At 39.5% G+C, this 57,671-nt stretch carries 55 protein-coding genes and 2 pseudogenes (2 of these 57 only partly in view); 27 read left to right on the forward strand and 30 right to left on the reverse strand.

The genetic code is table 11. The features are described 5' to 3' along the window. Nucleotides 1–546: the start of an alpha/beta fold hydrolase gene (locus RMB13_RS03360; protein ID WP_311084406.1), read on the reverse strand. It extends 651 nt beyond the left edge of the window; only the first 546 of its 1,197 coding nucleotides appear in the window; its start codon is at nucleotides 544–546; its stop codon lies beyond the left edge, outside the window. 242 nt (nucleotides 547–788) lie between these two features. On the opposite strand from RMB13_RS03360, the gene RMB13_RS03365 reads away from it, so the two are divergent. Next, nucleotides 789–1,550, forward strand: a complete 762-nt coding sequence (locus RMB13_RS03365) for an AcfC family putative adhesin (protein WP_311084407.1) — start codon at nucleotides 789–791, stop codon at nucleotides 1,548–1,550. A 63-nt stretch (nucleotides 1,551–1,613) separates the two neighbouring features. Here RMB13_RS03365 and RMB13_RS03370 read toward each other — a convergent pair whose 3' ends face one another. The 5 genes from RMB13_RS03370 to pncB form a co-directional block, all read right to left on the reverse strand. Beyond that, nucleotides 1,614–2,033 (reverse strand): hypothetical protein, encoded by a 420-nt coding sequence (locus RMB13_RS03370; RefSeq protein WP_311084408.1) that lies wholly within the window; start codon nucleotides 2,031–2,033, stop codon nucleotides 1,614–1,616. 129 nt (nucleotides 2,034–2,162) lie between these two features. Beyond that, a complete protein-coding gene (locus RMB13_RS03375) occupies nucleotides 2,163–3,383 on the reverse strand; it encodes an acetamidase/formamidase family protein (RefSeq protein WP_311084409.1) in 1,221 nt (406 codons plus the stop codon). A gap of 428 nt (nucleotides 3,384–3,811) precedes the next feature. After that, nucleotides 3,812–4,663, reverse strand: coding sequence for an archaetidylserine decarboxylase (gene asd, locus RMB13_RS03380; RefSeq protein ID WP_252611207.1), 852 nt, complete (start codon nucleotides 4,661–4,663; stop codon nucleotides 3,812–3,814). Then, nucleotides 4,660–5,508 carry a sulfurtransferase gene (locus tag RMB13_RS03385; RefSeq protein ID WP_107880422.1) on the reverse strand — a complete coding sequence of 283 codons (849 nt, stop codon included), beginning with the start codon at nucleotides 5,506–5,508 and terminating at the stop codon, nucleotides 4,660–4,662. The genes asd and RMB13_RS03385 overlap by 4 nt, the downstream gene beginning before the upstream one ends. A 147-nt stretch (nucleotides 5,509–5,655) precedes the next feature. Next, entirely contained in the window at nucleotides 5,656–6,870 is a 1,215-nt protein-coding gene (pncB, locus tag RMB13_RS03390; RefSeq protein WP_005300500.1) for a nicotinate phosphoribosyltransferase, read from the reverse strand. A 168-nt stretch (nucleotides 6,871–7,038) separates the two neighbouring features. On the opposite strand from pncB, the gene dtd reads away from it, so the two are divergent. Further along, the gene (gene dtd, locus RMB13_RS03395; RefSeq protein WP_311084410.1) at nucleotides 7,039–7,482 is read left to right on the forward strand and encodes a D-aminoacyl-tRNA deacylase; all 444 of its coding nucleotides are present in this window, start codon (nucleotides 7,039–7,041) and stop codon (nucleotides 7,480–7,482) included. A 43-nt stretch (nucleotides 7,483–7,525) separates the two neighbouring features. Here dtd and RMB13_RS03400 read toward each other — a convergent pair whose 3' ends face one another. The 3 genes from RMB13_RS03400 to serB all read right to left on the reverse strand — a co-directional run bounded on the left by RMB13_RS03400 (nucleotide 7,526) and on the right by serB (nucleotide 10,225). Further along, nucleotides 7,526–8,005, reverse strand: coding sequence for a hypothetical protein (locus RMB13_RS03400; protein ID WP_003654185.1), 480 nt, complete (start codon nucleotides 8,003–8,005; stop codon nucleotides 7,526–7,528). Nucleotides 8,006–8,256: 251 nt separating this feature from the next. After that, the gene (gene aciT, locus RMB13_RS03405; protein ID WP_002119105.1) at nucleotides 8,257–8,592 is read right to left on the reverse strand and encodes a ciprofloxacin tolerance protein AciT; all 336 of its coding nucleotides are present in this window, start codon (nucleotides 8,590–8,592) and stop codon (nucleotides 8,257–8,259) included. 409 nt (nucleotides 8,593–9,001) lie between these two features. Beyond that, entirely contained in the window at nucleotides 9,002–10,225 is a 1,224-nt protein-coding gene (gene serB / locus RMB13_RS03410; protein WP_005037920.1) for a phosphoserine phosphatase SerB, read from the reverse strand. Nucleotides 10,226–10,284: 59 nt separating this feature from the next. Between serB and RMB13_RS03415 the strand changes: the two genes are divergently transcribed. The 8 genes from RMB13_RS03415 to glmS all read left to right on the forward strand — a co-directional run bounded on the left by RMB13_RS03415 (nucleotide 10,285) and on the right by glmS (nucleotide 18,546). Next, on the forward strand, nucleotides 10,285–11,592 hold the full coding sequence (locus tag RMB13_RS03415; protein ID WP_311084411.1) for a hypothetical protein: 1,308 nt from the start codon (nucleotides 10,285–10,287) through the stop codon (nucleotides 11,590–11,592). A 239-nt stretch (nucleotides 11,593–11,831) separates the two neighbouring features. Beyond that, on the forward strand, nucleotides 11,832–12,953 hold the full coding sequence (ribBA, locus tag RMB13_RS03420; RefSeq protein ID WP_003654193.1) for a bifunctional 3,4-dihydroxy-2-butanone-4-phosphate synthase/GTP cyclohydrolase II: 1,122 nt from the start codon (nucleotides 11,832–11,834) through the stop codon (nucleotides 12,951–12,953). 11 nt (nucleotides 12,954–12,964) lie between these two features. Next, nucleotides 12,965–13,435 (forward strand): 6,7-dimethyl-8-ribityllumazine synthase, encoded by a 471-nt coding sequence (ribE, locus tag RMB13_RS03425; RefSeq protein ID WP_002119264.1) that lies wholly within the window; start codon nucleotides 12,965–12,967, stop codon nucleotides 13,433–13,435. Nucleotides 13,436–13,438: 3 nt separating this feature from the next. Further along, a complete protein-coding gene (gene nusB / locus RMB13_RS03430) occupies nucleotides 13,439–13,888 on the forward strand; it encodes a transcription antitermination factor NusB (protein ID WP_005037915.1) in 450 nt (149 codons plus the stop codon). A gap of 16 nt (nucleotides 13,889–13,904) precedes the next feature. Continuing rightward, nucleotides 13,905–14,822, forward strand: a complete 918-nt coding sequence (gene thiL / locus RMB13_RS03435; protein WP_311084412.1) for a thiamine-phosphate kinase — start codon at nucleotides 13,905–13,907, stop codon at nucleotides 14,820–14,822. Further along, entirely contained in the window at nucleotides 14,800–15,315 is a 516-nt protein-coding gene (locus RMB13_RS03440) for a phosphatidylglycerophosphatase A (RefSeq protein WP_005044357.1), read from the forward strand. The genes thiL and RMB13_RS03440 overlap by 23 nt, the downstream gene beginning before the upstream one ends. A gap of 15 nt (nucleotides 15,316–15,330) precedes the next feature. Next, complete coding sequence (gene glmU, locus RMB13_RS03445) at nucleotides 15,331–16,695, forward strand: bifunctional UDP-N-acetylglucosamine diphosphorylase/glucosamine-1-phosphate N-acetyltransferase GlmU (RefSeq protein WP_311084413.1); 1,365 nt, start codon at nucleotides 15,331–15,333, stop codon at nucleotides 16,693–16,695. 12 nt (nucleotides 16,696–16,707) lie between these two features. After that, nucleotides 16,708–18,546, forward strand: a complete 1,839-nt coding sequence (glmS, locus tag RMB13_RS03450; protein WP_311084414.1) for a glutamine--fructose-6-phosphate transaminase (isomerizing) — start codon at nucleotides 16,708–16,710, stop codon at nucleotides 18,544–18,546. 239 nt (nucleotides 18,547–18,785) lie between these two features. Here the strand turns inward: glmS and RMB13_RS03455 are convergent. Continuing rightward, a pseudogene (locus RMB13_RS03455) lies at nucleotides 18,786–19,080 on the reverse strand (hypothetical protein). 898 nt (nucleotides 19,081–19,978) lie between these two features. Between RMB13_RS03455 and RMB13_RS03460 the strand changes: the two are divergent. Beyond that, nucleotides 19,979–20,602, forward strand: a complete 624-nt coding sequence (locus tag RMB13_RS03460) for a LysE family translocator (protein WP_191000952.1) — start codon at nucleotides 19,979–19,981, stop codon at nucleotides 20,600–20,602. Here RMB13_RS03460 and murI read toward each other — a convergent pair. The 10 genes from murI to hutC all read right to left on the reverse strand — a co-directional run bounded on the left by murI (nucleotide 20,589) and on the right by hutC (nucleotide 32,777). Next, entirely contained in the window at nucleotides 20,589–21,389 is an 801-nt protein-coding gene (gene murI / locus RMB13_RS03465; RefSeq protein ID WP_311084415.1) for a glutamate racemase, read from the reverse strand. The two genes, RMB13_RS03460 and murI, sit on opposite strands and share 14 nt — an antisense overlap. A 23-nt stretch (nucleotides 21,390–21,412) precedes the next feature. Further along, a complete protein-coding gene (locus RMB13_RS03470) occupies nucleotides 21,413–22,051 on the reverse strand; it encodes an HAD family hydrolase (protein WP_311084416.1) in 639 nt (212 codons plus the stop codon). 99 nt (nucleotides 22,052–22,150) lie between these two features. Then, nucleotides 22,151–23,977 carry a DUF885 domain-containing protein gene (locus RMB13_RS03475; protein WP_311084417.1) on the reverse strand — a complete coding sequence of 609 codons (1,827 nt, stop codon included), beginning with the start codon at nucleotides 23,975–23,977 and terminating at the stop codon, nucleotides 22,151–22,153. A gap of 252 nt (nucleotides 23,978–24,229) precedes the next feature. Beyond that, the gene (gene hutG, locus RMB13_RS03480) at nucleotides 24,230–25,150 is read right to left on the reverse strand and encodes a formimidoylglutamase (protein ID WP_311084418.1); all 921 of its coding nucleotides are present in this window, start codon (nucleotides 25,148–25,150) and stop codon (nucleotides 24,230–24,232) included. Nucleotides 25,151–25,161: 11 nt separating this feature from the next. Then, entirely contained in the window at nucleotides 25,162–26,367 is a 1,206-nt protein-coding gene (gene hutI, locus RMB13_RS03485; protein ID WP_311084419.1) for an imidazolonepropionase, read from the reverse strand. 51 nt (nucleotides 26,368–26,418) lie between these two features. Next, nucleotides 26,419–27,831 carry an amino acid permease gene (locus RMB13_RS03490; RefSeq protein WP_311084420.1) on the reverse strand — a complete coding sequence of 471 codons (1,413 nt, stop codon included), beginning with the start codon at nucleotides 27,829–27,831 and terminating at the stop codon, nucleotides 26,419–26,421. Nucleotides 27,832–27,895: 64 nt separating this feature from the next. After that, nucleotides 27,896–29,434: a histidine ammonia-lyase gene (hutH, locus tag RMB13_RS03495; RefSeq protein WP_003654215.1), complete on the reverse strand. Its 1,539-nt coding sequence runs from the start codon at nucleotides 29,432–29,434 to the stop codon at nucleotides 27,896–27,898. An 88-nt stretch (nucleotides 29,435–29,522) separates the two neighbouring features. Then, nucleotides 29,523–31,202, reverse strand: coding sequence for a urocanate hydratase (gene hutU, locus RMB13_RS03500; RefSeq protein ID WP_005037887.1), 1,680 nt, complete (start codon nucleotides 31,200–31,202; stop codon nucleotides 29,523–29,525). A 250-nt stretch (nucleotides 31,203–31,452) separates the two neighbouring features. Next, entirely contained in the window at nucleotides 31,453–32,028 is a 576-nt protein-coding gene (locus RMB13_RS03505; protein WP_311084421.1) for a HutD family protein, read from the reverse strand. Next, nucleotides 32,025–32,777 carry a histidine utilization repressor gene (gene hutC / locus RMB13_RS03510; protein WP_311084422.1) on the reverse strand — a complete coding sequence of 251 codons (753 nt, stop codon included), beginning with the start codon at nucleotides 32,775–32,777 and terminating at the stop codon, nucleotides 32,025–32,027. The genes RMB13_RS03505 and hutC overlap by 4 nt, the downstream gene beginning before the upstream one ends. 352 nt (nucleotides 32,778–33,129) lie before the next feature. Between hutC and RMB13_RS03515 the strand changes: the two genes are divergently transcribed. Then, entirely contained in the window at nucleotides 33,130–34,242 is a 1,113-nt protein-coding gene (locus tag RMB13_RS03515) for an acyltransferase (protein WP_311084423.1), read from the forward strand. Between the two features lie 33 nt (nucleotides 34,243–34,275). Here the strand turns inward: RMB13_RS03515 and zigA are convergent, their stop codons facing one another. From zigA to RMB13_RS03530, 3 genes are all read right to left on the reverse strand, one after another. Next, nucleotides 34,276–35,505, reverse strand: coding sequence for a zinc metallochaperone GTPase ZigA (gene zigA, locus RMB13_RS03520; protein WP_311084424.1), 1,230 nt, complete (start codon nucleotides 35,503–35,505; stop codon nucleotides 34,276–34,278). A 176-nt stretch (nucleotides 35,506–35,681) separates the two neighbouring features. Then, the gene (locus RMB13_RS03525; RefSeq protein ID WP_311084425.1) at nucleotides 35,682–36,368 is read right to left on the reverse strand and encodes a D-Ala-D-Ala carboxypeptidase family metallohydrolase; all 687 of its coding nucleotides are present in this window, start codon (nucleotides 36,366–36,368) and stop codon (nucleotides 35,682–35,684) included. Nucleotides 36,369–36,525: 157 nt separating this feature from the next. Beyond that, entirely contained in the window at nucleotides 36,526–37,914 is a 1,389-nt protein-coding gene (locus RMB13_RS03530; RefSeq protein ID WP_017391098.1) for an amino acid permease, read from the reverse strand. A 357-nt stretch (nucleotides 37,915–38,271) separates the two neighbouring features. Here RMB13_RS03530 and fahA point away from each other — a divergent pair, with 357 nt between their 5' ends. The 4 genes from fahA to RMB13_RS03550 all read left to right on the forward strand — a co-directional run bounded on the left by fahA (nucleotide 38,272) and on the right by RMB13_RS03550 (nucleotide 41,839). Next, nucleotides 38,272–39,579 (forward strand): fumarylacetoacetase, encoded by a 1,308-nt coding sequence (gene fahA, locus RMB13_RS03535; protein ID WP_311084426.1) that lies wholly within the window; start codon nucleotides 38,272–38,274, stop codon nucleotides 39,577–39,579. Beyond that, entirely contained in the window at nucleotides 39,566–40,198 is a 633-nt protein-coding gene (gene maiA / locus RMB13_RS03540; protein ID WP_281835707.1) for a maleylacetoacetate isomerase, read from the forward strand. The genes fahA and maiA overlap by 14 nt, the downstream gene beginning before the upstream one ends. A 17-nt stretch (nucleotides 40,199–40,215) precedes the next feature. Then, nucleotides 40,216–40,764, forward strand: coding sequence for a VOC family protein (locus RMB13_RS03545; RefSeq protein ID WP_004640138.1), 549 nt, complete (start codon nucleotides 40,216–40,218; stop codon nucleotides 40,762–40,764). Nucleotides 40,765–41,059: 295 nt separating this feature from the next. Continuing rightward, nucleotides 41,060–41,839 carry an IclR family transcriptional regulator gene (locus RMB13_RS03550; RefSeq protein WP_004640140.1) on the forward strand — a complete coding sequence of 260 codons (780 nt, stop codon included), beginning with the start codon at nucleotides 41,060–41,062 and terminating at the stop codon, nucleotides 41,837–41,839. 66 nt (nucleotides 41,840–41,905) lie between these two features. On the opposite strand, the gene hppD is transcribed toward RMB13_RS03550, so the two are convergent. Beyond that, nucleotides 41,906–42,961, reverse strand: a complete 1,056-nt coding sequence (gene hppD / locus RMB13_RS03555; RefSeq protein ID WP_005037867.1) for a 4-hydroxyphenylpyruvate dioxygenase — start codon at nucleotides 42,959–42,961, stop codon at nucleotides 41,906–41,908. A gap of 526 nt (nucleotides 42,962–43,487) precedes the next feature. Between hppD and RMB13_RS03560 the strand changes: the two are divergent. Further along, a pseudogene (locus RMB13_RS03560) lies at nucleotides 43,488–43,957 on the forward strand (DUF523 domain-containing protein). A gap of 15 nt (nucleotides 43,958–43,972) precedes the next feature. On the opposite strand, the gene RMB13_RS03565 reads toward RMB13_RS03560, so the two are convergent. From RMB13_RS03565 to pncA, 3 genes are all read right to left on the reverse strand, one after another. After that, nucleotides 43,973–45,316, reverse strand: coding sequence for an MATE family efflux transporter (locus RMB13_RS03565; RefSeq protein WP_311084427.1), 1,344 nt, complete (start codon nucleotides 45,314–45,316; stop codon nucleotides 43,973–43,975). Nucleotides 45,317–45,492: 176 nt separating this feature from the next. Next, complete coding sequence (locus RMB13_RS03570; RefSeq protein ID WP_045433988.1) at nucleotides 45,493–46,431, reverse strand: bile acid:sodium symporter family protein; 939 nt, start codon at nucleotides 46,429–46,431, stop codon at nucleotides 45,493–45,495. A 40-nt stretch (nucleotides 46,432–46,471) separates the two neighbouring features. Next, nucleotides 46,472–47,116, reverse strand: a complete 645-nt coding sequence (pncA, locus tag RMB13_RS03575; RefSeq protein WP_311084428.1) for a bifunctional nicotinamidase/pyrazinamidase — start codon at nucleotides 47,114–47,116, stop codon at nucleotides 46,472–46,474. Between the two features lie 329 nt (nucleotides 47,117–47,445). Between pncA and dapA the strand changes: the two genes are divergently transcribed. The 5 genes from dapA to RMB13_RS03600 all read left to right on the forward strand — a co-directional run bounded on the left by dapA (nucleotide 47,446) and on the right by RMB13_RS03600 (nucleotide 51,273). Next, nucleotides 47,446–48,339: a 4-hydroxy-tetrahydrodipicolinate synthase gene (gene dapA / locus RMB13_RS03580; RefSeq protein ID WP_005037855.1), complete on the forward strand. Its 894-nt coding sequence runs from the start codon at nucleotides 47,446–47,448 to the stop codon at nucleotides 48,337–48,339. Nucleotides 48,340–48,354: 15 nt separating this feature from the next. Beyond that, the gene (locus RMB13_RS03585; RefSeq protein ID WP_080028370.1) at nucleotides 48,355–48,960 is read left to right on the forward strand and encodes a lipoprotein-34 precursor (NlpB); all 606 of its coding nucleotides are present in this window, start codon (nucleotides 48,355–48,357) and stop codon (nucleotides 48,958–48,960) included. A 36-nt stretch (nucleotides 48,961–48,996) separates the two neighbouring features. After that, the gene (purC, locus tag RMB13_RS03590; RefSeq protein ID WP_311084429.1) at nucleotides 48,997–49,716 is read left to right on the forward strand and encodes a phosphoribosylaminoimidazolesuccinocarboxamide synthase; all 720 of its coding nucleotides are present in this window, start codon (nucleotides 48,997–48,999) and stop codon (nucleotides 49,714–49,716) included. A gap of 190 nt (nucleotides 49,717–49,906) precedes the next feature. Then, on the forward strand, nucleotides 49,907–50,110 hold the full coding sequence (locus RMB13_RS03595; protein ID WP_056481964.1) for a hypothetical protein: 204 nt from the start codon (nucleotides 49,907–49,909) through the stop codon (nucleotides 50,108–50,110). A 311-nt stretch (nucleotides 50,111–50,421) separates the two neighbouring features. Beyond that, on the forward strand, nucleotides 50,422–51,273 hold the full coding sequence (locus RMB13_RS03600) for a formate/nitrite transporter family protein (protein ID WP_311084430.1): 852 nt from the start codon (nucleotides 50,422–50,424) through the stop codon (nucleotides 51,271–51,273). 27 nt (nucleotides 51,274–51,300) lie between these two features. Here the strand turns inward: RMB13_RS03600 and RMB13_RS03605 are convergent, their stop codons facing one another. The 3 genes from RMB13_RS03605 to RMB13_RS03615 all read right to left on the reverse strand — a co-directional run bounded on the left by RMB13_RS03605 (nucleotide 51,301) and on the right by RMB13_RS03615 (nucleotide 54,412). Then, on the reverse strand, nucleotides 51,301–52,566 hold the full coding sequence (locus RMB13_RS03605; protein ID WP_003654262.1) for a replication-associated recombination protein A: 1,266 nt from the start codon (nucleotides 52,564–52,566) through the stop codon (nucleotides 51,301–51,303). A gap of 105 nt (nucleotides 52,567–52,671) precedes the next feature. Then, a complete protein-coding gene (locus RMB13_RS03610; RefSeq protein WP_311084431.1) occupies nucleotides 52,672–53,844 on the reverse strand; it encodes a PQQ-dependent sugar dehydrogenase in 1,173 nt (390 codons plus the stop codon). 109 nt (nucleotides 53,845–53,953) lie between these two features. Continuing rightward, complete coding sequence (locus RMB13_RS03615; protein ID WP_311084432.1) at nucleotides 53,954–54,412, reverse strand: YcgN family cysteine cluster protein; 459 nt, start codon at nucleotides 54,410–54,412, stop codon at nucleotides 53,954–53,956. Between the two features lie 195 nt (nucleotides 54,413–54,607). Between RMB13_RS03615 and RMB13_RS03620 the strand changes: the two genes are divergently transcribed. The 5 genes from RMB13_RS03620 to RMB13_RS03640 all read left to right on the forward strand — a co-directional run. Then, nucleotides 54,608–54,766: a DUF1328 domain-containing protein gene (locus RMB13_RS03620; protein WP_000490267.1), complete on the forward strand. Its 159-nt coding sequence runs from the start codon at nucleotides 54,608–54,610 to the stop codon at nucleotides 54,764–54,766. A 174-nt stretch (nucleotides 54,767–54,940) separates the two neighbouring features. Then, entirely contained in the window at nucleotides 54,941–55,678 is a 738-nt protein-coding gene (locus RMB13_RS03625) for a dienelactone hydrolase family protein (RefSeq protein WP_080028042.1), read from the forward strand. A 184-nt stretch (nucleotides 55,679–55,862) separates the two neighbouring features. Further along, entirely contained in the window at nucleotides 55,863–56,225 is a 363-nt protein-coding gene (locus RMB13_RS03630) for an HIT family protein (RefSeq protein WP_311084433.1), read from the forward strand. 143 nt (nucleotides 56,226–56,368) lie between these two features. Continuing rightward, entirely contained in the window at nucleotides 56,369–57,403 is a 1,035-nt protein-coding gene (mutY, locus tag RMB13_RS03635) for an A/G-specific adenine glycosylase (protein WP_311084434.1), read from the forward strand. Between the two features lie 47 nt (nucleotides 57,404–57,450). Continuing rightward, nucleotides 57,451–57,671, forward strand: partial view of a M23 family metallopeptidase gene (locus RMB13_RS03640; RefSeq protein ID WP_311084435.1) — the 5' portion only. Its footprint extends 316 nt past the window's final position; 221 of the gene's 537 nt are visible here — the first part of the coding sequence; its start codon is at nucleotides 57,451–57,453; its stop codon lies beyond the right edge, outside the window.

Genomic DNA, 57,671 nt, shown 5'->3' on the forward strand with positions numbered 1-57,671 from the left:
GCTCTTGGGTTTAAGCACGTGTAATGCACGTACAGCATCGACCACCGTATGCAATTGGCTCTTTGCATTCATATAGGGATGCGCGCCTAATGTACCTAACCCCTGATAATCAGGTGCGACAACTGCATAGCCACGCGCAAGCCAACTATCTAAAGCTTTGGAAGCAACTTCTTGATATGAATGAACTGGTCCACCCTCATAATCACCCGAAGGTGCACAAGTATCAGCGACTCCTGTCGTACCATGTGCCCAAGCGAGTATAGGCCAGCCATTTTTTGGAGGTGTGCCTTTGGGTAATAAAATAAAAGCCGATGCAACAACAGGTTCGCCCTGAATACCTCGACTACGATAATTTACCAATAAGCGCTGCTCTGCATGAGGAAATAAACTCGTCACAGCTTGCTGTTCTAGCGACAATATTGAACCCGGTTTTTCGCTCACAATTTGCTTACTCAAATCTGTAATTGGGGCAGCCATCGCAGAGCCAGACACCAAACAAGCACTGCTAAATAAAATTTTAAAAAAAGAATTACTTTTTCTAATCAAGGGATTACTCCTCTATTATTTACATTATATCTATTTAAATAATCAATTTATAAAATCTAAATTACCATAAAATTATCTACATTTATATTCAATTTAAACTAACTTACATTTAAACATAATCACTTAAAAGTTAATAAAAATATATTTTAAAGAAACGTATTATAAATATCGTTGCAAAAATTAATCCCATTTAAATAATAAAAAATATATGCTGATATTTTCTTTTTACTATAGCTATGAAAATGACAAAACAATATAAATTTATACAGTACCTGATTTACCTTACTCTCTGTTCTCTACCGATTTATAGCTTTGCAGACGTACAAGTGTATGGTCCTGGTGGACCAGCACCAGCAGTGAAAGAAGCAGCCAAACAATTCACCAATAAAACTGGAATAGCAGTCCATGTAACGTCTGGGCCTACTTCTCAATGGTCTGACCAAGCGAAACTAAATGCTGATGTTATATATAGTGGTTCAGAAGCCATGATGTCTGATTTCGAAAATGCTTTTTCTGAGCTAATTATAAAAGACTCGGTAGAACCTTTGTATTTACGTCCTGCAGCCATTTTAGTGAGAAAAGGAAATCCTAAAAATATTAAAGGTTTTAAAGATCTAGCTAAACCCAACATGAAGGTTTTAGTTACGCATGGTGCAGGTCAAGTTGGTATGTGGGAGGATATTGCGGGTAGAACTGGAAATATTGAATTAACCAAATCTTTCCGAAAAAATATTACCACCTATGCAGCCAACACAGGTATTGCCAAGAAAAACTGGGAAGAAAATAGTAGCTATGATGCTTGGTTAGTTTTTAATATTTGGGGAATTAGTAACCCAGATGTTGGGCAAATTATACCTATAGAGAAAGAACTAGTTGTCTATCGCGATACAGGTGTTGCCTTAACCAAACATAGTTTAAAAGACGCTGAAGCTAAACGTTTTGTAGAGTTCTTATCGTCTCAGCAAGGTAATACTATTTTCAAAAAATATGGTTGGACTAAATAATTTAAAAGGGAGCTAAGCTCCCTTTTAAATTATTAATTCTACTTAACCTAAAATATATTCATTTCAAATTAAATATACTCCAACGGCATATAAACTTCCCAGCATTAGGCAAAAGACTGAACTGACATACCAAAATAAATCACTATTTCCCACAAATTTTGATTTTAGCCATGGAAAAGCAAAACCACGGATAAGAAATATAACTGCGACAAGCGACAAAATAAGTTTGGTAAATGGTAATAAATGTATTCCCTTTGCTGCAAAGAAGGCATATGTAGCACATACAGTTAGAATTAACCCCACAACTATAGCTATAAAATTAGGATACCAATGCCCTCTTTCGACCATCTGAACAATACTTTTCCCGGCCCCTAAAAACCGAAAACCATTTGCCCCCCAGAACACACAAACAAAATGAAGTAATGCAGCACAGAATGTTAATAATGCAGCAATATAAAGTAGAGCGTTCGGAAGTGAGTGCATTAGATTTTATACTAATAAATATATGTGATATTTATTATACTCAATTATAAAATATATAAAACTTATTAATAGTTAAAATGAATTTAACTTGGTATTTAATATTTTAAATACCAAGCTTAGTTCACTTAATTATTTACTCTCAAACTCTTTAAAATCAGCTTTTCTGATTTTTGCATGGATCCCTTTGGTTTTATCTACAACTTGTGAAACTTCAAAATCAGTTGCGGCACTTAAATACGCATAAGCTGTTGCTTCATCAATACCGTATTCTTGATTTAGGAAACGAATGGCTTCACGTGTAGACTTTTTCATCGCTTCATCTAGATCTTCATCAAGTCCCGGTGTAATCCAAAACTCAGCATTTTCAGCTAAAGGTTGTTTTAACTCTTTGCCCGGTATTTTATCTTTACCTGCTTTGAGTAAGGTAAATTTTAGTGTCGCACGTGCTGAAGCTTCGAGTGCAGTTAATGCTACTTCACCATCCCCTTGCGCGAAATGGCTATCACCTGTATAGAATAATGCGCCTTTGACCTGAACAGGATAATAGGCTGTTGAACCTGCACCTAGTTCATTAATATCAATATTTCCACCATACATTGCAGGGGGTACAGAGTGAACAGGCTCAGAAGTATTGGCTGCTACCCCCATAATTCCCATAAAAGGATAAAGCGGGAAACGTATTGATTTACCCGATTCCGTTTTTAAGACACCTTCGTACTCACCTTTAGCATTTTTTTCAATTGGTGTGAAAATTGAGACATTTCCATAACGTTCAGGATGCTCAGCCGATGCATTTTCTTGCTTTGCTTTTTTAGGAAATTCCCCAACTAAAGCACCTTTACCATGTCGATTTGAAATAACACCGTAAGGTACACGCGGCTCAACTTTAAGTACCTCAACTTTCAAAATATCACCGGGCTGTGCGCCTTCAATTGCAACAGGGCCTGTCACAATATGTGGCCCATCTTTATGAAAATCATGCTTTAAATTTGACTGTGTAATTATTTTTGCATCTTCCAAAATTTCATTAGATTTGACACCTTTCGATTGAAAGAACTTTTCAGCATTACGCCCTTGGTCTTCAAGCAAACCCTCATGAGAAACCGTATCAAATGTCACAACACTACCCGACGGAACGGTAAGGACGGGTTTGGCATCCCGATTCGGTAAATAACCCCATGTAATGGTTTTTAAAGTAGATGGAACGTAATAATTACCTTTATATTCGCCACTTTGAAGTTGAGTAGGCTGTTTTGAAATTTGATTTAAAACTTTAAAATCATTGGCATGGCTGAGTGAAATACAAAGTACAGATAAAACCGAAGCTGTCAGGCGTTTAACTTTTAACATGATTTCAGAACCTAAAAAATATGAAAATTACTGTAAGGTCCTGAATAATTAGCAAGCATTGTGCCAAGGCTAAAGGCTGTGCAATATCTAAAAAGCGCTTCATATTTATAAAATTAAATAATTTTTTTAGATTTAATAACTTATCTGCAAGTAAAATTAAAATTACGACTTAAGTCTAACTTAAATATTTCTTTCTTTTTTTATTTATTAATTTTCAATCATATTAATATTTTTGCTCTCTTTAGACACATATTTATAGGCTAGTTAATATAACGTCCTATTTCAGATCACTTAATAATAATTACATTTCCATATAATATAAATCCAGACATAGTTATATATTTTGCTTTTATATAATTTAAATCAAAAAATAAACCCTGAATAATTAAACTCAGGGTTTACTTGTTTTATAGGGATTATATCGCTTACTAAACTGTATGTCCCATGCGCTCGCCCATTACAACCACAGACTCAGCTTTAAAACGTTGTTCCCATTCGATCTTATCTTTTTCAAATAAAATAACTGCGGTAGAACCTAAATAAAAACGTCCAAGCTCGGCACCTTTTTCTAGCTTTAACTGATGATGCTGTAATTCGATACGACCTGAAGGTTTCACTTTACCTGTCGCCACAGTTTCAATACCAGCAACAATCATTGCCCCCACTAAAACAACAGCCATACGGCCAAGTTCAGTATCAAACAAACACACCATGCGTTCATTACGGGCAAATAGTCCCGGTACATTTTCAGCAGTCACCTGATTTACCGAAAATAGCTCACCCGGTACATACAACGTTTCAGTTAATGTACCTGCAAACGGCATATGTACACGGTGGTAATCGCGTGGAGATAGATAGACTGTCGCGAACTCGCCTTCTTGAAACGGCTGAGCAAGTTGTGGGTCGCCAATGAGTTTCTCTACAGAGAAGCTTTGGCCTTTTGCTTGAAATACTTCACCCGCAGTAATTTTACCAATCTGAGAAATAGCACCATCAGCAGGCGACACGATGCTATCTGTATTTTCGTCAACGAGACGCACGCCATCTTTTAAAGCACGAGTAAAAAAGTCATTAAAAGATTTATATTTTAGTGCATTGCCTTGTTCAGCAATCGATAAATCAATCCCATATTTGGTTTTAAATGCATGAATAACAGCAGTTTTCACAACTGGATTTTCACTCGCAGCAACTTTACCTACCACACGGCTCAATTGATGCTGTGGTACAAGATTTTGTGCCTTAATAAATAATTCTTTTTTTAATCGAGATGTGAAACTCACGACGGTGATTCTCCAGTAATAATAGGACTATCGAGGCGATTGCCCCATTCACTCCACGCACCATCATAGGCTTTTGCTTCCCAGCCCAAGAGTCTAGCCAAAATATAGGCTAAACCGGAACGGTGATGTGACTGGCAGTACACAACTACGGGTTGCTGTAAATCAAACCCTAATTGTTCAAGGCGCTGCCGCGTGCGTTCAAGCGGATGCAATTTTAGATGATTTTGACGATTAAGTGCAGTACTCCATTCAAAATGGAGGGCATTTGGAATGTGACCGCCGCGTCGCGCTGCTAAACGGATCCCACTATATTCATCACTTGTCCGGCAATCCCACAATTGAACATTTTCTTGTTCAACTTGTTTGCGTAGCTCTTCATAGTTCACACGGAACTGAGCGGCATGCGATAAATCAATCTGAATTAAGTCTGCAACAGGAGAAACTTCTTCGACTTCTGCTGTAGTTGGTAACCCTGCTCCTAACCATGCATGGATACCGCCATTAATTAAACTGGTACGTGTGAATCCTAAGCAATGCAAATTCCAGATTAAACGTCCAGCCCATGCTCCGCCTTCATCGTCATAGACCACAACATGATGATTAGGTGAAATATTCAATTTCTCAATCAGTGCTTGTAAACCTGCTTCATCTGGCAAAATACCAGTGGCTTCTTCGTGTTGAGACACTAACCATTTAGGTTGTAAGTGAATAGCATGCGGAATATGAAGTTGCTCATAAACAGAAGCACGGCTCAAATCTACAATACGAATATATTCATTGCCTAAATAAGGCACTAATTCTTCTGCTTCTATTAATAAATCGAGTTTAAAATCCGGGAGTGTCATCGTCATGGTTTCTTTTTATACCAGCTTAATTTCATATTAGCATAAGCTTATATCTAACAAACTCTGATTTTCTGCAACTCTTTAGCAGAAAATCAGATATCAGCATTCTTACTTTTAAAAATACAAAATAGTGAGACTACTTTTTACTTAAACCACTTCTTCAAGTTCTTCAATTTCAAAAACCTGACGTAAATAAGCCAAGAAAGTATCATTATCAGTCATGGTTTTACCGGGGCTATCTGAAATTTTCGCAACTGACTGACCATTACATTCGACTAGTTTCAACACAATATTGAGCGGCTTTTGTCCCATATCATTAGTCAAATTAGTTCCAATACCAAAACTGACCTGAAAACGGTCTTTAAAGTATTGATGCAATTCCCATGCTTTTGGCAAATTAAGGCCATCACTAAAAGTCAGCATTTTGGTTTTGGTATCAATTTTTAATTTACGGTAGTGCGCATAAGCCTTATCACCCCATTCATATGGGTCACCACTATCATGGCGTAAGCCATCAAATAGTTTCGCGAAGTACAGATCAAAATCTCTTAGGAAAGCGTCCATGCCCACCACATCGGTTAGGGCAATTCCTAAATCTCCACGGTACTCTTGTACCCACGTCTCTAAAGCAGCTTTTTGAAAGTCACGCAGTCGTACATCAAGTGCCTGAAAAGCTTGTAGGAATTCATGGGCCATGGTCCCAATTGGCGTAATGTTTAACTCTTTTGCAAGCAGGACATTACTTGTACCACGGAACACATTTGGTACTGTTTTATGAAAGGCTGCCACCACATGTTTTTGCCATACGAAGCTATAACGGCGACGTGTACCAAAATCAGAAACTAAGAATGGCGGGTCATTCGGTTTTTGTGTTTTTTCATATTCTTGAATCAATTCAAGCTTGGCCTTTAAACGGCGCTCGCCTTCAGCCCATACTTCATCAGTTTTGATACGGCTAAAATAAAGTTCATTTACAATTGCCAATACAAAAATTTCAAACATCATGGCTTGGACCATCGGACCTTCAATATGAATATCCAAACGACCTTCCGCATCGATGCTAGCTCGAATAAAGCGTCGCTTCAGTTGAAACAGTTCTAAATAATCGACAAAGTCACTTTTGATAAAGCGTAATTTACGTAAATATTGAAGTTCGTCTTCTTTATATTTAAGACTACACAAATAGTCGAGTTGCTCGTTTAAATCATCCAAAATATCTACTAGTGGATAGACAGTATCTTCTAAATTTCTACAGCGGAAATGGTAGACACTATGGGTTTGCGGGAATTTATGCAAAACCACTTGTAACATCGTAAATTTGTACAAGTCTGTATCTAGTAAAGAATGGATAATTGGAGACATAGTCAATGATTATTCGCTTGCTTCTTAGCATTAAAGCATATTTTTATAAATCAATTGCGAGCTTTTAGACCATTGTTGCAATTCCATGAAATTTCCTTTTAAAAATCATTTAATTTAAATTCTGCTAAACTAAACCAATTCAATTAATTGCAGAAATTTGCTTTAACTATGCGCGCTTTAATACAACGAGTTCTTGAAGCCAAAGTGGTGGTTGACGGTGAGACTACTGGTGAAATCCAACACGGACTACTGGTTTTTTTAGGCATTGGCCGTGATGACACTTTAGCGATTGGCCAAAAGCTTATTGATAAGATTTTGAAATATCGTATCTTTGATGACGAACAGGGCAAAATGGGCTGGAATGTCTCTCAAGCAAATGGTGGAATCCTGCTTGTTTCACAATTTACTCTGATGGCTCAAACCCCAAAAGGTTTACGTCCAGATTTTGGTCCAGCCATGCCGCCAGCAGATGCCAAAGCGTTATATGAACAGCTGGTTGAATATACACATTCACAATTTGAAAAAGTTCAAACCGGCATTTTTGCAGCCGATATGAAAGTTCATTTAATTAATGATGGTCCAGTTACATTTAACTTGGAAGTCGAAGCGTAGATATAAAAAAACTCCCGAACGGGAGTTTTTTTATATCTGGCGATTAACGACCAGTTTTCTCTTTAATAAAAGCACGTGCCTGACGTACTTTATCTTTAACTGGTTTTGGCAATTTAGGTGGAATGAGTCTAGCCACTTGGTTAAACCAAACCAATAGGCTGAAGTCACCTTCCATCTTAATACTGCCGTTTTGCATACCTGTCATAAATGCTGTTGGGTCACCTTTAATCAAAGTTTTTACACCCTGTTCGCTATCTGCAAACTGCAAGATAAAATCAGCTTTTTCAGGTGCGCCTGCAACAGTGTCAATCTGTCCATTATTAATAATGATCTGACGTGCAACACCTAAATCCGTACCGATCTGAATACGGAATGCGCGGTCATGAATCAATTCAATAAACTTAGGGCTAGTACGTGCCAATTGCTTCATACGCAGCACTAAACCTGCTACCAATAAATCTAACGGGTCTGTACTGACATCAACGAGAGGTAATTTGACTACAGGTATAGAAGAAAGTTTCATGAACATTCACGCCTATTGTATTTTTATGAAAACTTTAGAGCAAAACTCAGTAAGGACATACCATTGCCTGTGTTTTGTGCATTAACTGATAATTTTTAGCTGGCAACGCAATCTAGATGAAACGTCAACAGACCCACGTATCGTAGCATAACTGGCTATTTTTTAATAAATGCTTTGTATAATAAAAATCACGTTTCGTAAATAAAAAAGGCATGCTGTGCATACCTCTTTACCGTTAGATAACAATTTAATTATCGGCTAGAACATTGCTGCTGATCATCTTCATATACTGGCGTGTGTTCTATATATTGGCGATTTGCCAAAGCCTTTTGTGCCTGTTTATCCTCACGTAACAAAATAAATGTAACCATTACCATCGCTAGACTTAGTGCAGTTAAATAACTATATGTGACTGGCATTTCAAAAGTGACTTGAACTCCAAAACGGACCACTTCCAATAGCCCCCAAAAGAACATCCCTGCAAGCATAAAACCAAGCCAACGACGGTAAGGAGAAAAGAAAACAGCAACAAGCGCGACAGCGATCAAGCTGAATCCGGCGATAGCGGCAAAATTCGCTGTTACCATAGAAACCTCCGTCTTAATGAAAACGTCTAAAAAGATTCGGTCTTAAAAACCCGACCTCATTCCAAAAACAACTTTAATTCATAATTTGTGTTGAAGCTTAGGATGCATTATGGATGTTTTTTTTTAGAAAAAAAGACCCGTTATTTCTTAATGCGACACACTTTGTCGCAACATTCTTTTGTCATTACATTTTTGTAAAATTCAAAAAGTTCGATTCCCTATATGGCATCAATTCTGGCGTGTCATTACAAAAAAATATGCTGTTTTTAAGGACCAAAATAAGTTTTTTTCAGATTTTTTTATTGCCTTTTTTCTGTGCACGATTTGAGCATAACATGCTTGTTTTTATGACGATTCTGCATAAAAAAAGCGCTACTCTGAAGTAGCGCTTAAAGCTTAGCCTTATAGGTTAAGCACGGTTTAAATCTTTGTCATGCATGCCCAGCAAATACAGCACACCATCCAAGCCAACACTTGAAATAGCCTGATTTGCATTTTGACGAACTAAAGGTTTAGCACGGTAAGCAACACCTAGGCCCGCAATCGCAAGCATAGGTAGATCGTTTGCACCATCTCCTACCGCCATGGCTTGCTCTAAAGAAATGCCCATTTTATTCGCAAGTTCGCGTAATAGCTCAGCTTTACGTGCGCCATCAACAATTGCGCCTTTCACTTCACCTGTTACGAAACCGTCTTGCACATCCAAAATATTGGCATGAACTTCATCAATACCAAGTTTACCTTGTAGATATTCAGCAAAATATTGGAATCCGCCAGATAAAATTGCTGTTTTGTAGCCAAGCGCCTTCAATGTTGAAATGAGGCGTTCTGCACCTTCAGTAATAGTTAAACGCTCTGCAATTTTAGGTAAAACAGCAGCATCCAGTCCTTTTAATAATGCAACACGAGCACGGAAGCTTTGCTGGAAATCAAGTTCGCCTTGCATCGCTCTTTCAGTGATTTCAGCAACTTGTGCACCTACCCCTGCTTCAATCGCCAACTCATCAATAACTTCTTGTTCAATTAATGTTGAGTCCATATCAAAACAAACTAAACGACGGTTACGTCGATAAGCGTTGTCTTCTTGAACAGCAACATCAATGTTTAATTCGCTTGAAAGACGTAAACATGCTGCACGCATGGCTTGTGCATCTAAAGTTGGACCACTACTTAAACCAAACTGTACACATGCACGACGTGGAAATGCGCTATCCTTTTCAAAGTCGACACGGCCTGATAATCGGGTAACAGTTTCAATGTTAAAGCCTTGGCTAGACACAATTTGTGTAACTGCTTGTAAGTGGGCAGCAGTGAGTTCAGGTGCCAAAGCCGTGACGATATAACGAGTACGACCGCCTTCACCTACCCATTGATCGTATTCTGCGCCTGTGATTGGTTTAAAGCGCACTGTTAAGCCAATATCATGTGCTAAAATCAGAATTTCTTTCATTGCCAATGCGGTCGCAGTTTCATTATCTGACGCGACTACAATGCCCAATGTGAGTTGATTATGAATAACAGCCTGACCTACATCCAGTATTTGCAATGAATGTACGGATAGTACTTGCATTAATCGGGTAAACTGGTTTGGTTGGTCTGGTCCTAAAAAGGATATAAGAATGATTTCTCGCATGAATTGACTCTAGTCTGAGTGACAACTATTGTAAGAATCATAATCGAATTTCAATATAATTGCCTTGGAAGTTTAACTTGATTGCGCCTAGACAAGGGCTATTTGCTAGCCTACTGATCGTTAGTTTTGCATTGCATACCTTTTTATTGGTGATTGCAACGACACACCAGCTCAATGAAAACCGTGCGAGTCAAGGTCAGCTCATGACCAGTCAGCTCGTTGCAGACAGCTTATCTGAGCTTGAACCGGCAAATACGGTATCTTTAGCTCTGATTGCCAATCGCTATGCGACCAATCCAAGCGTTGCGTCTATTCGCATTCTTGACGCCAACAAACAAGTGTTGGCAACGAGCGGAATTTCGAAAACTCGCCAAGGTGAGATTTTTGCTCGCGATGCGCTGCAAAATGAAAAGAAAGTGGGTTCTATCGAGATTACGCTTATTCAGCCAAGTATTGGGGAAATTCTCCGCACTCAATGGCTGGCAATCTTAGCGTCTCTGTTTTTGCATGTTTTATTATGGCTTGCCTATCGCGCCATTGCTCGTCCAACCCGTAGCGAATATTTGGCACGTATTAATGAAGAGAACCGCTTAAAACATGAAATTCAGCAGTTAACTCAGGCATTGGCTTTAGAAAAACAAAATACAGTAACGTTAGTTGCTCAAGCCCAACAACAAGCGAAAGGTAAACCAGCGGCTCGTCCACAACCAGAGAAAACAGCAGATTCAGCTGACCAACATATGTTGGCACTCAATATTCAATTTTATGACCCTAAACAGTTATTAAGCAGTGTCAACCAATCGGTATCTGTTCCGTACTTTAAACTCTGTCAGCTCTTTTTAAACAAGAGTATTGAGTTATGCGTTAAGCATTACCAGTTAAAGTTAGCGGACATTGAAGTCGTAAATGAGTTTAATGCTGACGGCGCTACACTTGCGATTTCAACCTCGCATGCTCACGCTGTAGAGTGTCTGCTTATGGTTGGAACCGTATTCCAATTACTCTCTGACGTTTTATATAAACGTTACCGTGAAGATAAACGCTTTGCTTTGCAAACGCGTAGTGCAACGTGTAATGCCGTAGAAGCTATGCAAATTGATGCGAAAGAAGCTGCTCAACGTTTAGCACAGCATCTTCATGCCAAAGAATCTGCTTTATATCTTGAGAATGATCAACTCAAAGCAATTCAAGACAGCTATCAACTTGTTGCAATGCCAAACCCAAGCAATGTCATGACTCGCCATGCTTTTATGATCAATGGCATGAATGCAGAGTGTGCTGAACTTGCTCAAAATATCCGGACTGAAATTTTGATGGGGAAAAAATCAATCCCACAAAATGATAGTCCAAGCAGTGCAGCTTCATAAAAAGTAAGTGTGCACATCAGAACCTAGCCTTTTGGCTAGGTTTTTTTATTTAAATTCATCGTTTTTATTTTAAATTATTCCATTTTCTTATGATTTATTTGTATAAATAAAGCTGGATCTATTCTATCTCGTTGCAAATTTGGATAAATCAGAATCATAGGCAAAATTCTCTAAACAGCGTAAACTATGCAAAATTTATTAAATAGAAATTGTCTTACGACAAAAAAAGGTGAAAGCGAATGCCGCTGAGTCGTGTTGAAGATCTTGTCGCCGATATTCGTGCAGGCAAAATGGTTATCTTGATGGATGACGAAGATCGCGAAAATGAAGGTGATCTTGTCATTGCAGCAACGCATGTTCGTCCTGAAGATATTAACTTCATGATTACCCATGCACGTGGTCTAGTTTGCCTAACGTTAAGCCGTGAGCGCTGTAAGCAGTTAAACCTTCCCTTGATGGTTGACCAAAACGGTGCTCAGCATAGTACAAACTTTACCTTATCAATCGAAGCCGCTGAAGGTATTACAACTGGTATTTCAGCAGCAGAGCGTGCACATACAATTCAAGCTGCTGTCGCAGCGCATGCAAAGCCAAGTGATATTGTACAACCGGGCCATATTTTCCCGTTAATGGCACAACCAGGCGGTGTTCTACATCGTGCAGGTCATACCGAAGCGGGCTGTGATTTAACACGCTTAGCAGGTCTTGAACCAGCTTCTGTCATTTGTGAAATCATCAATGAAGATGGCACAATGGCACGCCGTGCAGATTTAGAAATTTTTGCCGAGAAGCATGGCTTAAAAATTGGTACAATTGCGGACTTGATTCACTACCGCATGACCAATGAGCAAACGGTTGAACGTCTGGATCAAAAAACCATTCAAACAGAATATGGTTCATTTGAACTCTATCGTTATCGTGAGATTGGTAACCCAGACATCCATTTGGCTTTAGTCAAAGGCGAGCCAAAAGAAGGTGTTACAACAGTACGTGTACATGGTTTCAGTCCAATTCGCGATTTGCTTAAGCTAAATAAAGCTGACGGTGAACCTGCGTGGAATCTAGACCGTGCACTACAGACAATTGCAGCGAGTGATCGCGGTGTTTTAGTCTGGATCGGGCAAGATCATTTGCAAGACTTGGGACCAGCGTTGGATGATTTAAATAAGCCAAAACCGGTGAAATCCAATGCAGCACTTTCACATCAATATCAAACCATTGGTGTAGGCGCTCAAATTTTGCGTGACTTAGGTGTTGAAAAAATGAAGCTTCTTAGCTCACCATTACGTTTCAATGCTTTATCTGGCTTTAATTTAGAAGTAGTGGAATATGTCACTGCTGATCAAATCACAACGAAATAATCGAGGTTGCTATGGCAATTCGCCGTATTGAAGGTTTATTACATCTCGCAAGCGAAGGTCGTTATGCGATTTTAGTGGGTCGTTTCAACAGTTTTGTTGTTGAACACTTATTGGATGGTGCAATCGACACATTAAAACGTCATGGTGTAAATGAAGATAACATTACTGTTATTCATGCTCCTGGCGCATGGGAACTCCCGATTGTTGCTAAAAAATTAGCTACATCAAACCAGTTTGATGCAATCATCGCACTTGGCGCAGTTATTCGTGGTAGCACACCACACTTTGACTTCGTTGCTGGTGAATGTGCAAAAGGTTTAGGTGTAGTGGCGTTAGAAAGCAGCTTGCCTGTCATCAATGGTGTATTAACTACTGATAGCATCGAGCAAGCCATCGAACGTTCAGGTACAAAAGCAGGTAATAAAGGTAGCGAAGCTGCTTTAACTGCAATTGAAATGGTTAATTTATTAAAGGCAATTTAAAGCATGTCTCAAACACTGCAAGCCGCTTATGCAGCAAAACGCAAAGCACGTCGTTTTGCTGTACAAGGTATTTATGAGTGGCAAATGAGTCACAATCCTGTACATGAAATTGAAGCACGTACTCGTGCTGAAAATGCCATGCACAAGGTAGACTTAAATTACTATCACGAACTGTTAACGCAAGTGATTGCACAGCGCGAAGATCTTGATGCATTGTTAATTCCGGTACTTGACCGTGAACTTAGTGCACTTGATGGTGTAGAGCTCGCAACCTTACGTTTAGGTGCTTACGAGTTACGTGATCATTTAGAAGTACCTTATCGTGTAGTTCTTGATGAAGCCATTGAACTCGCCAAACACTTTGGTGGAGCAGATAGCCATAAATACATTAATGGCGTTTTAGATCGTTTAAGTTCAACACTACGTAGTGCTGAAAAACAACAAGCAAACTAATAGGTTTGAAGTTGATATGGCTGAGTTTTCTATTATTGACCAATACTTTAACAGACAATCTTACACAGATGTCACCTTAGGTATTGGAGACGACTCAGCCTTAATCACCCCTCCCCAAAATCAACAATTGGTGATCTGTGCAGATACACTAGTTGCTGGTCGTCACTTCCCTCTTGATACCTCTCCCCATGCAATTGGCTGGAAAAGTGTGGCTGTCAATCTTTCAGATATTGCTGCCATGGGTGCTAAACCTCATAGTATTTTACTTGCGTTAAGCTTACCTACCATTGACCATGAATGGCTTGAAGGATTCAGTCAGGGAATCTATGACTGCTGTAATCAATTTGGTGTTGCTCTCATTGGTGGAGATACGACCCAAGGTCCACATCTCACCATTACCGTCACGGCCATGGGCTGGATTGAAACTGGACAAGCTGTGTTACGTTCAGGCGCAAAAGTCGGTGACTATGTTTGTGTGAGTGGTCAAGTTGGAGATGCAGCTTATGGTTTACAACACCTAGGTCATCCCTTACAACAACGACTAGACTACCCAACACCACGTTGTCAGCTAGGACAACAGTTGAAGGGTCTTGCTTCTAGCATGATTGATATTTCTGATGGATTAGCCCAAGATTTAGGCCATATTTTAAAAGCCTCAAAGGTCGGTGCTCGATTACTTTTAGAAAAGTTACCGATTGATTCAACGCTAGAAAAACTACCAGAACAGCAGCGCTGGCAATATGCGCTAGCTGGTGGTGATGACTACGAATTATGTTTTACAATAGCACCGCAAAATTATGAAAAACTTTTGCAAAAACAACTAGACATTAAGATTACAATGATCGGACAGATCGTTGAGCAAACACAACTAACTTTTGAGCACTTGGGTTCAGATTACCCATTGCAAATTCATGGATACCAACACTTTGCATAAGCCGCCGATTCATTTTAAAGACATGTCTTGGTTCAACCGCTGCATCGTTTTCTGTGGAGTTGGTTTCGGATCTGGTCTCGCACCTAAAGCCCCTGGTACTTTTGGCTCTGCTTTTGCCTTACTCTTCGTTCCGATCTGGTTATCGCTTGGATTTAACTTAAGCTTAATCGCGATGATTATCATGTCCTTGGTCGGGATTTATATTTGTGGTCAAACAGCAAAAGTTATAAACGTACACGATGATGGTCGAATTGTGTGGGATGAATTTGCAGGGCAATCTATTACCTTTCTTCCTCTCATTTACTTACAACAAATGAACTGGATGTGGGTGATCGTCGGCTTCATATTATTTCGAATTTTCGATGTTTGGAAACCTTGGCCTATCCGTGTTATTGATCGTCAAGTGCATGGTGGTTTTGGTATTATGCTTGACGATATTATTGCCGGTGTATGGGCTGCTCTTTGTACACTAATTATTATCCATTTGACTTAATCATTAGAGTTATACATGTCAACTACCGTCATTATTCTTGCTGCTGGCAAAGGAACGCGTATGCGTTCTCAGCTTCCTAAAGTACTACAACCTTTAGCAGGTCGCCCACTATTAGGGCATGTCATTCAAACAGCAAAACAATTACAAGCTAAAAATATTATTACGATTTATGGTCATAGTGGCGACCGCGTACAACAAACATTTGCCCAAGAAAATATTCAGTGGGTTGAACAAGCTGAACAACTTGGTACAGGTCATGCCGTACAAATGACTTTACCCGTACTCCCTAAAGAGGGTGTTTCACTGATTTTATCAGGCGATGTACCATGCATTAATGCAAATACGCTACAAAAATTATTAGATGCATCGACTCAGACAGGAATTGGCTTAGTTACGCTCACTGTAGATGATGCAACAGGTTATGGCCGTATTGTGCGCCAAGATGGCAAAATTCAAGCCATTGTTGAACATAAAGATGCAAATGAAGCACAACGCCAAATTAAAGAATTTAATACAGGCATTTACTGTGTTAGCAATGCAAAACTCCATGAATGGTTGCCTAAACTTTCAAATGAAAATGCACAGGGCGAATATTACTTAACCGACATCGTTGCAATGGCAATTGCAGATGGTTTAGAAGTTGCCTCTGTTGAACCAGAGCTTGCTTTTGAAGTTGAAGGTGTAAATGACCGCTTACAACTTGCAGCTTTAGAACGCCAGTTCCAGCAAGAACAAGTCAAAAAGCTCATGCAGCAAGGCGTAATGTTCTTTGATCCTGCACGTTTTGATTTACGTGGCTCTGTAAAAGTTGGACAAGACGTTCGTATTGACATCAATGTTATTATTGAAGGTGAATGTGAGCTTGGTGATTTTGTAGAAATCGGCGCTGGCTGTATTTTAAAGAACACCAAAATTGCAGCAGGCACTAAAGTTCAAGCCTATAGCGTTTTTGATGGCGCAGTTGTAGGCGAAAATGCTCAAATTGGACCATTTGCACGCTTACGCCCAGGGGCTAAATTGGCAAATGAAGTGCATATCGGCAACTTTGTTGAAGTTAAAAACACATCGATTGGGCTAGGTAGTAAAGCTAACCATTTCACATACTTAGGTGATGCAGAAATCGGTGCGGAATCAAATATTGGGGCAGGTACAATTACTTGCAATTATGACGGTGCAAATAAACACAAAACCACTATTGGCGATGCCGTTTTTATCGGTTCTAATAGCTCGCTGGTTGCTCCGGTGACCATTGGGAATGGCGCAACAGTTGGTGCGGGTTCTGTGATTACGAAAGATGTAGCCGAACAAAGTCTCTCCTTTGAACGTGCGCAACAAATTTCAAAAGCAAATTATCAACGTCCCCAAAAGGTTAAAAAATAAGAGGATTGAAGTATGTGTGGTATCGTCGGAGGCGTTGCAGAGCGTTGTGTAACCGAGATTTTAATTGAAGGTTTAAAACGTCTTGAATACCGTGGTTATGATTCTGCGGGTGTTGCTTTACTAAATAATCAACAAATTTTACGTGAGCGCCGTGTAGGTAAAGTCATCAATCTTGCAGATGCAGTTGCTGAACACCAACTTACAGGGGCTATCGGCATTGCGCATACTCGTTGGGCAACACACGGTAAACCAACTGAAAATAATGCTCACCCGCATATGTCTGGTAAGGTTGCTGTTGTACATAACGGTATCATTGAAAACTATCAAGAACTAAAAGATGACCTTCAAGCTTTAGGTTATGTTTTTACTTCTCAAACAGATACTGAAGTTGTTGCACACTTAGTTGCTGAAGCTCTAAAAAGTACAGATAGCCTTTTAGACGCTGTTGAAACTGTTGTACCACAGCTTAAGGGTGCTTACGCTTTAGGTATTATCCATAGCGATTATCCAGATGAACTGATTACTGTACGTGAAGGTTCTCCTTTAGTCATTGGCGTAGGTATTGGTGAAAACTTTATTAGTTCAGACCAACTTGCACTTTTACCGGTGACGAACCGCTTTATGTACCTAGAAGAAGGTGATATTGCCCGTCTTACACGTACTTCAATTGAAGTATTTGCAAATGGCGAGCGCGTTGAACGTCCAGTGCGAGAGCTTGATGCAACCGTAAGCAGTGCATCAAAAGGTGAATACAAGCACTACATGCTCAAAGAAATTTATGAGCAACCAGAAGCAATCAAGCAAACGATTTCTCAAGCACTTGATGGCAATAGCTTACGTGATGATTTCTTGAAAAATGCTGAAGCAGATTTCAATAAAATTCAAAGCGTACAAATCATCGCTTGTGGTACAAGTTACCACTCAGGAATGATTGCGAAATATTGGTTTGAACAACTCATTGGTGTGCCTTGCCAAGTTGAAATCGCGAGTGAATTCCGCTATCGCACACCTGTAATTGTTGAAAATACGCTTTATATTTGTATTTCACAGTCAGGTGAAACAGCCGATACATTAGCGGCGCTACGCGAAACTCAAAAACGTGCGAAAGCCAACAATATCGATATTCAGACTTTGACTATCTGTAACGTTGCCACGTCTTCAATGGTTCGTGAAACTGATCATCACTTATTGACTCTTGCTGGTCCTGAAATTGGTGTTGCATCAACTAAAGCGTTCACGACTCAGCTCGCTGCTCTTATGTTGTTGATCCTTAAAATTGGACAAGTTAAACAACGTATTAGCCCTGCTATTCTTGAAGAAATTACACGTGAGTTATGGCACAGCCCGAAAGTTATTCTTGATACCCTCAAAAATGACCCAGAAATTTTGCGTTTGTCTGAATTATTCGTTGAAAAAAATCACTGCTTATTCTTAGGCCGTGGTACGAATTATCCAATCGCATTGGAAGGCGCATTAAAGCTTAAAGAAATTTCATATATTCATGCAGAAGGCTATGCAGCTGGTGAGTTAAAACACGGCCCGTTAGCACTCGTTGATAATGAAATGCCAATCGTGATTCTTGCGCCAAATGATGAAATGCTTGATAAGCTCAAATCAAATATGGAAGAAGTTCAAGCACGTGGTGGTGAATTATTTGTTTTCGCTGATGAAAATAGCGGAATCAATGAAAAAGACCGTCAGCACGTTGTACAAATTCCAGCGGTAAACGAATGGTTAGCTCCAATTATTTATAGCGTGCCAGTACAGTTATTGTCTTATCACGTTGCTGTATTACGTGGTACAGATGTTGACCAGCCACGTAACTTGGCGAAGTCAGTAACTGTAGAGTAATTCAAAAGAGATCATTATTAAGGCATCACCTGCTTTAATAACTGATTGATTAAGCCCGATATGTGTAAGTGCATATCGGGCTTTTTTATTGCGTTCATAACGCCTCACAGCCCCTTTCCCGTGAAAGAAAATCGAGTTTAATAATAGAGAAGTCCCCTAGGACCCTGTGTCACAACGGACTTTTTACTTTTGCGCTGATTTAAAGTTTGAGAGATCATTGCGACACAGAGATAAAGGAGCTAAGCGAACTTAGCCCATTTCAGTTTTGTCGCAGCGTCGAATGATGCCGAACAAGTTAGGGGCAAAGTCCTGTGGGAGATCAGGACTTTGCAAACTGGTGTGTTTTAAACGTTGTACGGTTTGAGATGAATACACTTGCTCAAGCTGTTGGCAAATACAATTGCAACTGGCCTGCATGCGTTCACCTGAAGAACAAATTCTTTTAAATTCCTGCTGAGCATTGGCATCATCATTTGTAATGCCGTAAGCACCGACCACAAGATTTAAAACTAATATAAATTTATGAAGTTTCATATTATTCTCATGATTATTTATATCTTTAAATAAAATAAAAATATGATTCGTCTAAATATTAAAATATTTTTTAAATAATAATTAACCCTCCCACAAACATAGGAAAATAAAATAATTAAAATTTTAAAATAAAAATAATTTATAAATTTAAAAAATCAGGTCGCAAAAAAACCAAATTTTAAATAAATAAAATAATTAAATAAGAGAGAAAATGAGTTTGAATAGTGGCATAGCCAACTCCTTAAAAATGGAGTCCTACCACCAGATCACCGCGAATTAATTTATGGTGGTAGAACGAAAGAGGGTTGACAGACTGGTGCCCATAGAGACCAGCACGCACGGGGCGTCCCCCTTCCGTCCTACCGCAAAGAAAGGGGACGCAAGGGTCTAACGACTTATAGTAGAACTATAATCCGCTATGGGGACTTACGGTCTGTCAAAACCGTCTGGCAATGTAGGCCAGCAACGAGATAATAATCGGTGATTTTAATTACGTCAATTTATTTTAATAAAAAATTATAAATATAATAATTTTATTAATATTTAAATAATATTATCCTCTTTATTATATTCATGGCTTTTAATTAAATTTAAAATATAAACTTGAGTTATATATATTTAGTTAATAAAATATATTGATCGTTAAATCTAAATTAATAATTAATATAAATACGTCCAAGATGAGAAAAGTTAAGTATAAAAAATATCTTAATCTAGGTGCTCTGAGCTTAGAGTTTTGTGATTGAGATTTTTTGACAGTGACTCTAAAAGTTAGATCAAGTTATTTTGAGTTTTTATAGCCATAAATCTGATTATAAAATTGAAATACTTATAAATTTCATATACTTTAAATTGTTTAAAATTCACTCAAAAATAGTAACAATAAGATAGGTAAAACATGATTTCTTTAGAGCTTTTCATTACATTTTTAATTACTACAATTATTTTTGCTTATATTCCGGGTCCGGCAATGCTTTATACGGCTGCGCAGACGCTTTCTCGCGGCAGAAAATCTGGTTTGATGGCAGCATTTGGAATTTTCTTAGGAGGTTGTTTTCATATCATTGCAGCCTCTTTAGGCTTAACGACCATCTTTCAAATTATTCCAAAACTCTATGATATTATTAAGATTTTAGGTGCTTTGTATTTAGTTTGGTTAGGCATTAAATTAATTAGATCTACCTCGTCCCCTACTGTTCAGCAAAATGTTGAAAATGGTCAGTTATCTTTGAAGCAGAGCATTCTGGTCGAAGTTTTAAACCCTAAAACCGCTATTTTTTATATCGCATTTTTACCCCAATTTATTAATACCTCATTAGATTTTCCAGTTTGGTCTCAATTCATCATTCTGGGGCTTATAGTGAATCTAATCTTTGTTTCTGCTGATGTGGTTTGTGTGTTTTTAGCCAATTACATTAGCCAAAAATTAACTAAATCGAAGAAGCCCCAAAAATCTATGTCAGTTATGGGTGGACTCATTTTTATGGGGCTAGGCGTTTTTCTTGGCTTTAAAAACCAGTAGTTTCTACGGGTAAATGCGTACCTAACAAAGAAAAAGTAACGCCCGCAACTTCCAACGGGTCTGAACTGGTCCAAATAATATGATTTCCTTCATTTGGACTTTCAGAACTTAAATGATATTGATTGAGCTGCCGAATTAATTGCGCTGTTACAGCTTCCGAAGGCTCAATGATTTGAATATCACGGCCTACAATTTCCTGAATCGTGTCTGAGACAAATGGATAGTGTGTGCATCCTAAAATAATCGTATCGACTTTTTGCTCGACCAACGGCGCTAAAATATTTTTTAAATAATCCTTAACTTCCGCGGTATGCGCTTTGCCCGTTTCAATTTTTTCGGCCAAACCAATACACGGTACTAAAGAGACTTTAATATCTTGCGCATATGTTTCAATTAAACTTTTTAAGTTTTTACCCCTAACCGTAGTGGCAGTTGCCAAAACCGCAATATGCTTGCTCATGGTCATTGCCACAGCTGGTTTTACCGCTGGTTCTATGGCAATGAGTGGCACACTAATTTGTGCTCTAATCGTTTCAATCGCTACAGCCGTCATGGTGTTACAAGCAACAACGATCGCTTTGCATTTACCCTGTGCAACGAGATTTGAAATTAAATGCGTAGTTCGTGAAACAATCCAGTCGCTTTCTCTGTCTCCATACGGGACATATTTCGAGTCAGCGAAATAGATAATATCTTCATTCGGAAGGGCCTGCCGAATATGCTTAAAGAGAGACAACCCACCTAAACCAGAATCAATCATTCCAATCGGGTTGTTATTGTTATTCATGGTTTGTCCTGCATTTCATATATTTAGAAAAATTCTTTCATGGTTGCCAAGTCATTGAGCACGACTTTGGGCTGAATGGTTTTTAATTTTTCGGCCGATGTATAACCCCAACCGACGGCAGCAAAATCAATACCTGCTTTATGTGCAGCTTCGCCATCAGTGGTTTGGTCGCCGACATAAATTGCTTGGTTTTTACTTACATCTAAAATGTTGAGAACATGCTTAATCCGCTTCGCTTTGCCAAATATAGACGAGCCACCATCAATATGGCTAAAAAGCTCACAGAGTTCTTTACCCATTACATTTTGACAATTTTCTTTAGAGTTTGAAGTGATAATTGCGAGCGTATATCCCCGATTATGTAGTTCAATTAAGTGGTCCCGCATACCTTCAAACAGATGAATTTCTTCATCTCTTTCTTTCATTAACCGAATAAAATCTTTCGCAATCCAAGGTAATTTCCATTTGGAGACTTTCATCTCTTTCATAATTTCTTTTGGTGAAAGATGTTTGTACTGCTCTACTTCATGTAGCTCTACAGATTTAAACTTATACTTTGCGGAAAGTTGATTTAAAACGCTTAGAAAAAAATGAAAGGAGTCGACTAAGGTGCCATCTAAATCAAAAATAATCGCTTGATATTCTTTTAGGTTTTTTTCCATTTCTAGTTTCGAAAATATATTTTTTATAATTATATTCTGTTTTCCATTGGTTTTTAAATCAGGCCCAACGAGGACCTGACCTAAATTTTGAATTTTGTTTTAAGCTGCCGCTTTTTGTTCTTTTATCCAATTTTTAATACGTGCATCCAATATATTTAAAGGCAATGTTCCTGCATTTAAGATCATGTCATGGAATGCTTTTATATCAAAACGATCTCCAAGCTCATGTTTCGCTAACTCTCTTAATTCTAAGATTTTTAATTGGCCCATCTTGTATGCCAATGCTTGGGCAGGAACAGCAATATATCGATCTGCCTCTGCCTGAATATCAGGTTCATCTAAAGCAGAATGATCTCTCATGAAATCAATCATTTGCTGACGGGTCCACTTTTTATAATGTACGCCGGTGTCAACCACTAACCGACAAGCACGGAACAACTCACTCGATAGTCTTCCATAGTCTGAAAGCGGGTCTTTATAGAAACCAACATCTTTACCCAACTGCTCTGCATAAAGCGCCCAACCTTCAATATAAGCGGTATGGTTGGGCTGCTTTCGGAACATCGGCAAATTTGGCAGGTTTTGGGCAATATCAATCTGCATATGATGGCCGGGAATTGCCTCATGGTAAGCAGTCGCTTCCATTGATATTTTTGAACGTTCAGAGAAGTCCCCTGTATTCACATACACTTGTCCGGGGCGTGAACCATCAGGCGTGCCTTGGTGATATTCCGCACCTGCCGCTTCTTTTTCTCGATATTGCTCTACAGGTAAAACTTCGACTTTATTTTTTGGCAATAAACCAAAGAGCTTCGGCAACTCTGGTTGCATTTGGGCAATATACCCCCGATAAATCTCTAAAATTTCTTCACGAGATTTTGGGAAAACAGCGGGATTTGTTTTTAATGATTGTTGGAAACTTTTTAAGTCATTGAAACCTTGTGCTTTGGCAATTTTAAGCATTTCCGTTTCAATACGAGCAACTTCTTTTAATCCGAGCTGATGAATATTTTCAGGGCTTTCTAACGTTGTCGTATTATTTTCTACATAAAAGCGATAGAGCTCGTCACCTTTTGGCAAGCTCCATATACCCTCGTGTTGTCGTCCATAGGGTAAGTAATCTTTCTGAATAAATGCTCCGAGTTTTTGATAGGCAGGCCGAACATGCTGATCTATGGCCTGTAGCATTTCACGGCTTAAACGTTCTTGTTCTGCTTTCGAAATATTTTTTGGAAATTGCTTTAATGGAGAGGCAAAAACACTGTCCTTCCCTGCGGGAGCTGCAATGCTATTAATCTGCTTTGCTACCTTTTCAATTAAATATTTGGGTGGCATCAAGCCATCTTTTTGTCCTTGTTTTGCTAACTGAGTACCTTGATCAAGAATAAGAGGAATTTGTTTTAAACGAGAAATATAGTCTTGATATTGCTTCGCATTATCAAAGGGAATCGAACTAATAAATCCCGGAAATTGTAAATGTAACCCCCACATTTGATTGAAAGGCATCTCATACAATTTCAAATCATAATTTTTAAGTGTTTCTTTCAACTGATAAATCATTAGATCTTTATTTAATTGATCAGTTGCTGAAAACCCTGTGCTATCAATTGCTTCAAAACGTTTTAAAAAATTTTGAGTACTTTTTTTATCTTTCTCGATCTGATTTTTTGAAACCTCGGTCCATCGATCGTTGTAGCGTAAATCTCCTAAAGTCGTTGCAGTTTCAGGATTATTTTTTAAAGTATATTCCCACTGTTCTTGTAAAAGCTGGTTTAAAGCTTTCACCCGAACAGAGACATTACTGTTTTGTTTAGATTGTGATTTTTCGATGGTATTTGTATTAGTTTCGGGGGTTGCAGCATTAGAAGAATGAGACATCCAAAATAAAACACTAATACAAGCAAAATGTAAGGTTCTGTTTTTCATTTAATTATCCAGAAATATTTAACAAAGGTTAAAATAAAGACAAAACAAATTACGTGCCAAGCAGCATATAAAATAGTGTAAAAATCGAGTATTTTTTTAACTCAATGATTTTATAAATTAATTTTCTTTCTAATTAAATTATTTATAGTTGCTATCTATATTCCGTATTTGACTTTAATGTATCGGAAACTTAAAAAAGTGCACATGAGCGATCTCAGTGCACTTTTGAATTTCTACATTAAAAATTGTTCCTCAAGAAAACAAATATTGATAAACAATGTATGCAGCCAGTTTTGCTGTTCTATTGTCTAAATCAAATTTTGGATTGCACTCAGCAATATCTAAAAGTTTGATTTTCCCAGTCTCTTGAATATGCTTAAAAATTGCTTCAAAAGTGGCTAAATCAATTCCTTTTACAGCTGGTGCACTTACTCCGGGTGCAACCGCGGCCGCGAAGACATCTAAATCAATCGTAACGTACAAACAGTCTACTTTTTCAATAAAAGCATCAACCGCCGCAAGTACGTTGTTCAGGTTAAAAATATTAACCTCATGATCGCGTAAATATGAACAATTCAGAGCATCCGCTGTATCAAACAAAACTTTAGTATTGGCATGGTTAGCTACCCCAATACATAAATAATTAAATTGTTTTTGATGTTGTTCTGAAAGTCGAGCTGCCTGTAAGAAAGGTGTACCAGAGGTTGCATGCTCTGCTTCACGCAAATCAAAATGGGCATCGAAATTAATAATGCCTATTTTTTGTTCAGGCGCATGTGCTTGTACATATTGGAATAGACCACTAAAGCTACCAAATGCAACCTCATGTCCACCACCAAGAACAATTGGTTTTAAACCATTTTGTAGGCTATTTGCGACTTGCTCAGCCAACTCAGTTTGAGCTTGCTCTAAATTGTCATATTCGCAGGTCACTGTACCCAAATCGACAATACTGACTGGACGATGAATAGGTAAATTAGCCAGCTGATTACGGATTGCGTCTGGCGCATCGGCAGCACCGACGCGACCCTTGTTACGCTTTACACCTTCATCAGAGCTAAAACCAATCAGCGCAAAGTCTGCGTATTGGGTCTTGTTGATAATATGATGAATGCGTTGGTGTGCTTCACCTTCGCCATCATGGCGACCTTGCCATTTAAATGTGTGATTCATGGTGATACCGTTTAAAAAATAACTTCTTGTCCATGCTGAATTACTCGCTTAGGCAAATCTCCGCCAAGCCAGTAAACAATTTCAGATGGATGCTCAATATCCCAAGCCACAAAGTCAGCGACTTTACCTTGCTCCAGACTGCCATGGGTTTGCTCTAAACGAAGCGCTTGTGCAGCATGAATAGTCACCCCTGCCAATGCTTGCTCAGGTGTAAGACGGAATAGTGTGCTTCCCATATTGAGCATTAAACGTAAAGAAAGTGCTGGAGATGTGCCCGGGTTTAAATCGCTCGACAGTGCAATACGCACACCATGTTTAATGAGGCTTTCAACTGGTGGATATTGTGTTTCACGCAGCAAATAAAAAGCACCCGGCAATAACACAGCAACCGTACCCGACTCTGCCATGGCTTTAACATCATCTTCGGTCATGTACTCTAAATGGTCGGCAGACAAAGCATGATAACGTGCTGCCAAGCTTGAACCACCTAATGATGAGAGCTGTTCCGCGTGAAGCTTAACGGGTAAATTTAAAGACTGTGCTGTTTTAAAAACACGTTCGACCTGAGCTGGTGAAAATGCTAAGTGCTCACAGAAAGCATCAACAGCATCGACTAAACCTTCAGCATGCAGTTTAGGCAGCATTTCTGTACAGATATGCTCGATATAAGCATCGCTTTGATCTTTGTACTCTGGCGGTAAAGCATGAGCAGCCAAACAAGTACTTTTTACCGTCATCGGTAAAGCTTCACCAATTTGACGGATCACACGCAGCATTTTGCGTTCATTTTCATAATTGAGTCCGTAACCAGACTTAATCTCGATGGTGGTTACACCGTCTTGTTGCATACAGCGAATGCGCTTAAGTGCCGAATTGAGTAATTGTTCTTCGCTTGCTTCACGCGTTGCGCGCACTGTACTTGCAATGCCACCACCACTTGCTGCAATTTCAGCATAGCTTACACCTTGTAAGCGTTTTTCAAACTCAACACTACGGTTGCCACCAAATACACTATGCGTATGACAGTCGATAAACCCTGGGGTAACCCAAGCGCCTTTTAAATCAACTGTTTCGGAATATGTGTCGGTAGGAAGTTGTTGTTGTTTTCCAATCCACTGAATGAGATGCCCTTCTGTGACAATTGCTGCATCTTCAATGTAAGAATATTGCCCATTTTGCATGGTCGCAATGTGGCAATTTTGCCAAAGTTTTTTCATGAGCCTTTCCTCAAAACTGCCCAATAGTTAAACCATTGGGCAGTTCATTTGTTAGCTTTCTATCTCAACATTTTGCTGGATAGGATTATTTTCCTTTCCCAGATTTTGCTCTGGTTTTACCCATATGCGATAAGCAATAGTTAAGAGTACAAGCCATGTTATACCTACATAAATTGCAGGACGTGAATCAGGGAAATAACCCATCATGACTAAAATGAACACCATAAAACCAATCGCGAACGCAGGTGCATATGGCCAACCCCATACAGGGAAATCAAGTGCTTTAATTTCAGCAGTAGATAATTTACGGCGCATTGCTACTTGCGAAAGCAAAATCATGAGCCAAACCCAGACGGTTGCAAAAGTCGCAATTGATGCAATGATCATGAATACATTTTCAGGAATCAGGTAGTTCAGTACCACACCCGTCAATAGCACACCAGCCATCACCACAACAGTCATCCATGGCACGCCATTACGTGACAATTTTTGGAAGATTCGAGGTGCTTGACCACGGTTTGCCATGCCATAAAGCATACGGCCTGCGCCAAATACATCACTGTTAATTGCTGAAACAGCCGCTGTAATCACGACAATATTTAAAATATTTGCTGCTGATTTAATGCCTAAATTTTCAAAAATCTGGACAAATGGACTACCTTGGCTACCAATTTGGTTCCATGGGAAAATCGACATCAAAACAAAAATCGTGAGTACATAAAAAAGTAAAATACGAACTGGAACAGCATTAATTGCTTTTGGCAAAGTCGTTTTCGGATCTTGAGACTCACCCGCTGTAATGCCAATAATCTCAATACCACCAAAGGCAAATACCACTACAGATAAACATGCCACCAAACCTGCAATACCATGCGGCATAAAACCGTCATAAATCCATAGGTTTGAAATACCCGGTACGAAATTGCTATGATCAGCCTGGAAGCCATAGAACATAAGCCCTAAACCACCTAGAATCATGGCAACAATGGCAGTAACTTTGATAATGGATAACCAGAATTCGAGTTCACCAAAGACTTTAACGTGAATTAAGTTAATAGCGCCTAAAAACATAATTAACGATAAAATCCAGATCCACCGTGGTACATCGGGATACCAGAATCCCATATAAATACCAAAAGCAGTGACATCGGCAAGTGCAACAATCACCATTTCAAAAACATAAGTCCAACCTGTGGTGAAACCTGCTAGTGGACTTATGTACTGTGATGCATAGTGACTAAATGAACCAGATACAGGGTTATGGACAGCCATTTCACCCAGTGCGCGCATAACAATATAAATTGCAATCCCTGCAACGATATACGCTAGTAATACTGAAGGCCCAGCCATTTTAATGGCAGTTGCCGAACCATAGAAAAGCCCAGTCCCAATTGCTGAGCCCAATGCCAAGAAACGAATGTGACGGGTGTTCAGCCCCCGCTGTAGTGTGGAGTTTTGTGACATTATAATCTCCAATCCTTGAGGATATTTAGTTAGATTCGGCCACTCCATGTGACCGTTTTATTAATCACACTTCAGATAGACTAGGGAGTAGGTTTGGAATAATTAACTCGTTTAGACAACCACTCGAAAGTAATTCACTTGCCTGTTCAATATCAGGAGCAAAGAAACGGTCTTCGCTGTAGTACGGCACTTGAGCGCGCAAGATTTTACGGGCTTGTTCAAGTTTAGGCGAGCTTTTTAGGCCTTCACGGAAATCTAAACCCTGACAAGCGCCTAACCATTCAACAGCTAGAATGCCGCGAACGTTATCGGCCATTGGCCAAAGTCGTTTACCCGCGTTAGGCGCCATCGAAACATGGTCTTCCTGATTCGCTGAAGTCGGTAAACTATCAACACTCGCAGGATGTGCAAGTGCTTTGTTATCACTCGCAAGCGCTGCTGCTGTAACTTGAGCAATCATGAAACCTGAGTTAACACCGCCATTTGCAACCAAGAACGGTGGAAGCTGAGACATGTGGCGGTCCATCATCATCGAAATACGACGTTCTGAAAGTGAACCAATTTCTGCAATTGCCAATGCCAGATTATCTGCTGCCATTGCTACAGGTTCTGCATGGAAGTTACCGCCTGAAATCACATCACCTTCTGCTGCAAAAACAAGAGGGTTATCTGACACTGCGTTTGCTTCAATTGCTAAAACTTCAGCAGCCTGACGGATTTGAGTTAGACATGCACCCATCACCTGTGGCTGACAACGCAATGAATACGGATCTTGAACTTTGCTACAGTCTTCGTGTGAATGTGCAATTTCACTTGATTCTGTTAAAAGGTCACGATAAGCCGCAGCCACATCAATTTGACCACGTTGACCACGTACTTCATGAATACGTGCATCAAACGGTGAACGTGAACCCAGCATTGCTTCAACACTTAAACCACCGCATACAGTTGCAGCAGCAAATAAATCTTCAGCTTCAAACAAACCACGTAAAGCATAAGCGGTCGAAACTTGTGTACCGTTTAGAAGTGCCAAGCCTTCTTTAGCTGCTAAAGAAATTGGCTCTAAGCCTGCAATTTTTAAAGCTTCAACTGCTGGTATCCATTCACCTTTATAGCGCGCCTTACTTTCACCCAATAAAATCAATGACATATGCGCAAGTGGTGCCAAGTCACCCGAAGCACCTACTGAGCCTTTAAGAGGAATATGCGGATAAACTTCTGCATTAATTAAAGCCAACAATGCATCAATGACTTTACGGCGAATACCTGAGAAACCACGTGCCAAGCTATTTGCTTTCAATAGAATAATTAAACGAACCATTGCATCATCAAGTGGCTCACCTACACCTGCTGCATGCGAAAGAACTAATGAACGCTGTAATTGTTCTAAATCTTCAGGAGCAATCTTGGTTGAAGCAAGTAAACCAAAACCTGTGTTAATGCCGTAAGCTGTACGCCCTTCATTTACAATCTGTTCTACACAAGCCACGCTTGCGTTGATTGCAGCTGAAGCACTGTCATCTAATTTAACTTTAATCGGGTTGAGGTAAGCTTGACGTAAATCAGCTAAGGTTAATTTTCCCGGTTGGATCAATAATTCCATGTTGGCTTCCTAATTTTTGGCACTATATTCTGCTGAGACGGTGCTTTTCACAATTGCAAAAAGCACCGCTAGTTTTTTCCATGTGTTTTTATTGAGTGATCATTGGCAAGTTTAAGCCTTGCTCTTTCGCACAGTTAATCGCAATTTCATAACCTGCATCGGCATGACGCATAACACCTGTTGCAGGGTCATTGGTCAGTACACGAGCAATACGTGCAGCAGCGTCATCTGTACCATCACACACAATCACAACGCCTGAGTGTTGAGAGAAGCCCATACCTACACCGCCACCATGGTGTAGAGACACCCAAGTTGCCCCGCCTGCTGTATTCAACAAAGCATTTAATAAAGGCCAGTCTGATACTGCGTCTGAGCCATCTTGCATTGCTTCAGTTTCACGGTTTGGACTCGCAACTGAGCCTGAGTCTAAGTGGTCACGACCAATCACAACTGGTGCAGATAATTCACCACTACGAACCATTTCGTTAAATGCCAAACCAAGTTTTGCACGTAAGCCTAAACCCACCCAGCAAATACGAGCTGGTAAACCTTGGAAGCTAATGCGTTCACGTGCCATGTCTAACCAGTGATGTAAATGTTCATCATCAGGAATTAACTCTTTCACTTTGGCATCTGTTTTATAAATGTCTTCTGGGTCACCAGAAAGCGCTGCCCAACGGAATGGACCAATACCACGACAGAACAATGGACGGATATAAGCAGGTACGAAACCAGGGAAATCAAAAGCGTTTTCTACGCCTTCTTCTTTCGCCATTTGACGGATGTTATTTCCATAGTCAAATGTTGGAACACCCATTTTTTGGAAATCGAGCATCGCTTGTACATGCTTCGCCATCGACTGTTTTGCAGCTTTTACAACAGCTTCGGGTTCTGTTTTTGCACGTTCACGGTATTCATCCCAAGTCCAACCTACTGGTAAGTAACCATTCAGTGGATCGTGTGCACTTGTTTGGTCTGTCACCATGTCTGGACGCACACCACGGCGAACAAGCTCAGGTAAAATTTCAGCAGCGTTACCATGAAGTGCAATTGAAATGACCTTACCTTCTTTCGTGTAACGGTCAATACGAGCTAAAGCATCATCTAAATCAGTTGCTTGTTCATCTACATAACGCGTACGTAAACGGAAATCGATACTTGCTTGCTGACATTCGATGTTTAAAGAACAAGCACCTGCAAGTGTTGCAGCTAAAGGCTGAGCACCACCCATACCGCCTAAACCAGCAGTTAATACCCAACGACCTTTTAAATCACCGTTGTAATGCTGACGACCTGCTTCAACGAAAGTTTCGTAAGTACCTTGCACAATGCCTTGGCTACCAATATAGATCCATGAACCTGCTGTCATTTGACCGTACATTGCTAAAGCTTTTGCATCTAACTCGTTAAAGTGTTCCCAGTTTGCCCAGTGCGGCACAAGGTTTGAGTTTGCAATTAAAACGCGTGGTGCATCTTTATGAGTTTTAAATACACCTACTGGTTTGCCTGATTGAACTAATAAAGTTTCATCAGTTTCAAGATTTTTTAAAGTATCTACAATTTTGTCGAAACATTCCCAGTTTCGTGCTGCACGGCCAATACCACCGTATACAACCAACTCTTTCGGGTTTTCTGCAACATCCGGATCAAGGTTATTCATCAACATACGTAATGGCGCTTCAGTTAACCAACTTTTAGCCGTCAATTCAGTGCCGCGTGGCGCACGAATTTCTACATCACGAAATTTTGTTGTCGTTGTTGTTGTCACAGGCGGACTCCTTCCTTTGAGCTTACATCAGCAGAACATCACTTGTTTCTGCATTTGTATAGTAATGTATTAACTTGTATATACATCCATATACTACACAAATATTTTACGGCGTGAAGAGGCTTGCTCATATTTTTTTGCAAAGACTTAATAAGTATATGAATTAAAATAATTTATTTTTATGAACCACATAAAAAAAGCACATATCCTTTCACTAGATATGTGCTTTAAAAAAATAACTTATTTAGTTTTAACGTTGAATTAACTCAATAACATAACAATTTTTTGCCCAATTCTGAGGGAAATGAACTGATGTAATCGCAGTGGTTTTCTCAATTTTTAGAGTCTCGTGGGCAGCAAGTAAAAAGGCTTTTTCTTCAATCGCTACTTCAATGTCAGAACCACTATTAAAAATAAAAATCAGGTCTGCCGAGCTTAAAAAAGTCTGTGCTTCTGTACCATCTACTCTTTGAAAGCGGGCATGAAATTTTGCAGAATCATAAATTAAATTTAGATCTCGAATTGCACCGTCAACTAACTCACTATGCACCTGACTTTCACCATGGAAAGCAAAAATCTCGCCCAGCTTTAATGACCTAGCAGGCAGATCATCGACATGTAATACGATGCCTTGTCCATCAAGCACACTAATAATTCGCTGCTTATTGGGAAATAGCGAAAATGGCCCAGAAGTGGTCACATCAGCCATCGAAATGCGCCAATCAAAATCAGCTTCACCTTGGCTTCGCGCAATTTCCAAAGTGTAACCCGCACCATTTTTCCAAAGCATTTTTGTATATTGGTCTGCCTTGAGTACTTCAATCATTGCGTAAATTTGCCTTCGAGATAATAACGACTGCCGGGATAAGTCAGACGGGCACTAGAAATGAGTTGCTTATTGGACCATGTACGACGACGGATCAGTAAACATGGTTCAGCTTTAGTAATCTTTAACCACTTACACTCTTGCGGAGATGCTAAAACGGCTTCAACAATGTGCTCGCCTTCTGTCACAGGTGCTTTCGCCATTAAGTATGCATTGGGGGTAATGGTTTTAAAGTCTTGTTCTAAATAATCTGGAATGAGTGCTGCATCAACCAAACGATCTTCGACCTGAACTGGCACATCATTTTCATAATGCACAATAATTGAATGAAACAGCTTTTGCCCTTCACGAGTCTGCATTAATACACTTTGCTCTGCATTTGCATAAATTTGTTCTAAAATTAAAACTTCAGCATGGTGCTTATGGTTACGGGCGATAATCTCTTCAGCAATATTATTAATTTGAAAAAGCGCAGTTCGGCCTTGCCCTTCAGCAACAAAAGAACCAACACCCTGTATACGTACCAATAGACCTTCTGTAGTTAATTCGCGTAGCGCACGATTGACTGTCATTCGACTACAACCAAGTTGATTGACCAACTCGCTTTCAGAAGGAATTTTTTTATTTACAGCCCAAGAGCCTTCATAAATCTTTTGTGAAATCAGCTGTTTTACGCGTTGATATAAAGGAACTGGACTATCAGCTTCAATCGAAAGCTCAGCATGTTCTTGTTTTGATGTTCTGGGCATAACAAATACTCAAAAAGGCAGCAGGCAAAATCATATTTTAGTTGACATGCTATGTATATACAACCACATACAATATGTTAATTTATGAATTAAATAGATTTTAAAAAGTTTAAAAAATAAACATAGCTCAACAAGAGCTAATTTAAAGTTTTATGTAGATAAATTCAAATATATAAAGGTTTTATCAATATTTATTTAATAATTATTTGTGCTATGCCTTTGCTCCATCCAAGGGCTTCAAAGTGTGGCCTTTTCGGAGTTACGAAATGATGCTTAAAAATTTTATTTAAAATAACTGATCGATAGTATTCTTCTGCCACACAGTATATTAATAAAACTGGAAGCACATCGAATGCGTAATTATAAAATAGATATTCTTCGAGGAATCTCTATCCTTTTGGTTCTTTTACACCATTTTAATATTCCCTATAAACTTAAAGATACATGGTTAGGTTTTAATTTTTTAGGTGAAGCATTTAGCACAGTCATCGCAAGAAACGGAAATTATGGCGTGACCATGTTTTTTGTGATTTCGGGTTTTTTAATTACCCATCACACTTTAAAAAGAGACAAACAATTCTCCGCAATTAACCTCAAACATTTTTATATCCGACGAGCAGCCCGCATTTTACCGTGTCTGGTTTTACTCATTTTAGGCGTAAGTTTACTTGGGTCATTTGACTTAAAACCCTTTGTAAACCAAGCACCAAATGGCATTGAGGTCTCATATCCCTTAACCATATTTGCAGCTTTAACTTTCTGGATGAATATCCTGATTATAAAATTTGGTTGGGTAAACTACGCTTTGGGCGTGTTGTGGTCACTCTCTGTAGAAGAAGTTTTCTACTTTGTGTTTCCATTATTGTGCCTGCTCACGCGTAGTAATAAGGTATTTATTGCTGTACTTGTTGGGGTAATTTTATACGGACCTTATTTTAGATCTCTACATTTTGGAGAAGAAAGTGGTGCCTATTTATATCATTATTTTTCGAGTTTTGATGGCATAGCCATTGGTTGTTTAACAGCGATTTTTTCTCATAAATATCAGCCAGATTGGGCCTATAAAAAACCTCTTTCGTGGTTAATTATTTTGAGCATGGTCGCTCTTTATTTATATGCTCCCATTAAAGAAGTCAGTACATGGGGTATTAGCTTATTTGCTTTTGCCACAGGCATACTCATTTTGTGTTTTCAGCATCCTACGGGAACGCAAGCGCATAGTCTATTTACAAAAATTATGGTCTGGTTGGGACAACGAAGTTATGAAACTTATTTGTTTCATCTGGTTGTACTGGGTCTTATGAAAGTTGCTTTTATTCCAGCTCAAACTGACTCTAGCATCAAAATTATGCTTTTAATTGCCTATCTCGTTCTGACTTTCATCATCAGTGCAGCAATTGAAAAATATTATTCCACCCCACTTAACAGCTACATTCGAAAGATTTTCATTAAAGACAAATCATAAAAATAAGCCCCTTTAAAATAGGGGCTTATTTAATTAAGCGATCAACATAGTTTCATCATCTTGCTTAAAAGGGTTAGACCAGCTCTGCCAAGCTTGTGGCCCTAAAGCCATTTCTTCATCACTTAATAAACAACGGTCTAAGCGTTCTATTAAGGCTTGCTCATCCATTTGCATACCAATGAGAACCAGCTCTTGCCTTGCATCACCTGTTTTTGCATCCCAAACCTTTTTAATTTGTTCGATGCTGTCTAAGTCACTCGGCCAGTCTTCTTCTGCAACGGCGGCCCACCAATAACCTGCTAAGCCGTGCCTTGCCATTGCTCCTGCTTGCGACCATGAATAAGCCAATGTCGGTTCGGCAGCCAACCAGAAAAAGCCTTTGGAACGGACGACTCCCGGCCATTCAGCCTGTACCAAATCATAAAAACGCTGTGGATGAAAAGGTCGACGCGCACGGTAAACAAAGCTACTGATTCCATACTCTTCGGTCTCTGGCGTATGCTCACCACGCAATTCTTTTAACCATCCCGGTGCTTGTGCTGCTTCATCAAAATCGAATAGCTGTGTATTTAAAATTTTATCTAAAGCAATTTTTCCAAATTGAGCAATTTCAATTCGGGCACGTGGGTTTAATGTCTTTAGAATTGCGGTGAGCTGCTCTTGCTGAGCTTGGTCAATCAAATCAATTTTATTCAGCACAATCACATCACAAAATTCAATCTGATCAATAAGAAGATCGACCACAGTTCGTTCATCTAGTTCACCTAGCGACTCTCCACGTTGCTGTAGTGAGTCCAGAGAGCTGTAATCTTTAAGGAAGTTAAAAGCATCGACTACAGTGACCATGGTGTCGAGTCGAGCAAATTCATTTAAAGAATTTCCATCTTCGTCTTCAAAAGTAAAGGTTTCTGCAACAGGCAACGGTTCTGAAATGCCTGTTGACTCAATCACTAATTGGTCAAAGCGGCCTTCATCGGCTAAACGTCTAACTTCAACCAGTAAATCTTCTCGTAACGTACAACAGATACAGCCATTGCTCATTTCAACCAGCTTTTCATCTGTTCTTGAAAGCTCCGCCCCACCTTCGCGTACTAATGCCGCATCAATATTCACCTCAGACATATCATTCACAATCACGGCAATACGGCGACCTTCACGATTATTTAAAATATGGTTAAGTAACGTGGTCTTTCCTGCCCCCAAAAAACCAGATAAAACAGTGACAGGAAGTTTGGCAAATGAGTTGGCGATTGCAGTTCGCATGGCTTGTTCTCTTTGAATAATATTTAAAACTAATCATGACTAACCATTAAATATGGTCAGATGGCAGGTGTTTCTACTCTAAACCACATTAATGTTATGTTATAACATAACTATTGATCAAGTTTTTATTCCAGTTTTATTTAAGCCAATTCACTTAGTCTTTTAAAAATTTGCTTTTAAAAGCCCTGACACATTGACGTTTTATAGTGGTGATCAGGCCCCCACGCTCTAAAACCTTGGCTATCAATATGAATTTGTCCCGAGGCATACACCCCCAATCCCATCTTGAGTGCTTGCCCTTTGGTTGCCCAGAACTGACAAATTTTGGTTTTGCTTTGTTGAATATTGAACTGGTCTAAGTCACTCGGCTGTTCTGGCCCAATTCGAAAATCCAGCGCTGCATTAAAGACATGTCGAGAAGCATCCGCACCACCAGCACAGCGGTTTAGAGATAAAGCTCGATAAACCGATGTCACTTCAAAATCGTTTATTACCCCATCGTTAACCAATGCTTTTAAGATGCTGAGTGTCGGAACGATATTGGACCAAATCTCGCGTGGAGGCACCGCATAGGGTTCAACTCCACATTTTTGCCAATCTCGGGCTGAACGTAATAATTCATGGTCTGGAATTAAAGTAGCAAGGCCATTTTTTTGCAGAAATTGCTTGTAAGCCTGTACAGATTGTCGATGCTCCCCTGTTGCTAACCATGCAATATAATCCTGAGGTTGTGGCTTTATTTTACTGACTATCTTTGAAGGTTGAGGCAACTTGGACTGCGGTTGCAAAGGAATCGTTGGCTTGGGTGTTTGAGTACTACATGCTGTGAGAGATAATAAAAGTAAACCTAAATAACGCTTCATAAATATGCTCTATCTTCACCAATAATGGGAAAGATGCTCATCATTAAATTCAAGAAATGTTATATTATAACAATAATAAAATCTTTTACTTTCTGTTGCTAAATTTTAAAAATAAAAAAGGACGTATGAGATACGTCCTTTTATGGTTGAATCAATCTTACAAATCAGCTTCAAGTGCAGGCACAGGTTGCTCTGCTTTCAACTTACGACGTTTAAATTGATAAGCCACCATTAAACATAGAATCCATCCGGGAATCATCATGACTGCAATACGCATGTCTGGTGTTAAAGACATTACAACTAAAATGCCCAACATAAACACGATGCAAAGATAGTTGCTAAATGGATACATAAAGCTTGGGAACTTTGTAGTTTGACCTTGGCTTTGCGTGTATTTACGGAATTTTAAATGTGTCCATGAGATTACAACCCAGTTAATTACAATGGCTGCTACAACTAACATCATGAGCAAACCAAATGCTTTTTCAGGGAAAATGTAATTTAACAGCACACATAAAATAGTCACCGCAGCAGAAAGAATCACGGCATTGGTTGGAATACCGCGTTTATTAATATGTGCAAATGCTTTTGGTGCATTACCTTGTTGTGCAAGACCCAATAGCATACGGCTACTGCAATAACTCGTACCGTTATAAACTGAAACCGCAGCAGTCAAAATCACAAAGTTCAGCAACGTTGCAATGCCTTGGCTATCTAAAGAAGCAAAGACCATCACAAATGGACTACCGCCTTCAGCCATCTGGTTCCACGGGAAGAGCGAGAATAAAACAAAAAGTGTCGCAATATAGAAAATCAAAATACGGTAGATAATTTGATTCACAGCTTTAGGTAAGGTTTTATCCGGATCACGTGCTTCAGCCGCAGTAATACCAAAAAGTTCGATACCACCAAAAGCAAAAATAATAACCGCCATTGCCATCACTAAGCCTTCAACACCAAATGGGAAAAACCCACCGAGTGCCCAAAGGTTGCTGATACTGGCTTGCGGACCGGCTGTACCAGTTGCTAATAAATATGAGCCAAAACCAATCATTGCCAGAATTGCCAAGATTTTGACAATAGAAAACCAGAATTCCATTTCGCCAAAAAACTTAACATGCAGCAAATTAATGCCGTTAATTAAGACAAAGAAGGTTAAAGCAGATGCCCACGTTGGAATTTGCGGCCACCAATATTGAATATAAAGACCAATTGCGCTTAGTTCGGCCATACAAACGAGTACATTCAGTACCCAGTAATTCCATCCAGACATGAACCCAGCAAATGGTCCCCAATATTTGTAGGCAAAATGACTAAAAGACCCACTTACTGGCTCTTCAACCACCATCTCACCAAGCTGACGCATCATTAAAAAAGCAATAAATCCTGCAATTGCATAGCCAAGGATGACTGATGGACCTGCTAATTTAATCGATTGTGATATACCAAGAAAAAGCCCTGTGCCAATCGCCCCACCCAATGCAATAAGTTGGATGTGCCGATTACTCAAACCGTGTTTCAGGTTTCCTTGCTCTTGTGCTGACATATGATTATTCCCATCCTTGTCACGTAATTTTTTTCCAATAAATTACGTATATCATAAATTAATCAAACTTTCATAGAGATTCATGAAAAAATAATTGCGTGACTTTTCTCATGACCGCGAATGAAAACAGAAAATACAAGAAATGACAATTATTATGAAATGTGTAATTAAGTTGTGTATTGCGTAATTTGATGAATTCAGTATTATAGAGGCATGAAGCAATTGGTTGTGCTCGGTCTATATCAAATTCATAAGACAAAAGATGCTCTCAGCAAAGGTTAACAACTTATCGAGTAGCTCAGTCCTAGACCGAACTTTTATTTGTATATGACCCGAGATAAAGACAAGGACGCGAAAATGGAACAAAACCTAAATTCTTTTATTGAAGTTTCACCTCAATCAGATTTCACTATTCATAATTTGCCTTATGGTATTTTTAGCAGAACTGCCGAAAGCGAACGCCAAGTCGGTGTAGCTATTGGTGATTGGGTCATTGATCTCGCTGCTCTTGAAAAGCATGGTCTTTTACAACTTTCAAGCCACGACACCTACTTTAATCAACCGACCCTGAATAAATTTATTGAGTCTGGCAAAGCAAACTGGTCAAAAGTGCGTAAGACACTACAGTCTCTTCTCTCGGCTGATAATTTAACGCTTCAACAAAATGAAGCATTACGTCAGGAAGTATTGGTTAAACAAGACAGCGTGACTTTGCATTTACCTGTTCAAGTACCTGGTTACACCGATTTCTATTCTTCTAAAGAACATGCGACTAATGTGGGTTGTATGTTCCGCGACCCAAAAAATGCCTTGCTTCCAAACTGGACTGAATTACCTGTCGGTTATAACGGCCGTGCTAGCTCTGTTGTAGTCAGTGGCACTCACGTCGTACGCCCATCTGGTCAAATTAAACTTCCAAATGAAGAGCGCCCAGTTTTTTCTGCAACGCGTAAACTCGATTTTGAACTTGAAACAGCGTTTATTGTGGGTAAACCAACGCAACTCGGTCAGCCTATCGCTATTGAAGATGCTTGGGATCATATTTTTGGAATGGTATTGCTCAATGACTGGTCAGCACGCGATATCCAGCAATGGGAATATGTTCCACTCGGCCCTTTTAATGCTAAAACCTTTGCCAGTTCGATTTCACCTTGGGTCGTGACGCTTGAAGCACTTGAACCATTTAAAGTTGAAGGCCCGAAACAAGACCCGAAGCCAATGGGCTATTTACAAGAAAATGTCGCTAATAGTTACGACATTAATTTGAGTGTTGAAATTCAAACGCCGAAATCGACACAAACTGACGTGATCTGTAAAACCAATTTTAAATATATGTATTGGTCTATGTCTCAACAGCTCACCCACCATACCATTGCTGGTTGTAATGTTCAGGTTGGTGACCTAATGGGTTCAGGTACCATTTCAGGTTCTACACCAGATTCGTATGGCAGTTTGCTTGAGCTTACATGGAACACCACCAAGCCGTTAACACTTGCCAACGGTGAAACTCGTGGTTTCTTGCAAGACGGCGATACGCTCATCATGAAAGGCCACTGTGAAAAAAATGGTATTCGTATTGGCTTTGGTGAAGTTCGAAACACGGTTCTTCCTGCATTAACTTTCAATTTTGCAGAAACTTCGGAGCCTGACTATGAAGCTGTATAGTTACTTTCGTAGCTCTGCAGCCTACAGAGTACGGATTGGCCTAAATATTAAAAGTCTTGCTTATGAAACTGTTCCGGTACATTTAGTAAAAAATGAACAGCAAAGCGAAGACTATTTAAAGTTAAACCGCAGTGCTCTAGTTCCGACCTTAATTGATGGCGATTTAACCTTGTCTCAATCGTTAAGTATTTTGGAATATCTGGATGAACAATATCCAGAAACCAAATTACTTCCAAGTGATGTGCAAGAGAGAGCCAAAATCCGTGCTTTTGCACAAGCTATTGCCTGTGATATGCACCCATTAAATAACCTGCGCATTCTGAAATATTTAAAAAATGAGTTAAATGTTTCAGATGAGCAAAAAAATTACTGGTATCAACACTGGATTCTTGAAGGTTTTCAAAATCTGGAACAGCAACTACAAAATTCGAATGGCCAATTTTGCTTTGGACAAGAAGCAACAATTGCCGATTGCTGTCTGATTCCACAGGTTTATAACGCGAAACGCTTCAAGATTGATTTATCTGCGTTTCCAAAAATTGAATCGATTTATCACCATTGTTTGTCTATCCCAGCCTTTTATAACGCGGCGCCAGAACAACAACCAGATTGGGAATAGTAAAAAGGAGTTTTAATATGACATTTGCCATTAAAAAAATACATCACGTTGCATATCGTTGTAAGGATGCGAAAGAGACTGTTGAGTGGTATAAAAAAATGCTCAACATGGATTTCATTTTAGCTTTTGCTGAAGACCATGTCCCATCAACTAAAGCTTTTGACCCATATATGCATTTATTCTTAGATGCAGGTCAAGGCAACGTTTTGGCATTTTTTGAATTGCCAACTCAACCAGAAATGGGCCGAGACGAAAATACGCCTCAGTGGGTACAGCATATTGCTTTTGAAGTTGAAGATGTCAATGCCCTGATGGCTGCCAAGCAACATTTAGAAGAAAATGATGTGAAAGTTTTGGGCGTAACCAATCATGGTATTTTCCACTCAATTTATTTCTTTGACCCAAATGGCCATCGTTTAGAACTTACCTATAACGATGTGCGCGCTGAAGAAAAAATTGCAAAAATTACTGAAGAAATGAAAGCAGAAATGCTTGAGGAATGGAGCAAAACTAAACGTGCTCCTCACCACACACATTTCTTGCATGAAGAAGAGTTAGGAACCTAATTTTAAAAGATCGATCTAAAAAGTCGGCATTGATTAGAATTGTTTGAATGAACTGTTCTGTATCAATGCCGATTTATATTATTTAAAGCTGCTAAATTTCTAGAAATTTGCGCTACAAATGAGAGTATGGTGATTTTAGAAAATTGTTGATTATTAAACATGCCAATTTCGCTAATAGAAAAAGGTGATTTCTATTTCGCACTAGGCTCAGGCATGATGTAAAACGCAGCAATTTCAATTTATGTTTTGAACATCACTGTTTAACAACTGAAGTAACTTTATTAAGGGTATTTAAATGATTGAAGAAAAAGTATCTGGGGGGGTTCAATCACTTGAAGTCGGTTTATCTGTACTAAACGCCCTTTTAGAGCACAATCAACCTATTATTCTCAAAGACCTGTCTAGCAAGCTAGAAATGCATCCTGCGAAGGTACATCGCTATCTCGTTAGTCTTATTCGCATGGAATATGCAAAACAGCTTGATGATGGGCAATATGCTTTGGGCGATCAAGCATGGCGCTTGGGTCTAAACTGTGTTCAACATAGCGACACACTACAGCTAGTACAGCATTTAATTTACGACCTACAAAACAAAATTGGTTGCGGCATACAAATTAGTAAATGGTCGCCGAAAGGCCCTGTAGTTGTTCAATCGATTGAATCAAACCACCCTATTTCGATTGTCACTAAAGTCGGCTCGATTATGCCTTTAGTCAATTCTGCTGCTGGACGTTTATTTGCTTCTTATCTTCCAGAGCATTTTGTTCGCCCCTTAATGGAAACAGAATGGCAAAAGCATCAAGAACTTGGTCTTAATATTGCGCCACAAAACTGGCAAGCGTTTACAGAGCTTAAAGAAACGATACGTCAGCAAGAAATGTCGGCAGCGAAAGGTGACTTACTGACAGGAATTAATGCAGTTGGTTTACCTGTGTTTAATTCAAATCAGAGCATCGAGTTTTGTATTGTCGCCCTAGATAGCGAAATGTTTTTACCAGTCGACCCGCACAGTAAAACGATTGAAATCTTAAAAAATGAAGTGAAGCTCATCAATCAATATATTAAAAGTCGCTAATCAATAGCCATAAAAAAACCAAGAGATCAAACTCTTGGTTTTTTTAGATTAGAAACAAAGCTCAGCTTATTTAGTTTCTAGAACACCACGGCGAATCTGGTCACGTTCAATTGACTCAAATAATGCCTTGAAGTTACCTTCACCAAAGCCATCATCATCTTTACGTTGAATAAATTCAAAGAAGACTGGACCAATCATGTTTTCAGAGAAAATTTGCAATAACAGTTTCTTCTGACCATCTTTGGTATTGCCGTCTAGCAAAATACCACGCTGTTTTAACTCGTCAGTCGGCTCACCATGCTCAGGTAAACGTTCTGGTAGCATTTCATAATATGTATTTGGTGGCGGTGTCATAAATTTCAGACCAAGGCCTTTTAACTTATCCCAAGTCGAAATTAAGTCATCACAAATAAACGCGATATGTTGAATACCTTCGCCATTAAAATCAGACAGGAACTCTGCAATTTGGCCGTTTCCTTTATCTGAATCTTCATTTAATGGAATACGGATCATGCCGTCTGGCGCTGTTAATGCTTTAGACGTTAAGCCTGTATATTCGCCTTTAATATCAAAGTAACGAATTTCTTGGAAGTTAAAGATTTTTTCATAGAAGTTTGCCCAATACTCCATACGGCCTTTGTAGACATTATGAGTTAAATGGTCAATTTCGTTTAAGCCTGCACCCACTGGATGTCTTTGGGCATCATCAAAGAAAACAAAGTCATTTTCATAGATATCGCGGTCAACTAAAAAGATTGGCATGCCACCAATACCTTTAATTGCCGGAATGTTGAGCTCCATTGGCCCAACTTTTGAATACATCGGTTCAGCACCAAGCTCTACTGCTTTCTGGAAAGCTTTTGCTGCATCACGTGTTTTGAAACCCATCGCACAAGCAGATGGACCATGTTCATTAAAGAAGAATGAAGCATAAGATTCTGGCTGATAATTCAGGATAATATTGATATTTCCTTGACGCCATAAGTACGCTTCTTTCGATTTATGCTTGGCTACTTTTGAAAAGCCGATTGTTTCAAAAACTGGATCTAATTCATTTTCTTTTGAAACAAACTCAATAAATGCAAAACCGCATAATTCTAATGGGTTCTCTAAAATATCCATCTAGTTTCCCTCTGGTGATTACCTGTTCCGTTTATCTCTATTGCTGATCAATTCAGCTCCTTTCTCTATAGAATACGTATTTATTGGGTAGGTCTTGAACCGTCAAAATGCCTTAACCCAACGCATCCTATGAGAAAAAAACGAATCACTAAAACGAAGATATGAAGAGCGTGAAGCTTTTGATGATTAATTCCCGTTCCATTGGGTGTTTGTTTTCCATACACACTATCCTTTCTTATCTAAAAGTACGATTGAGATTTTTCACTAAACCCTTAAAAATCGTCTTTTCCTAAAATCATTTATAGATTTATGGAGACCAACATCCTTGTTGGATCTCCAATGGCCATTTACCTTAAAACAGATGCTACTAAAAACAATTAAATTATGCAATACATAACTTAATTATGAATTGCATAATTTTAGTAATCTTTTAATTTGTCTGTTTTTAAAATGAATTGTCATATTCCATATTCTGTTTATGATTCTTAATCTTCAAAAATCTCACCTGCTTTGAGTTTGGAAAACTATGCTTCTAGTCAGCGCATGTTTAATTGGCGAACCTGTTCGTTATGACGGTAAATCTTGCCTAAATATTTTACTTAAGCAACGGTTACTCAATAAAAAAGCTCATGCACTTTGTCCAGAGTTATTAGGTGGTTTTACCACTCCGCGCTTACCCGCAGAAATTGTGGGAGGTACAGGACAAGATGTGCTAGATGGCAAAGCAAAAATTACCGATTCATCTGGTTTAGATGTAACAGATTTATATTTAAAAGGTGCTTACCGCACTCTGGAAATTGCACAGACATAAAAGCAAGCTGTGTCGTCTTAAAAGAAAATAGTCCGTCTTGCGGTAGTCAAAAAATTTATAACGGCACTTTTCAAGGAGAGAAAATTACGGGAGTTGGGATTACCACAGCGCTTTTACAGCGCCATGGTTTTGAGGTGATTTCTGAAAACGAGATTGAAGATTGGTTAGCAACCCATCCTCTTTAATGGTTGTCTGCTCACTCAAAACCCTCTTAATTGTTTTCTAAAACGGAAACAGGTGACACTCAATAGGCAAGCCACTAAATAACTTATAGCTGCCATCCACCAAAAACCATAAACTCCCATCGCAGAAATCGAGATATTCTGCCAATGCAGTCCTTTATACGCCATCCACCAACCACCGCCTAATCCGAAAAATAACACCACGACCAAGAAAATCAGCATTGGTAAAATCGACACATCCCAACAGCGTAATAAAGAGGTCAATAACGCCATTAAGCCATCTAGAAAATGAAACATACAGACAATCAACAACAAGGATGCAGCTAAAATTTGTACGGCCAAATCATCTGAATAGAAAGTAACAATTAAGTCCCGCTCTAACCATAAGCACAGGGACAGGCTGCCACTCACCGCCATAATCACCCATATACTTTGTCTGGCAATTTTATTTGCTTCTTCCATGTTCCCGCTGCCCATAGATCGTGACACCAAAATGCTATAAGCCGAGGCAATGGAGGAAGGGATAATAAACATGAACCCGCTGGTGCTTGCGACAATTTGATGGGCTGCTGACACCACGCTTCCAAAAGGCAAAATCAGAATAGCAACCGAACAAAATGCAACGACGTCCATCAACGCCAAGATCGCGGTCGGTATCCCTATTTTTAAAATCATCCGCAGACTCTGTCGGCTATCTTCAACCGAACGTTCGGGATGCTCAATAAAGATGTAGCTTTTCTCTAGAAAAAATAAGTAATAAACAGCCAACATAAACCACCGTACAATGAGAGTGGCTAACAAAGCCCCTATCGCACCAAGTGGCGGAATTGAAAATAAAGCGACACCATAAATTAAAAGATAGGACAAAATAATTTTAAGAATGAAGAAAATGCTATCTGATAGTAAAACCTTATGCGCATTTTCAGTGACCTGAGACAAAGCGGTAAATAAACGCATCAGTAAATGCGCAGGTAAAATAAATACCAAAGCCCAAATACAGTTTTTAGTAATTGAAATGACATGTTCAGATGCACCAAACAATTTTGGTAAATCACGGAACAAATAAAGCAAGCCAATACTAATCAATGCTGAACATAACATCAGCCAGATGCCTTGAATAAAAATCTGACGAATGCGTGGTATGTTGTGGCAACCATAAGCTTCCGAGAGCTTGAGGATCACACCTTGCAGAATCCCCATACCAATGACATAAATCACTGTATATAAAGATAAGGTCACCGATAATGCGGCGACATGGTCATTACTAAAATGCCCTACATAAGCAATATCAATCAATCCACTTAACACTAGAATTAAATTGCTTGAGAGCATGGGAATAAATAATTTAAAAATCTGGTTCATCTAGGAAATACCTTATTTTTCTTTGCGATTTATACTCATATTCACGTTATTTTTAGTGCATCAATCCAAAGCAAAAGACATACCAGTTCTAAATTCAGCTCCCATAAAATTTGTTTTAAATGAAAAGGCCAAACTATTCGTTTGGCCTTCTTTTGTAATGTATGCTGTTTATACAGTTATTCTTGTTTGTGTTTACTCGCCCAATAAGTCGCAAGTGCAGGCCCAGAAATATTGTGCCAAAGGCTGAAAATCGCACTTGGTACTGCTGTAATCGGGGAAGCCGCAAAATGTACCGCTGCAAGAGCAACACCTAAGCCTGAGTTCTGCATACCCACCTCAACAGCAATTGCTTTGCTATCGGCATAAGGTAATTTAAAGAATCGTGCTGCTGCAAAACCCAACAAATATCCAAGCCCATTATGTAAGATCACCACAGCCAAAATAAGCAAACCAGACTGTAGAATAGCCGCTTTGCTCCCACCAATAATGGCTGCCACAATTGCTACAATTGCAATCACTGAAACTAAAGGCATGACTTGAATATAGGACTCGACCTGACGTTTTAGCCATGTTCTTAAAATCAGACCAACTACAATAGGAAGCAGTACCACCTGCAAAATTGAAACGAACATAGAAGCTGCATCAATTTTTAGCCACTGACTAGCAAGCAGATAGAAAATTGCTGGAGTTAAAATAGGCGCTAAAAGTGTTGAAACTGAAGTACAGGCCACCGATAAAGCCACATTGCCTTTAGCCATATAGGTAATCACGTTTGAAGCCGTTCCACCGGGGCAACATCCCACTAAAATGACTCCAACCGCGATTTCAGGGGGTAGTTGAAATAATTTACATAAGACAAATGCTAAACCCGGCATGACCACAAACTGTGCCACTACCCCAATCAACACCGCTTTAGGACTTTGTAGTACACCTTTAAAGTCGTCTACGGTCATGGTCATTCCCATGCCAAGCATAATAATGCCCAGAATCCATGGAATATAAGCTTTTAGCCAGACAAAAAATTCAGGCTGCCATAGCGCCAATGCTGCAAAAACAATCACCCATAGGGCAAAAGTTTTTTGAATAAATTGGGTAAAGCGCAGTAATGCTGACATACTTTCGTTCCCTAAAAATTAAAATACTAGAGCAATAGACTTAGCGCTCACTCAACAGATCCGTAGACTGAATACGGACAACCCCTTGTTGCTGCATGGTTTGCCATGCCTGTTCTAAAGAACCATTTAAATCAATACCTTTACAAGCATCTTCAACCACTAAAGTTTTAAAACCTTGTTTGATTGCATCTAAAGCAGTCCATGCCACACAAAAGTCGGTCGCAATTCCAACCACATACACCGTATCAATGCCACGCTCTTTTAAGTAACCCGTTAAACCAGTCATTGTGGACTGATCTACTTCCATAAAAGCCGAATAACTATCAATATGAGCATGAAAGCCTTTTCGAATAATGAGTTGAGCTTTCGGAATATTTAAATCAGGATGAAAATCGGCATCTTTGGTACCTTGTACACAATGTTTAGGCCAAAGCACCTGCGGTCCATAGGCAAGTTCAATAGTTTCAAATGGCTGCTTGCCCGAATGATTTTGTGCAAAAGATATATGATTATCTGGGTGCCAGTCTTGCGTCAGAACAACATTTTCAAAACAATCAGCAAGTTGGTTAATCGTTGGAATAATTGTGTCGGCGTCAGCAACTGCTAAATTTCCACCCGGTGTAAAACCATTTTGTACATCAACTACGATTAAAGCCGCATTTTGTGGTTGTTTATTCATTTTCATGTCATCTTCAATCCCAACAGGGAAAATTGCATTCTATCTTGCCATAAAAAAAGCCAATATTAAGTAAGGCTCAGTTGAATCAAGCTGTATTGTTATATTTACGAACCCTTCTCACCCCTGCAATACGAATACATCCTATCTTTTCCTCAAGTTTACATAGCGATTATCCGTTAGGCGTATTGTTCTTATGCGTCTGATCAGTCATAATTTGCATAATTGTCATTCAACAATCTGTTATTGTTAGAACTGGACAATCAAAATACTGCAACCATCCCACATTTTGTTTTTCTTACCTCAGATTCGGATGGATAAATAGGATATTTTTAAAAATGACTCAGCAAGCACAGACCATTCAAGGCTCAATCGTCGCAATCGTCACACCAATGTTGAAAGATGGTGGTGTAGATTGGAAGGGTCTTGAGAAGCTGGTTGAGTGGCACATAGAACAAGGTACAAACAGTATTGTAGCCGTCGGTACTACCGGCGAAGCCTCAACATTGAGCATGGAAGAGCACACACAGGTTATTAAAGAAATTATTCGTGTAGCCAATAAACGTATTCCAATTATTGCCGGTACTGGTGCAAACTCAACCCGTGAAGCAATCGAATTAACTAAAGCTGCTAAAGATCTTGGCGCAGATGCAGCCTTACTTGTTACGCCATATTATAATAAGCCAACTCAAGAAGGCCTCTACCAACACTATAAAGCGATTGCTGAAGCCGTAGAATTACCACTTATTCTTTATAACGTACCTGGCCGTACGGGTGTAGATCTTGCAAACGATACAGCTGTACGTTTAGCAGAGATCCCTAATATTGTCGGTATTAAAGACGCAACAGGTGACGTACCTCGTGGTAAAGCTTTAATTGATGCTTTAGACGGCAAGATGGCTGTGTATTCAGGTGACGACGAAACTGCATGGGAACTTATGCTTCTTGGTGCAGACGGCAATATCTCTGTTACAGCAAATGTTGCACCTAAAGCCATGAGCGAAGTATGTGCTGTTGCGATTGCCAAAGATGAACAACAAGCGAAGACGATTAACAATAAGATTGCAAATTTACACAATATTCTATTTTGCGAATCAAACCCAATTCCTGTGAAATGGGCACTACATGAGATGGGACTGATTGATACTGGTATTCGTTTACCACTCACTCCTCTCGCTGAGCAATATCGCGAACCTCTCCGCAATGCCCTAAACGATGCGGGAATTATTTAATAAGAGCAATTTATGATGCAATTACGTCTTGGTTTAGTCCTTGCAGTTTCAGCCTTGAGTTTAGCTGGTTGTGGTCGCTTCGCAATTAATAATCACTCTTTAGATTATAAAAATGCCAAGCAACTTGCCCCGCTTGAGTATCCTGCCGATGCAACTGTACGACCAGCGACACCTTTGTATCCTGCCCCAACTGTAGACCAGCTCGCTATTGAGCATGCGCCTAAATTTGAAAACAAGCGTGGTAACCGTTTTGCATTGCCGCGTCCTGAAGAAACGCAGGGCGGCAACGCAACAGCAGATGCATCTGCTCAAACTGGTAGCGCGCTTGGACGCCCTCAGCTTGTGACCGACGGTAATAAAAACCCATTATTAAAAATTGATGGGAATACGACCGAGATCTGGCAATACGCCAAAGCGACATTAAGTACTTTAAATTACAACATCATCGCCCAAGGCAGCAATCAGGCGACGATTAAAGTAAATGACAATACTTATGTGCTTAAGCTGACTGGTGTTGGTTCAAGTCATACTCTTGCTCTATTTAATGTAGACAACACTTTTGCAAGTCCAGATGTGGCTGCTGAAGTGTTAAACCAGATTTACCAAAATTGGCCAGCCTAGTCGTTTACTAGGCATTTTTTTTAAAAAGGTTCCCTCATGTTAAAACAAACCTTGCTCTATACTGGTAAAGCAAAATCTGTATATGAAACAGACAATGCCGACCATCTGATTTTAGTCTTTCGTGATGATGCCTCTGCGTTCAACGGCGAAAAAATCGAACAGCTAGATCGTAAAGGCAAGGTGAACAACCTTTTTAACGCCTTCATCATGGAAAAACTTGCTGCTGCGGGTATTGAAACGCATTTTGAAAAATTGCTTTCTCCAACTGAAGTGCTTGTTAAAAAACTTCAAATGATTCCTGTTGAATGCGTAATTCGTAACTACGCAGCTGGTTCTCTATGCCGTCGTTTAGGTGTAGAAGAAGGTAAAGAGTTAACTCCTCCTACATTTGAATTGTTCTATAAAGATGACGGTCTAGGCGACCCAATGGTTAACGAATCTCAAGCAATTGCTTTAGGTTGGGCGACTGCTGAACAATTAGAGCAAATGAAAGTGTTAACTTACCAAGTAAACAATGTATTAAAAGCATTATTTGCTGAAGGTAACATGATTTTGGTGGACTTCAAGCTTGAATTCGGTGTTTTCCATGACCGTATCGTGCTTGGTGATGAGTTCTCTCCAGACGGTTGCCGTCTATGGGATAAAGACTCTAAGAAGAAACTCGACAAAGACCGTTTCCGTCAAGGTTTAGGCGGTGTTGTTGAAGCTTATGAAGAAGTTGCTGCTCGTTTAGGCGTAGATTTATCTGACATCTAATCAGTCAAACTTCATGAAAAACCGGGTCTTAGCCCGGTTTTTTTACATTAAGTACTTTAGAAAATAAATAATGTAGACAGATTTGTCTATTAAAATAAATTAGCACTTGCACAAACCTAAATTTAAACACTAAAATCTAAAAAAACATTAAGTACTTCACAATAATTAAATTTAAAACTAGGGTAGACCTATGGAAATATCTAAGCTTGAAAAGAGATTAATGAATCATCCAATCCATTTTGGTGAAAATCCGTTGGTGTTATTAACGAACTTTAGCAGCTCGGCTTTAAAACAAGGCTGGACTCAGGCAGAAGTTGAATCAGTAATTTCCAAGGCTTCTCAAGGCGATTATATGGCGCTTATTCGTACCTTAAGAACCTACACCTTATTCTAACTAGTATGGCTGCATAATTTGCTTCAAGCGCCCACCTTCCCACCTCCTGCTTATTTCTTGCGGCCTTATAGCCTCCCTTTAATTCAGGCAGTAAATCGTCTTGTAGCCCAAAGTGCTCTCAATCTTCCTTTGTATCTGGCTGATCACTCTTGTTCATGCATTATTTTTGCTTCTTTGCTACCGCCGCATCATTCGATTTATAAAAAAACACACAAAGCTGTTAGGAATAGACTGGATTTATCCTGAACACTGCCTTAACAATAAATAAAAATTAGAAATATAAAATATTTATTCAGTGAGGAGTAAACCTGATGGATCATAAAGTAGAGGAAGAAAAAGTCGATCAAACCTTAAGTTGGCGTGAAAAAATAGCGGTTGAAGAACATGAGAAGCTGTCACCCCGTTTGGTCTATGAAATTATCCGCCGCGATGGTGCCGAGGAACTGGATCGCCCGACGGCTGCGCTGATCTTTTCAGGGATTGCCGCAGGTTTGGTCATCAGTTTTTCATTTGTATTTAAAGCGATTATTGCTTCTTATCTCCCGACTGATGCGATCTGGACCGATTTAATTACCAATGTGGGTTATACCATTGGGTTCCTGATCGCTATTTTGGGTCACATGCAACTCTTTACCGAGAATACCATCACCACAGTTGTACCTTTATTCAAGCCCTTTACCTTCGATAAATTACGAGCAGTAGGCCGCTTATGGGGGATTGTGATTCTATGCAATGTGATTGGAACAGGTTTAGCGAGTTTATTTTTCCTAACTACTCACCTGTTTACTCCCGGTATTGACCAAGCACTCGATGAGCTAGCCCATCATGTAGGTTCCTTTTCTGCAACCCAGAATATGCTCAAAGGTATTATGTCAGGGCTGTTAATTGCAGCATTGGTCTGGATGTTGCCCTCAGTCAGTAATAAATTCCTGCTCATCTTTTTCATGACTTATCTGATAGGACTAGGTGACTTTACCCATGTAGTGGTTGGCTCTACCGAAATGTCCTATCTCGTCTGGCAAGGAGAGGCTTCCATTAAGGAATATCTGTTTACTTTTCTAGTGCCAACCACCATTGGCAATATTATTGGTGGTACAGGCGTGTTCACGCTACTGATTTATGGTCAGGTGACTGAAGAGCTGGAACAGCATGATCATCGTTAGGTGCAGCTTGATAAAACGAATAGGTTATTACTGTTCTTGCTGCCATCTACGTTGTTGCAAGCGCTCACCTTCAACTTCACGCTTGTTTCTCGCAGACTCGTAGAGTTTGGTTCCCTTTAACTCAGGCGGCAAATAGTCTTGCAGCACAAAGTGCTCAGGATAATCGTGAGGATAGAGATAATTAATTCCGTAACCCTGCTGCTTCATAAGCTTGGTCGGCGCATTTCTTAAGTGTAAAGGCACAGGTAAATTTGCAGTCTTATCAGCAAGTTCCAAGGCCTTATTAATCGCTAAATAGGTACTATTACTTTTTGCACTCGTTGCTAAATAAACCGCCGTTTGGCCCAGAATAATTCGAGCCTCAGGCATACCCACCGCTTGTACAGAACGAAAGCACTCACCAGCAAGTAATAATGCATTTGGGTTAGAATTTCCAATGTCTTCCGAGGCTGCAATCAACATACGTCTAGCAATAAAAACTGGATCTTCTCCGCCTTTGAGCATACGTGCCATCCAATACAGGGTTGCATCTGGATCACTGCCCCGAATCGATTTAATGAAGGCAGAAACTAAATCGTAATGCTGTTCCCCAGATTTGTCATAACGTGCAATATTTTGCTGTGCTACTTTCACCACAACCGCATTGGTAATGGTATTTTCAATCTCTGGTTCAAATGTACTGGCAATCAGATCAAGTAAATTAAGCGCTTTACGGGCATCTCCTGCAGCAAATTGAATGAGAGCATCGTATTCTTCAATATGAATATAGCGTTCTTTTAAAAATTTATCGGCTTGAAGTGCATTATTAATGAGAGTCTGGATCGCTTCACTATCTAGACTGTTTAAGGTATAAACCTGACAGCGTGATAAAAGCGCACTATTCACCTCAAAAGACGGGTTCTCGGTGGTCGCTCCAACTAAGGTAATTTTACCTTTCTCAACTGCACCCAATAAAGCATCTTGCTGTGATTTATTAAAACGATGAATTTCATCAATAAATACTACGGGTGTCAGTAAATCACCACTTTCTGCAATGACTTCACGTAATTCTTTTACACCCGTATTCAGCGCAGATAAGCTCACAAATGGGCGGTCTATCGCCTGAGCTAACAGCAAAGCAATTGTGGTTTTACCAACTCCCGGCGGACCCCAAAAAATAATAGAAGGTAAATGACCCTGATCAATCATTTGACGCAGTGGTGCATTCTCACCTAATAAATGATCTTGCCCAATAATTTCAGACAAGTCTCTCGGGCGTAGGCGTTCGGGAAGTGGAATATGGGTGTCTGACATTTCAAATAGCTTTATCGTCTTTTATCTATAGTCTATTGTGTCTCACAGAAATCTACAATTTGAATCTATGAGACACGGCCTTTATTTACAGGCGGTTTTATCGCCTTAAGATGCTTTCTTAGTCAGCTTAAGTAAGCGTGCCTTTGAACCATCTTCAATGACCCAAATTGAACCGTCTTGTGCTTCATGCAAACCACGAATACGTTGCTTCATATCTAGTCTTTGCACTTCTTTCACAGGTTTATGCTGTAAATCCACAACAATAATCGCTTCGGAAGATAAGCCTCCAATTAAAGCCTTATTTTGCCATGCCGGAAATTGTTGTCCGCGATAAATGATCAAGCTCGATGGAGAGATTACAGGAGTCCAGTCAATTTCAGGTGCTTTAAATTCTGGGCGAGTATGATGATCTGGAATAGGTTGGCCCGAATAATGATCTCCATTTGAAACGATTGGATAACCATAATTTTCACCTTTTTTGATGATATTAAGCTCATCACCGCCTTTCGGGCCCATTTCAACAACCCATAGTTGCCCTTGAGGGTCAAATGCAATGCCTAACGGATTACGATGCCCAAGCGACCATATTTCAGCAGTTACCCCGCCTTGCTGATAAAAAGGATTACCTGTGGCCGCTGAGCCGTTATCATTTAGACGCAAGATTTTACCCAAGTTACTTTTCATGTTTTGGGCAGGGTCAAACTTTTGTCGTTCACCTGAACTCACCCAAAGTTTTCCATCGGCCCCAAAAACCATGCGATGTCCGTAATGGCCTTGACCTGAAACTTTGGGTACTTGCTGCCAAATCTGCTTCACATCTGTAAGTTTAGGTTGATTAGGGTTGGACAAATCTAATTTTGCACGTGAAATGGCTGCACCATACCCACCTTGCCCTTTTGTTGCATAGCTCAGATAAATCCAGTAGTTCTTCGCAAAGTTGGGATGTAAAGCTACATCACCCAAACCACCTTGCCCGCCATAACTCACTGGAGGTACTCCTGAAACATCCAGCATTTGCTTATTTTTAGGATTAAAAATTTTTAATTTACCTTGGCGCTCCGTCACTAATAAACGCTGATCTGGCAAACTTGCTATTGCCCAAGGCTCATCAAAATGTGCAACTGTTTCAACCTGATAAGATTGTTTGACTGAATTAGATTGTTCTGTTTTAGCAGAGGTGTTTTGTTCAAGATTTTTTGAATTGGTATTATTAGAACCACAAGCCATTAACAAAAAAAAGCTACTACATAATAACGGGGCTGCTAGTCGTCTCATCATTCTTATCTCCTTTTGTTTTTATTGTTATATAACGGAGATCAGCAAAAAATTTACGATAAAAGTGTTACTTTATTATACGCTGTAATTAAAAATGCTTATGCAGATCTGCTTAACGTACCCAACGTACAACGTAATCTTCTAGATCATCTTCATGGACATCAACTTCAGAAATACAACGTCCTGCAACCGACTTTTTCGCATTCATCACGCTTTGTCGAGAACCCGTATTTAAATAATGCCAAGAGGGTAAATTTTTACCTTCATTCAAGCGTTTATAGGCACAGCTTGATGGCAACCAGTGAATTGTTTTTAAAGACTCTACCGTTAATTGCAAACAGTCAGGCACTTGCTGCTGACGATTAGAATAGTCCGAGCAACGACCCGTACTGCAATCGAGCAGCTTGCAAGCCACTTTGGTGTACGCGACTTCATGCGTATCTTCATCTTCTAGCTTTACCAGACAGCATAAACCACACCCGTCACATAAAGCCTCCCACTCAACCTGAGTCAGTTGCTCAAGCGTGTAATTTTTCCAAAACAATGGACGAAGTGAGGTCTCGGTAGACATAATTTTTTAGCAGCAGATGAGATAAAACAGTATCTAAGTATAGCATTGAAGTGATCTGTACGAAAAAAGAAGCTGTATTCCTAACATCACAAAATGATTGTTTAATATACATTTCAACCACATAAACGACACATTCGGTGCAAAAAACACCCTATATAGTTAAAGGACAATGAAAAATAAGTAGGAGGACAGCATATGTTCCGTTGGGCAATAATTTTTGCAGTGATTGCACTCATTGCCAGTCTATTAGGGTTTGGTGGTGTTGCAGGGTTATCTAAAGACTTTGCCGTGATTTTATTAGTTATAGCTGTAATTCTTGCTGTAATTGGGTTCATTTCGCGAGGCAGGACTTAATTTAATCATGACCATATATAAAAAAGAAGGAACCAGTTTCCTTCTTTTTTTATTGCAAAAAATTTTCTAACTTTTTCTTTTGATGTAGATTCTTACATAGTTATTTATATTACTTTATTTTTTTATGCTTTAATCAAGCGTGTTTAAATCTCTTTAAATTTCAGGATTAAGGTTATGAGTACAGCAATTAAAACCCGTGAAATTCAATATACTGCACCAGATGGCAGCCATTTAATTGGTTACTTCGCTGCTCCAGATAGTGAAACACCTGTTGCGGGTGTGATTGTTGCTCCTGAATGGTGGGGCCGTAACGAATATACCGAACAACGTGCGCGTGAGCTTGCTGAACATGGTTATGCTGCGCTTGCAATTGACATGTATGGTGATAAAAAAGTCACAACTACTGCAGCTCAAGCCTATGAATGGATGATGCAGACATTTGAAGAATTAGACACTGTCACCACTCGCGCAAATGCTGGACTTCAAACTCTTGCAGCCCAACCAGAAGTAAACGGTGAAAAACTTGCAGCTGTTGGCTTTTGTTATGGCGGTAAAGTGGTATTAGACCTTGCTCGCTCAGGTGCTCCCCTAAAAGCAGTTGCAACCTTCCATGGTACGCTAACACCTAAGGCACCTGCTCAAAAAGGCAACATTCAAGGTGAAATATTAGTTCTTCATGGTGAATTAGACAGTATGGTCACCTTAGAAGATGTTGCTAATTTTGAAAAAGAGATGCAAGCTGCTGAGGTGAAACACGAGGTAGTGGTTTTAGAAGGTGCTAAACATGGCTTTAGTAACCCGCTTGCAGATGAAAGAGCTAAAGCGAACGGTGTAGACCTTGGCTACAATAGCGAAGCGGAAAAACAAGGCCTTGCTAAAATGTACGCTTTATTAGAACGTACTTTAAAATAAAAGAAGCGAATTTGGAGCAAATTGTTTATTTGCATTTGCTCCCTTAAATGTTTATGACTTTGCAATATTTTTACTGTATTTTTTAAACCATACTTCAATAAATATACTCCCGTTGAGCTAGAGCAAAGCCTAGTCTTATTTCCCGCACTCGGGGTTTAATGGAATAACATGAGAGGATACAACAATGATTGACAAGAAATGTCCGTATTGCGAATTTGATGAATATGACATCATTGATAAGAATGAATTTGCTGTAATTTTACCTGATTCTAATCCGCTATCTAAAGGCCACTGTGTGGTAACCCCACTACGCCATGTTCGTTCTTTTTTTGACATCACGTCTAAAGAGCATCAAGGCTTGCTGACACTTCTTGAAATTGCACGCCACGAAACGCAGCTTCGCCATCAACCAGACGGTTTCCATATTAGCTTCAATGATGGTGAAGTGTTCGGACAAAATTCAGATCATTTCCACATTCATGTCATTCCGTACTACAAAAACCAACCGTTGAAACTTGATCAGCGTTGGGGTGTACAAAAGGATTAATCCTTTTTTATTATTGAAACAGAGATCACGCTTTTTAAGGTCATCTCTGTTTTAACTGGTACTTGTACTTCACCTGCTTTAAACAAAATTTCCCCACAAATTTCAGCTATAATTTAACTCTTACTTTTCTTCTTTAGCTGTTCATGCCCGACTTTTCTTTTTCTGATGCCCTCTTAAACTGGTTCGATCAACATGGTCGTCATGATTTGCCGTGGCAAGTCGCAGATGATCCATACAAAGTTTGGGTTTCTGAAATTATGTTGCAGCAGACTCAAGTTAAAACAGTTCTGCAATATTTCGACCGTTTTATGGAGCGCTTCCCGACTGTAGAAGCTTTAGGTCATGCAACTTGGGATGAAGTAGCACCTTATTGGGCAGGTCTGGGTTATTACGCTCGTGCTCGTAATTTGCACAAGGCCGCAGGTCTTGTAACTCAGCAGGGAAAATTTCCTGAAACGCTAGAAGAATGGATTGCTCTACCCGGCATTGGCCGCTCTACCGCAGGTGCGCTCATGTCTTTGGGTTTACGTCAGTATGGCGTGATTATGGATGGCAACGTGAAACGTGTCTTAGCCCGTTTCTTTGCTATTGAGGATGATTTAAGTAAACCCCAACATGAACGTGAAATGTGGAAACTAGCTGAAGAGCTTTGCCCAACCCAGCGTAACCATGACTACACTCAAGCAATTATGGACTTGGGTGCAACCATTTGTACGCCTAAAAAACCACTCTGTTTATATTGCCCAATGCAAGCCCACTGCCAAGCTTACCAACAAGGCCTAGAACAAGAACTCCCATTTAAAAAACCTAAAAAAACACCACCCGTTAGAACAGCAGATGTTCTTATCATTCAGTGTGAAGATGAATGGTTCTGGCAACAACGACAATCTCATGGTTTATGGGGTGGTTTATTCTGTTTACCCATTTTAGAAATTGAACACGAACGTCTTAGCTTAAGTCAGCAATTTAAATTGCAACCTCAACCGCAAACCTTTCAGATCAGTCATAGTTTCACTCATTTTACGTGGTTACTTAATGCTCACACGTTCCACGTGGAACCTGATCAAAAAGAACATCTAGCAATTGAACTCGAAGGACAATGGCTTAGTCCAAAACAAGCTGTTGCCAAGGGCGTTCCAACAGCAATGAAAAAATTGATCTCGACAAGCCGTTCATGACATATTGAGTAAAATAATTTTGATATGGCAGTGACAGGGAGTATTTTGTGCGACGTTTTGTTTCTCATTTCTCACTTGGTTTTTTAATTCTTCTATTGGCTGCCTGTGCCAGTGCACCTAAAAAACCAGCCCCACTCCCACCAGCTCAAGTCAGCAAGCTTAAAAGTATGCAACTCGCAAATCGACTTCCTGTGCCTGTGAAAGGTGTCGACCGAGATGAGTTAAAAGATACGTGGGGAGCTGCACGCAGTCAGGGCCGTAGTCATGA

Source organism: Acinetobacter sp. V102_4 (assembly GCF_031799005.1).
GTDB classification, from domain to species: Bacteria; Pseudomonadota; Gammaproteobacteria; order Pseudomonadales; family Moraxellaceae; genus Acinetobacter; species Acinetobacter calcoaceticus.

What these genes read in the sequence shown, in the direction of transcription:
- RMB13_RS03365 (WP_311084407.1), top strand. Translation starts at nt 789, where the DNA reads ATGACAAAACAATATAAATTTATACAGTACCTGATTTACCTTACTCTC.
- RMB13_RS03370 (WP_311084408.1), bottom strand. Translation starts at nt 2,033, where the DNA reads ATGCACTCACTTCCGAACGCTCTACTTTATATTGCTGCATTATTAACA.
- RMB13_RS03375 (WP_311084409.1), bottom strand. Translation starts at nt 3,383, where the DNA reads ATGTTAAAAGTTAAACGCCTGACAGCTTCGGTTTTATCTGTACTTTGT.
- RMB13_RS03385 (WP_107880422.1), bottom strand. Translation starts at nt 5,508, where the DNA reads ATGACACTCCCGGATTTTAAACTCGATTTATTAATAGAAGCAGAAGAA.
- pncB (WP_005300500.1), bottom strand. Translation starts at nt 6,870, where the DNA reads ATGTCTCCAATTATCCATTCTTTACTAGATACAGACTTGTACAAATTT.
- dtd (WP_311084410.1), top strand. Translation starts at nt 7,039, where the DNA reads ATGCGCGCTTTAATACAACGAGTTCTTGAAGCCAAAGTGGTGGTTGAC.
- RMB13_RS03400 (WP_003654185.1), bottom strand. Translation starts at nt 8,005, where the DNA reads ATGAAACTTTCTTCTATACCTGTAGTCAAATTACCTCTCGTTGATGTC.
- aciT (WP_002119105.1), bottom strand. Translation starts at nt 8,592, where the DNA reads ATGGTAACAGCGAATTTTGCCGCTATCGCCGGATTCAGCTTGATCGCT.
- serB (WP_005037920.1), bottom strand. Translation starts at nt 10,225, where the DNA reads ATGCGAGAAATCATTCTTATATCCTTTTTAGGACCAGACCAACCAAAC.
- ribBA (WP_003654193.1), top strand. Translation starts at nt 11,832, where the DNA reads ATGCCGCTGAGTCGTGTTGAAGATCTTGTCGCCGATATTCGTGCAGGC.
- ribE (WP_002119264.1), top strand. Translation starts at nt 12,965, where the DNA reads ATGGCAATTCGCCGTATTGAAGGTTTATTACATCTCGCAAGCGAAGGT.
- nusB (WP_005037915.1), top strand. Translation starts at nt 13,439, where the DNA reads ATGTCTCAAACACTGCAAGCCGCTTATGCAGCAAAACGCAAAGCACGT.
- thiL (WP_311084412.1), top strand. Translation starts at nt 13,905, where the DNA reads ATGGCTGAGTTTTCTATTATTGACCAATACTTTAACAGACAATCTTAC.
- RMB13_RS03440 (WP_005044357.1), top strand. Translation starts at nt 14,800, where the DNA reads ATGGATACCAACACTTTGCATAAGCCGCCGATTCATTTTAAAGACATG.
- glmU (WP_311084413.1), top strand. Translation starts at nt 15,331, where the DNA reads ATGTCAACTACCGTCATTATTCTTGCTGCTGGCAAAGGAACGCGTATG.
- glmS (WP_311084414.1), top strand. Translation starts at nt 16,708, where the DNA reads ATGTGTGGTATCGTCGGAGGCGTTGCAGAGCGTTGTGTAACCGAGATT.
- RMB13_RS03460 (WP_191000952.1), top strand. Translation starts at nt 19,979, where the DNA reads ATGATTTCTTTAGAGCTTTTCATTACATTTTTAATTACTACAATTATT.
- murI (WP_311084415.1), bottom strand. Translation starts at nt 21,389, where the DNA reads ATGAATAACAATAACAACCCGATTGGAATGATTGATTCTGGTTTAGGT.
- RMB13_RS03470 (WP_311084416.1), bottom strand. Translation starts at nt 22,051, where the DNA reads ATGGAAAAAAACCTAAAAGAATATCAAGCGATTATTTTTGATTTAGAT.
- RMB13_RS03475 (WP_311084417.1), bottom strand. Translation starts at nt 23,977, where the DNA reads ATGAAAAACAGAACCTTACATTTTGCTTGTATTAGTGTTTTATTTTGG.
- hutG (WP_311084418.1), bottom strand. Translation starts at nt 25,150, where the DNA reads ATGAATCACACATTTAAATGGCAAGGTCGCCATGATGGCGAAGGTGAA.
- hutI (WP_311084419.1), bottom strand. Translation starts at nt 26,367, where the DNA reads ATGAAAAAACTTTGGCAAAATTGCCACATTGCGACCATGCAAAATGGG.
- RMB13_RS03490 (WP_311084420.1), bottom strand. Translation starts at nt 27,831, where the DNA reads ATGTCACAAAACTCCACACTACAGCGGGGGCTGAACACCCGTCACATT.
- hutH (WP_003654215.1), bottom strand. Translation starts at nt 29,434, where the DNA reads ATGGAATTATTGATCCAACCGGGAAAATTAACCTTAGCTGATTTACGT.
- RMB13_RS03505 (WP_311084421.1), bottom strand. Translation starts at nt 32,028, where the DNA reads ATGATTGAAGTACTCAAGGCAGACCAATATACAAAAATGCTTTGGAAA.
- hutC (WP_311084422.1), bottom strand. Translation starts at nt 32,777, where the DNA reads ATGCCCAGAACATCAAAACAAGAACATGCTGAGCTTTCGATTGAAGCT.
- RMB13_RS03515 (WP_311084423.1), top strand. Translation starts at nt 33,130, where the DNA reads ATGCGTAATTATAAAATAGATATTCTTCGAGGAATCTCTATCCTTTTG.
- zigA (WP_311084424.1), bottom strand. Translation starts at nt 35,505, where the DNA reads ATGCGAACTGCAATCGCCAACTCATTTGCCAAACTTCCTGTCACTGTT.
- RMB13_RS03525 (WP_311084425.1), bottom strand. Translation starts at nt 36,368, where the DNA reads ATGAAGCGTTATTTAGGTTTACTTTTATTATCTCTCACAGCATGTAGT.
- RMB13_RS03530 (WP_017391098.1), bottom strand. Translation starts at nt 37,914, where the DNA reads ATGTCAGCACAAGAGCAAGGAAACCTGAAACACGGTTTGAGTAATCGG.
- fahA (WP_311084426.1), top strand. Translation starts at nt 38,272, where the DNA reads ATGGAACAAAACCTAAATTCTTTTATTGAAGTTTCACCTCAATCAGAT.
- maiA (WP_281835707.1), top strand. Translation starts at nt 39,566, where the DNA reads ATGAAGCTGTATAGTTACTTTCGTAGCTCTGCAGCCTACAGAGTACGG.
- RMB13_RS03545 (WP_004640138.1), top strand. Translation starts at nt 40,216, where the DNA reads ATGACATTTGCCATTAAAAAAATACATCACGTTGCATATCGTTGTAAG.
- RMB13_RS03550 (WP_004640140.1), top strand. Translation starts at nt 41,060, where the DNA reads ATGATTGAAGAAAAAGTATCTGGGGGGGTTCAATCACTTGAAGTCGGT.
- hppD (WP_005037867.1), bottom strand. Translation starts at nt 42,961, where the DNA reads ATGGATATTTTAGAGAACCCATTAGAATTATGCGGTTTTGCATTTATT.
- RMB13_RS03565 (WP_311084427.1), bottom strand. Translation starts at nt 45,316, where the DNA reads ATGAACCAGATTTTTAAATTATTTATTCCCATGCTCTCAAGCAATTTA.
- RMB13_RS03570 (WP_045433988.1), bottom strand. Translation starts at nt 46,431, where the DNA reads ATGTCAGCATTACTGCGCTTTACCCAATTTATTCAAAAAACTTTTGCC.
- pncA (WP_311084428.1), bottom strand. Translation starts at nt 47,116, where the DNA reads ATGAAAATGAATAAACAACCACAAAATGCGGCTTTAATCGTAGTTGAT.
- dapA (WP_005037855.1), top strand. Translation starts at nt 47,446, where the DNA reads ATGACTCAGCAAGCACAGACCATTCAAGGCTCAATCGTCGCAATCGTC.
- RMB13_RS03585 (WP_080028370.1), top strand. Translation starts at nt 48,355, where the DNA reads ATGCAATTACGTCTTGGTTTAGTCCTTGCAGTTTCAGCCTTGAGTTTA.
- purC (WP_311084429.1), top strand. Translation starts at nt 48,997, where the DNA reads ATGTTAAAACAAACCTTGCTCTATACTGGTAAAGCAAAATCTGTATAT.
- RMB13_RS03595 (WP_056481964.1), top strand. Translation starts at nt 49,907, where the DNA reads ATGGAAATATCTAAGCTTGAAAAGAGATTAATGAATCATCCAATCCAT.
- RMB13_RS03600 (WP_311084430.1), top strand. Translation starts at nt 50,422, where the DNA reads ATGGATCATAAAGTAGAGGAAGAAAAAGTCGATCAAACCTTAAGTTGG.
- RMB13_RS03605 (WP_003654262.1), bottom strand. Translation starts at nt 52,566, where the DNA reads ATGTCAGACACCCATATTCCACTTCCCGAACGCCTACGCCCGAGAGAC.
- RMB13_RS03610 (WP_311084431.1), bottom strand. Translation starts at nt 53,844, where the DNA reads ATGATGAGACGACTAGCAGCCCCGTTATTATGTAGTAGCTTTTTTTTG.
- RMB13_RS03615 (WP_311084432.1), bottom strand. Translation starts at nt 54,412, where the DNA reads ATGTCTACCGAGACCTCACTTCGTCCATTGTTTTGGAAAAATTACACG.
- RMB13_RS03620 (WP_000490267.1), top strand. Translation starts at nt 54,608, where the DNA reads ATGTTCCGTTGGGCAATAATTTTTGCAGTGATTGCACTCATTGCCAGT.
- RMB13_RS03625 (WP_080028042.1), top strand. Translation starts at nt 54,941, where the DNA reads ATGAGTACAGCAATTAAAACCCGTGAAATTCAATATACTGCACCAGAT.
- RMB13_RS03630 (WP_311084433.1), top strand. Translation starts at nt 55,863, where the DNA reads ATGATTGACAAGAAATGTCCGTATTGCGAATTTGATGAATATGACATC.
- mutY (WP_311084434.1), top strand. Translation starts at nt 56,369, where the DNA reads ATGCCCGACTTTTCTTTTTCTGATGCCCTCTTAAACTGGTTCGATCAA.